The organism is Bacillus cereus group sp. N12 (assembly GCF_016483575.1).
Classification (GTDB): Bacteria; Bacillota; Bacilli; order Bacillales; family Bacillaceae_G; genus Bacillus_A; species Bacillus_A toyonensis.
The window spans coordinates 1-57671 of sequence record NZ_JAEHBO010000003.1; the positions used below are offsets into that span (position 1 = coordinate 1).

Sequence of the window (57671 nt, forward strand, 5' to 3'; positions counted from 1 at the left end):
AAGACATTCCCCAGTGTCTTTGAATAGCTTCCATCCCTAATTAAATTGACATAAATTGTCCCCTTCCTTTGACCATCCTATGTGATGGTCTATTTTATTTTCTGAAATTTATTCTTTCTATAAACTACTGGAAAATCAGACTATTCATATAAAAACAAATAAAACCTTGCGAAATATTCAGAAAATATTGTTAAAATAGGGATTTTTTCGGTACAATTCATTTAGAAAGTAATTGTACAAAAACAGGGGGGGATTTTATTGAAGCAAACAAAAGCGATCTTACTTGCATTGTTTCTTGGTCTAATTGTTGGACTCACTTTAAATTTAGCTGCACCATCTATTTTTGAACCTTTAAATCAATATGTGTTTAACCCAATTGGCCAACTGTTTATTCGACTCATTAAAATGCTAGTTGTTCCTGTTGTATTCATTTCCATCGTACTAGGGGCTGCTGGTCTTGGAGATCCGAAACAACTTGGAAGAATCGGTTTAAAATCAATTTCATTCTTTCTCGTCACAACAGCAGTTGCTATCTCTATTGCAGTGACATTTGCACTTATCATCAAACCAGGAACTGGCGGTAACTTTAAAACAGACGGGCTTACGTATGAAGGTGCAAAAACTGAAACATCTTTCGTCGATACATTGCTGAATATTGTGCCAGATAATCCAGCTAAAGCGATGGCTGATGGTAACATGTTACAAATTATTGCCTTTGCTGCATTAATCGGACTCGGTTTAGCTGTTTTAGGAAAACGAGTTCAAGGTATCCATTCATTACTTGAACAGGGCAACGAATTAATGATGTATCTTGTTAATCTCGTTATGAAATTAGCCCCAATTGGAACATTTGGTTTGCTTGCTTCATCCGTTGGTAAAATGGGGCTTGCAGGCGTCGCTGCGATGTTCAAGTATATGATAGTCGTTATGTTAGTACTCATTATTCACGGTGTCTTCATATATGGCGGCTTATTAAAGATATTAGCAAAAGAAAGTATTATTCGTTTCTTTAAACATTTCGGACCAGTAATGGCAATTGGATTTAGTACATCTAGCTCTAATGCATCTCTTCCATTCGCAATGAAAACGGCACAAGAAAAACTTGGAGTTTCAAAAGCGATAAGCTCCTTTGTACAACCACTAGGTGCAACGATTAATATGGATGGCACTGCCATTATGCAAGGTGTGGCAACTGTATTTATCGCTCAAGTGTACGGAGTTGAACTTACATTAGCACAATTAGCCATGGTCGTATTAACTGCTGTACTAGCTAGTATCGGCACTGCTGGTGTACCAGGTGTTGGACTTGTAATGCTTACAATGGTTTTAAATCAAGTAAACCTACCAGTAGAAGGTATTGCTTTAATTATCGGTATTGATCGCATCCTAGATATGTCTAGAACAGCTGTAAATATTTCCGGTGATGCAATTTGCGCAATGATTGTCGCAAAATCAGAAGAAAAATATAATACAGATCAATCGGCAGCATCTTAAATCAAAAAAGGAGTGAAATGATTCACTCCTTTTTTGATTTACTTCCTTTTTTTGAACGATATTCTTTCCCTTTATTATCGTTACCAGTTTCGAATTCAGTACTAAATTCCTGATTAAACTTTCCTGATTTTGGTGAACCTTGATTCGCGCTTCCTTTACTACCATTACGATTCGTCATATTTCTCCCTCCTTCCATTATTAGTAGTATGGCGCTCTATCTTTTTTCATACACATTTTATTTTTATAAGCTATTACACAAGAAAGAAGACCTTCCACATATAAGGAAGGTCTTCTTTTCCACTAGGTAAACGTTTTCTCGTTTGTAATTAATTAAATAAGTTTTTGGGAAATAGAAATCATTACATTCATTTCATCTTCTGAAAGTGCGGAAAATCTTTCTTGTAAGTATCGTTTTTTCGCCTCTTCCATTTTCGCAACTAAATCTTTCCCTTGTTCTGTAATCTCTAAATATACAACTCGGCGATCTGATGTAGAACGTGAACGGGTTACGAAACCTTTATTAATTAATTTTTCTGTAACAGCTGTAATATGACTATTCGACACATTTAACTCATTAGCGACACGTGATACCATTTCTTTATTTGTACGATTCAATATTCTAAGGACGATGAACTCATTCCACGGTATGTAACCACCAAATATTTTTCCAATGTCATTACGCAACGTGCGAAACATCGCAAAAACATTTGTCGATAGTTCTTCCATTAATTGTTCTCTATTTTGAGACAACTTTGACAGCCCCTTTTATTTCATTTAGTTAAATAAAAACCTTATTAATAATTTTACATGAAATCTTACTTTTTGTCACCTTATTTTCCCATAATTCGTAGTTTTTTAATATGCATTTCGTGATACAATAAACTTGATTTTCCAGAAAAAGGAGTTTAAGTAATGAGTGAGGAAGACAAATTTTCTAATCTCAGTCTAAAAGATAGGGCTATCGTTATTAGTTTTGTTGTTTTTATTCTCATCACATTTTTTACATTTATATTTTTTGTATATGTAGGAATCTTTCAAATTACGGGTATAGAATACTCTTCACGAACAGCTATACTACTCTTTTTTTTACTTATTCTTTTATTAGATGGTATTACATATTTTATATTCATTTTCTTTAAATCGCTCCTACAGCCAATGATGACAAGTATGCCAAATTGGCTCTCAATTGCTCTTCTCTCCATTATTGAAATTACACTAGATTGGTTCGTCATTCATACTGCCGACGACTGGATAGAGAGCGTACAAATGTCCAACATAGCTGAACTATGTGTCGCACTATTCCTTTACACACTAAATATATTATTTAGTGATAAGAAAGAGTAAGAATACAAGCTTTTCTATATAAAAATTGGTACAATAAAAGCAAATCATACTAAAGAGGTGTTAATTATGAACTTACAACAATGGGCTGATAAAGGCATGTCCTTTGATACATATGTAAATGAAATGAAAGTAAACCAATATGAGCTATTACATATTTACAATAACTTTTTAATTCCAAATGAATTACTCCCAGTTTTAGAAGAACGCCAAAATGATGGCTGGCGTGTTATCGTATTAACAGCCGACTGGTGCGGAGACGCTCTTTTATGCGTACCTGTTATGAAACGAATTTCTGAAGTTGCAAATATTGATATGAGCTTATTAATTCGTGATGAAAACTTGGAATTAATGGATCAATACTTAACAAATGGAACAGCACGTGCAATTCCAATCTTTATTTTCATTGATAAAGACGGAAATGAACAAGCTGTCTTTGGACCACGCGCTCCAAAAGTACAAGAATTAGTAACTTCAATGCGCGCTAAATTGCCTGAAAAAGAAGATCCAACATTCGAAGAAAAACAGAAAGAAATGTATGCTAATTTCCGTGCTACATTAGCTGATGATACTTCTCTTTGGGAACATGTAATGGAAAGTATGATTGAAAAAATAGTAAAATAAAAAAACTGCCGAAATCGGCAGTTTTTTTTTGCAAAATCATAATCTTTTTTTCTGAGAATATGCAACATCTACGCACTCTGCTAAACGCTCCATCTCACCCATATATACCGCACGCGTCATCCATCCAGTCAACTTGTACATAATCTTATATATAAAGTTCTTCGGTTCAAATTCTACGATTAAAGTAAGCGATGTACCTTCTTCATCCTCTTCTAACATATAAGTTGCAGCAGTATAACCTTGTTTCATTTCACATCCAACTGATACGATATACGGTTCATCATACTCTAAAATTTCCGCCTCAAATTCATATATTTTCTTCCCCATTTTTTGCACAGATATATATTTATCACCTTCACGAGGTTTTTCAACATCTATATTTGAAGGATACCTATTTTCTACCATAAAGGTACTCCATTCTAGTATTTTCTCGTCATTATGTACATAATCAAACACAACATCAATTGGTGCCGGAATTATTATCTCTATTGCAAAACTCACTAAACTGCTCCTCTCAAATACCCTATAAATTTTCTCTATATTAATGTAACAAAATCATTATGTCATATTTTACATAGTGAAATACAAGTAAATGAGAGCAAAAACTTTATTTTCTCCTGCTATAAAAGAAATACTCTATAGAGTAGACTTTTTCAAGCGTCTAATCTATAGAGTATTTCTGGTGATTTCTTCTTACATAATGAAGAAGAAATAGAATACCGCAGCTAAAATGAAACGATAGTAAGCAAACGGTGTTAGTTTTACACGTGCTAATAATTTTAAGAATGAAACAATTGCAAGCATCGCAACAACAAATGCTGTAATAAATCCTGTTGCAAATAACGGTATATCAGCTGTACTTAATATATCCCAGCTTTTAATTAAATCTAAACCACTTGCAGCTACCATCATTGGAACTGCTAAAATGAACGTATATTCAGCTGCCGCTGTATGAGACACGCGAGCTAATAAACCACCACTTATTGTTGATCCAGAACGAGAGAACCCTGGCCAAAGCGCTAAACATTGGAACATTCCAATTGTAAATGCTTGTTTATATGTGATTTCATCTAACGTTCTTGCTGTACTTGGTTTTGAAAACTTCTCAGCAACAATCATTAAAATACCACCAGCTATTAAACTAATGACAACTGGTCCTGGACCAAATAAAACTTTTTTAATTGTACTATGGAATAATACGCCAAGTATGCCAGCAGGAATCATCCCAATAATAATATGTAATAAATTCAACGACGGTCCGTCTGTTACTTTACCTATGCCAACTAAAGACCATAAACGCTTCCAAAATATAACAACAACTGCTAAAATCGATCCCAATTGAATAACAACTTCGAAAACTTTCGCTCTCTCGTCGTCAAATCCAAGTAAATGACCTGTTAAAATCATATGTCCTGTTGATGAAACTGGTAAAAATTCTGTTAAACCTTCAACAGCACCCATGATTATTCCAATTAACCAATCAGCCACGAGTAGTGCCTCCTTAATAACGAATATGTAATTTTTTCACACCTTATCATAATACCTTATCCCTTTTCAATGTGCATCCTTTTTTTATTGCTTATATATATACTGGTGCGTATTTCTTTTTTATTTTTTGATTAAATTGTATGATAGGAAGGATTGTTTTTTTATCGGAAAGGGGATTTTATGAAAGAAACTACTTCATTCTCACAAAAGCTAAAACACTTTGTATTACTATTCTTCCCGATTTTCGTAACCCAAATGTCATTATTTGCAATGAGCTTTTTTGATACGACAATGTCCGGACATGCCAGTCCAATTGATTTAGCAGGTGTGGCTATCGGAACAAGTATATGGCTCCCAGTTAGTACAGGATTAACAGGGGTTTTAATGGCTACTACTCCTATTGTTGCCCAACTCATTGGATCCAAGAAAAAAGAGGATGTTCCTCACGTTGTCATACAAGCAGTTTATTTAGCAGTTTGCGCTAGCTTCGTTGTTATCCTTATTGGCTTCTTCGTTGTTCCACCTATTTTAAATGGCATGCGATTAGAAGAACCTGTTGAACGTATTGCAGCACAATTTTTAAGTATTATCGCGATTGGAGTTATCCCATTATTTACTTATACTGTTTTGCGTGGATTTATTGATGCATTAGGAAAAACTCGAACAACGATGATCATTACATTACTATCATTACCGATTAACGTAGTATTAAATTATGTATTAATTTTTGGGAACTTTGGTTTCCCTAAACTCGGTGGTGTCGGTGCAGCAATTGCTTCTGCAGCAACCTATTGGTGCATTTTAATTATTACCGTCATTATTATTCGTACGAAAGAGCCATTCGCATCTTTTAATATTTTTAAACAGTTATATCGTCCTTCTCTTTCGAGTTGGAAATCATTTTTAAAACTTGGCGTCCCTATCGGATTTGCTATCTTTTTTGAAACGAGTATTTTCGCTGCAGTTACACTAATGATGAGTAACTTTAGTACGACAACAATTGCAGCGCATCAAGCAGCTATGAACTTCGCTTCCTTGTTATATATGACTCCTTTAAGTTTAGCAATGGCAATGACGATAGCAGTTGGATTTGAAGTTGGAGCAAAACGATATGATAGCGCAAAACAATATGGATTTATCGGCATTGGATTAGCCCTTGCTTTCGCTCTTTTCTATTCGATTCTTCTTTATTTCTTTGATGATGGAATTGCATCTATTTATACGACAGATGCAAATGTTCACCATTTAGCAAAAGAGTTCCTTATATTTGCGATTTTATTTCAAATTTCAGATGCAATTGCAACTCCTGTACAAGGAGCACTACGTGGTTACAAAGACGTAAATGTTGCCTTAATTATGACATTAGTCGCTTATTGGGTAATAGGTCTCCCTCTCGGTTACATATTAGCAACATATACCGACTGGGCAGCAAAAGGATATTGGATTGGTCTTATTATCGGTCTAGCATTTGGTGCTAGCTTCCTTCTAATCCGTCTCTTCCAAGTTCAAAGAAAATATACAACACAAAACAGCCGCTAACGCTAGAGCGGCTGTTTTCTTTATGCATATTTTTTCTTGTAACGTATAACATAATGAAAAAGAAAGGTGGATACATATGGACGAAAAAGAAAAAGATCAATCATTCGATGAAGAATTCGCCCCTGAAATCTCACCTGGATACCAGCAAGATATACATAAACCACCTAAATATAAAAACGCTTCGTTTTTAATGGGCATTACCATTTTCGCTGCTGTATTACTCGTACTCATTATTTTCGTCTATTTTTAAGGAAAGGTGACATATTATATGAAGAAACAAGATTCAAATCACTCAAAAAGAACTGTGAAAACGGAAAAAGGATATGCAGGCGATTCTGTTTATACACAGAAACAAGTGGAACAAGGAAATGTATACATTGCTCAAAAAGAACTTGGTCAACAAAATGAAAATCTTTAACCCCCTCTACTCCTCGAGGGGGCTTTTTATCCCGCTATTTGTGGACAGTAAGAGTGAACACCTTACTGATTAAAGTTTCACTTTATTGTACGTACTGCTTTTGTTCGAGCACCCTAAATATATTATTAACCTTTACAACTTTCACGTCATAATTTACTTTCATTTCACTTCTCTTACCATTTTCAGTACCCGCAACATACGCTACAGCATGATAGAGAAAACTCTCATCCGTCACTTCACGTATCTCCTCGTTTGTAAATTTATACTCTAAATCTCGAAAACGATTTGGATAATAATTTTGTATTAATTGTTCATATCCCCTACTTACAAATATCTCTTCGCCTTTTCGCTTCACATCTTCTTTATTATGAAACTCAAACACTGATAATTGTGCTGTCACAAAGTGCTCTCCTACTTGTTTCATTTCTTTATGAGTTAAAGTTTCTATACTTTTATTCTTTAATTCCTTATTTAACTCGTACTGATCTATCGATTTAAAGGTAGCGAAAACTGCCTCTTTATATGACCAAAACAAACCAAAAGCGATACATATAGAAATGATTACTATTCTTTTCTTCACCATACACCCCATCCCTATTCATAATGTTAGTTACATATTAACATATAGAATGAAAATTCTGATATTATAAAATGGAATATCAGAATTTTAACTTAGAAACGAGGAACGATTATGGACTCTTACAAACAGTATATAAAACAGGCTCTGCCTAATCTTTCTATACATTCATATAAACAAAATGAAGAAGGATGGGATAATATAGCGGTTATAATTAATGACGACCTACTGTTTCGTTTCCCACGAAAACAGGAATATGCTAAACGAATTCCGTTAGAAAAAAACTATGCACACTTCTCTCTCATTCGCTACAAGAAATTGAGGTTCCAAAGTATCACCTATTATATAAAAAGGGTACTGATACTATTCCGCTTTGTAGTTACTATACTCTCATTCATGGTGAACCGTTACAAAAAGAAATAGTTACCACACTAGAGAAACAAGAATTGAAAGCAATCATTACACAATTAGCTACTTTCCTTGCGGCACTACATAATATTCCTGTAAAACAAATTACAACGTTAGGATTTCCAATTGAAAAAACAATTACCTACTGGAAAGAGCTACAAACAAAATTAAATCAGTATCTTACTAACATGTTTACTTCATTACAGAAATCAGCCTTACATCATTTATTCGAAAATTTCTTTGCATGTATAGCTACATCCACTTTTCAAAATACAATTATTCACGCCGATTTTACACATCATCACATTTTATTTAATAAGCAGAACAAGAATATTTCAGGGATTATCGATTTTGGTGATGCTCAAATTGGAGATCCTGCCTTTGATTTTGCCGGGCTCTATTATGATTTCGGACGTGAATTTACAACATCTGTATACGAACAATACAGTACAATTATTTCTCACCACGATCCATTACTCATTCACCGTATAACTAGTTTTTATCAATACAGCCCTTTACTACATAATATTATTTATAACTTTGAAACAAAGAATGCGCTTAAATTCATAGCAGATACAGAACAGCTAAAAGCGATATTACAGGGACGAGATTAAATTCTCTCCCTATATTCTTTCTCCTCATACATCATTAACTTTTTATCCATTTCAACAATAACTTTGTACAATTGAAATGCCTGTAAAATTTGCAGTTGAATTCCAAAAGGAGCATTTTGTTCTTTTAACCATTGAAATACTTTCGTTTCATCTTTCATTGATTATTCCTCCTCTTATAAAGTGAAACTTTAATCAGCGGGGGCATCCCCCACTGATTATTAGCCCGCATTAAAATCTGCTACAAATATACCGTAAATGATGAAAAGCTTTTCATGTCAATAACAAAAAGGATGCAAATTGGCATCCTTTAATGTACGATATTTTCCTTCTGCTTCGCTTCTTCCTTTACTTCTTCCCCCTGGCATTCACTACGAAAAGCACAACTCGTACACTCTGAACGAAAATCACGCTCTGTATAGTGCTCAGGTTGCTGTAACATTTCTTTCATTCTAAATAAATCATCCATTCCAGTTATAATATCTTCCTGTTTCGGAATGTATTCATACTTAGTTCCTTCCATTAAATTAATAATTTCAATTTTCCCTGGAAGAATGCCGAAAGCTTTATAACTGAATACTGTCATTAACTTCTGACAAAGAGCTAGCATTTCCTCATCCGCATCAATAACATATTTTTTAATTACAAATGACTCTGTACTCCACTCACCAACTTCAAATGTCAATGACATGTGGACACCTAACTCTTCCATATATGTTTGAAACTTCTCATACAAAAACAATGGTGGCGTCTGACTATCATCTCTTTCAACAAACTGTAATAAGTGATCAGTTAGCTTTGCTAATACAATATAGTACCCCGTCTTCGAAGCAAACATACTAATCCTTACCTTTTTCCAATACTTTTCTATTAATATTAAAAGCACAATTTTCGTTTGTTGGCTCGCAGGTAGCATGTAATACTCATTAATAATTTGATTCACAATCATTTGTGCTATTTGTTGCCATTCAAATGAAGAAGGTTCTCTTCTTTTTATATGACGGAAATAAAATTTATGTGGACAACGCATAAAATCATACAAATGATAATCTGTCATCGTTTTTATTGCGATTTTCTCATGCAATTGCTCTTCATCTCCCTTCTGCCATTAAGAAAGGTGTTTTACGAATTCAGCTCCAAACTGTAAACATTTTTCTACATCTTCATCTTCTGGCGTTAATTCTACTTTTAGTCCTTCTAACACAACTGCTGCTCCGCGTTCCTGCAGCTTTTCTATTAAAATATCAACCGCTACTCCGTATTTTGGATAAGCCGAATCACAAGAACCGAATGCCGCTGCTTTTTTACCAGTTAAATCAATAGAATCCATTGCATCATAAAAATCTAAGAAGTCGTCTGGAAGATCCCCGTCTCCCCAAGTATAAGCGCCTAAAATAATACCATCATACTGTTCTAATATAGAAGCTTCTGGTGAATCCATAATATCAATAACTTCAATCTCATTCTCTGTTTCACGAATGGCGCCTGCAATATGATCTGCCATTTCCTCTGTATTTCCACTCATACTTGCATAAATCATTACTAGCTTACTCAACTGAATCTCTCCCTTTACTATGTATCGCTTTTTCTGTTTGCATTTTATTCTTCTCATCTACATATTCAGAACGAATTACATTTCGTTGCCATTCCATATGCTGATCAACATCTTTATTTTTATTTTTTAATCCCCTTCGCAGAAGGTGATATTTTTTTCTCATTAACATGTCGCATCCATTCCATTGATAATAATTATCAATTTCAACTGTAACATTAGATTAATTGAAATTGATTATCAAAGTCAATAACTATTTTTAAAAAAATGATTAAAATGTACAAGCTTGTCCGTTAGCTATTCATATACTATAAATGAGCATAGTTCTTTCTCAGCCCTCTCTGACGGAAAGAAATAAAAGCAACTGCGATAGAGCGCAGTTGCCTTTTTTTATATGCACCTATGATTTTAGTAGTCTTATGGCCGCCTCTAAAAATAATTCCACTCCATAAATTAAAGCTGATTCATCTACATCAAATTTTGGATGATGGTGCGGATAACAAGTATTATCCTCTTGATTCCTCGTCCCCAATTTAATGAAGCAACCCGGTGCTTTTCTTAAATATGCTGAAAAATCTTCTCCCCCCATAGAAGGTTCAAGCTTCACAACACGCTCATTCCCGAACAAATGTAGTGCGCTTTCTTCTACCACTTTTGTAATATATTCATTATTAATAACAGGATCATATCCGTAACGATACGTATATGTGTAATCCCCTCCATGTGCTTTTGTAATTCCTTTCACGATTTGTTCAATTTTCTCTTCTGCTTCCAATCTTAACGTTTGATTAAAAGAACGCACAGTTCCCATTAAAGTTGCCGTATTGGGAATAATATTGTCAGCCTTTCCCCCATGAAATTGCGTAACTGAAACTACCCTCTGCATAAAAGCACTTGTATTTCTTGATACGATATGTTGTAAATTTGTAATAATCTGCGCTCCAATAGCAATAGGGTCTATCGTTTCTTCTGGCCGCGCTGCATGCCCTCCTTTACCGTGAATTTCAACTGTAAATACGTCTGGTGCTGCCATCATCGGCCCATATACAATTCCTATCTTCCCGCTTTCCAATCCAGACATAACATGTAAACCTATTACATAATCAACACCGTCCATCACACCCGCCTCAACCATTTCCCTAGCACCACCAGGATATACCTCTTCTGCATGCTGAAAGAATAGACGAATTTCCCCTACAAACTCTTCCTTCATATTTGACAGCGCCTCTGCTGTACTTAACAAAATAGCCGCATGTGCATCATGCCCACACGCATGCATCCTTCCTTTATGAACAGATGTATAAGATTTACTTGTCTCCTCTTGAATTGGTAAAGCATCAATATCAGCTCGAATCGCAACTACTTTACCTTGTTCCACACCCCTTTTAATTGCTAATACACTGTATTTCGTTGGCCTTGTTACTTCAAAAGAAGAAAATGAACATAACGTATCATATATAAATTGCGAAGTTTCTTTTTCATGAAACGATAATTCCGGATACTTATGAAAATGCCGTCTCCATTTCATAATATTTTCTTCTGAAATAAGACTCTTCCACACTCTATTCATGATAATTTCCTCCTTTTAAAAAAGAGCTAGAAATTTAAAGTTTACTCAGCCTTTGTTGATTGCATGAAAAAACAAATATTATATTTTTCACGCCTTCTCACAATCCACTTTTATGTATTCATACAATCCACTTTCTATTTACATGTCAAACCCATTACAAATTCATGCCGAATGTAATATAATTGCTAAGTTAGGGATTTTCTTTTTTAGTATTTAGTGCTAATATCAGAAAAGAGCCTTTTGTCTTATTTTTACCTAAAATGTGGAATTTTGTTTTTTTCACAATAATGTAGGACATGATACCTACAAAGAGCTATTATTTCATTAAGAGAGGGAAAGACATGGAAAGATTAAAAGAGATATGGTCTCGACCACTCACACAATGGGTTGCAAAGACGGTTTATTATCTTGCAATTTTATTTGCATTACTTTGGTTGTATGGATTCCATGATACAAACACAAGTACATTTATTTACAATGAATTCTAGGGTGGGAACGTTATGAAGTTATTAGAACAAATTGAAAAGTGGGCTGCAGAAACGCCTGATCAAACCGCTTTTGTTTGGCGAGATGCGAAAATTACGTACAAACAATTAAAGGAAGATTCTGATGCGTTAGCACATTGGATTTCTTCTGAATATCCAGATGATCGTTCACCAATTATGGTGTATGGCCATATGCAACCTGAAATGATTATAAACTTTTTAGGGTGTGTAAAAGCTGGACATGCTTACATTCCTGTAGATTTATCTATCCCAGCTGATCGCGTACAACGTATCGCTGAAAATTCTGGTGCGAAATTACTTTTATCAGCTGCAGAAGTAACTGTAACTGATTTACCAGTTCGCATCGTAAGTGAAGACAACTTAAAAGATATTTTCTTTACTCATAAAGGGAACATTCCAAATCCTGAACATGCGGTAAAAGGTGATGAGAACTTCTACATTATTTACACATCAGGAAGTACAGGTAATCCGAAAGGGGTTCAGATTACTTATAACTGCCTTGTTAGCTTTACAAAATGGGCTGTAGAAGATTTCAACTTACAAACAGGGCAAGTATTCTTAAACCAAGCACCTTTCTCATTCGATTTATCTGTAATGGATATTTACCCATCATTAGTAACAGGCGGTACACTTTGGGCAATCGATAAAGATATGATTGCACGTCCAAAAGACTTGTTTGCTTCTCTAGAGCAATCGGATACTCAAGTATGGACTTCAACACCATCTTTCGCTGAAATGTGTTTAATGGAAGCATCTTTCTCTGAGAGTATGCTACCAAACATGAAAACATTCTTATTCTGCGGTGAAGTGTTACCAAATGAAGTGGCTAGAAAACTAATTGAGCGTTTCCCGAAAGCAACAATTATGAATACGTACGGTCCAACAGAAGCTACTGTTGCTGTAACAGGTATTCACGTTACAGAAGAAGTGCTTGATCAATACAAATCACTTCCAGTTGGCTACTGTAAATCAGACTGTCGCCTTCTTATTATGAAAGAAGATGGTACAATTGCACCTGATGGTGAAAAAGGTGAAATCGTAATTGTCGGTCCAAGTGTAAGCGTTGGATATTTAGGAAGCCCTGAATTAACAGAAAAAGCATTTACTATGATTGACGGTGAGCGCGCCTATAAAACAGGCGATGCTGGCTATGTAGAAAATGGTCTTCTATTCTATAATGGTCGTCTTGATTTCCAAATTAAGCTTCATGGTTATCGAATGGAATTAGAAGAAATTGAGCATCATCTTCGTGCGTGTTCTTACGTAGAAGGAGCAGTTATTGTTCCGATTAAAAAAGGTGAGAAATACGATTATTTATTAGCGGTTGTTGTTCCTGGAGAACATTCGTTTGAAAAAGAATTCAAATTAACATCTGCAATTAAAAAAGAACTCAATGAGCGATTACCAAACTACATGATTCCACGTAAATTCATGTATCAATCTTCTATTCCAATGACACCAAATGGAAAGGTAGATCGCAAAAAATTATTGAGTGAGGTTACAGCATGACCGCATATGGATCATTTTATTTTTTCGCTATAGTGGGCATTTTATTAATACCTACTATCATAGCTGGATTAAAAGGTAAAATGTTGCGTAAATATAATGCCGTTTTAACATTAGTCATGATTGCTATTATCTTCTCGGATAAACCGAAGCAAGCAATGATGTTAGCTGCATTTATTATTTGGCAATATGTCCTTATTAAAGGCTATTTAATTTTAAGAAAACAAAATAATAGTACATTCACGTTTTGTATAGCTGTTATTTTATCGATTTTGCCTCTTATTTTGGCAAAAATCGCACCGTTTGCATCGTTTTTACCTGAGTTAAAACTTGTTGTTTTTCTAGGTATATCTTACGTAACATTTAGAGCAGTTCAAATGGTATTTGAAGTTCGTGATGGTTTAATTAAAGAACTTTCTTTCTTTAACTTCTGGGAATTCGTTCTATTCTTCCCTGCGATTTCAACAGGACCTATCGATCGTTACCGAAGATTCCAAAAAGATATTCAAAAACCACCTAGTGCAGAAGAATATCAAAATTTACTATATACAGGGTTAAACCGTATTTTCCAAGGTTTCTTGTATAAATTTATTATTGCTTACTTAGTAAAGCAATACTTTATGGATCCAGCATTTGCTCAACAAGATACAATCCTTTCAAATATGATTTACATGTATAGCTATAGCTTATATTTATTCTTCGACTTTGCTGGTTATAGCTCATTTGTAATTGGTGTAAGTTATATGATGGGAATTAAAACGCCAGAAAACTTTAATAAGCCGTTTATTAGTCGTAACATTAAAGACTTCTGGAACCGCTGGCACATGAGTTTATCATTCTGGTTCCGTGACTTTATTTACATGCGTTTCGTCTTTTTTGCAACGAAGAAAAAGTTAATTAAGAACCGTTACACTATTTCGTATATCGGTGCATTTTTAAACTTCTTCATTATGGGAATTTGGCACATCCAAGGAAGCGCTGTTGCGCAGTATGTTATTTATGGTCTATATCATGCTGCACTGTTTATTCTATTCGATATTTTCGAACGAAAAAACAAGAAGCATAAGTTTTGGCCAAACAATAAATTTACACACGTCCTTGCGATTGTAATTACGTTCCACGTTGTATGTTTCGGTTTCCTTATTTTCTCTGGACACCTTAACAGATACTTTTAATGCACCCTTCTTATTCTATTAAGAAGTTGCACATATAATATATTCGGATATAAAGGAGATTTTAAAAATGGCAGAATTCAAAGAGCAAGTATTAGATATTTTAGAAGAAGTATGTGAGAACGATATTGTGAAAGAAAACTTAGATGTTCAATTATTTGAAGAAGGTATTCTTGATTCTTTCGCTGTAGTATCTTTATTAGTTGAATTCCAAGAGCGTTTAGATATTGAAGTTTCTATTTCTGATTTTGACCGTGACGAGTGGGCTACACCAAACATGGTTATTAAGAAGTTGGAAGAAATCCGATGAACAAAGCAAAATTTGGTCCGATGCTTTTAGCATTGGCCCTTTTTGCTGTATTCTTACTTATTCCGACGCGCTTCCTACTTCCACTTTTAAGTGATGAAAAAGTAGAACAAGCTGCAACTTCTTTGAAAGAAGAAAAGATTCAAAGTATGATTTTACAGCAAAAGATGTTAGCAGATCCGAAATATCTTCCGATGTACGGTTCATCGGAATTCGCACGTATGGATGCTTTCCATCCATCAAATTATTTCAAAGTAAAGCCTGAAGGGTTCACACCATTCCTTCTTGGACGCGGCGGAACACAAGACCTTGTACACGTATTAAACTTTGCATCTACAATGGATCAATTGAAAGACAAGAAAATGGTATTCGTTCTTTCTCCGCAATGGTTTGTGCCACAAGGTATTGATGAAACACACTTTGCACCTAACTTTTCAAAACAACAAGGCTATCATTTCCTTTTCAATGATGACTTAAAGCCTGAAATGAAAAAACAAATTGCAAAGCGTTTATTAAACTTTGAGATCGTTAAGAAAGAAACTTTACTTAAAGTTTCGCTTGAAGGTATCGCTTATGATGATACAAAGCATAAAGTAAAAGCACTTGCTGCTAAACCTTTCGCTTATGTGTATCGTAACATTTTAGATCGTAAAGATTTATTTACAGCAATGTTTGATATTAAACCGCATAAAGAAAAACTTGACCCTTCATTAAAACAAATGAACTGGGATGAAGCTCGTAAACATGCGGATCAAACAGGTGCAGCAGAATCAGGGTCTAATGAATACGGTATTGAAGACGATTACTTCAATAGCAAAATTAAGAAGAAATTAAAGCAGCGTGAAGGCTACTTAAAAAATGATGCTTATGACCAATCACCAGAGTATGAAGACTTACAACTTGTACTTGATTTATTAAAACAATCTGGTGCAAAACCACTCTTCATTTCTGTTCCTGTAAAAGGTCCTTGGTACGATTACGCTGGATTCCCGAAAGAACGCCGCGAAGCGTACTATAAGAAAGTTCATGAGCAAATTGAGAAAGCTGGTTATCCAATTGCCGACTTCTCAAACCATGAATATGATAAATACTTCTTAAAAGATCATATGCACTTAGGTTGGAAAGGCTGGGTTTACATCGACGAGGCCATCCAACAATTTTATAAAGCAAACTAATGAAAAGACCGCTTGAACTATTCAAGTGGTCTTTTTCTATATACATTTTGTAATTGTTCCATTACATCCTCTGCTTCTTTCACGACCCGCTCCACTACGTGCTGAGCTGGCTCAATTCTTGCTAATGCCGATGCTTGTCCCGCCCAAAGTGACATATATTCTCCCTTGTTTTGCGTCGCTGCTTCTTGGCGTATTTTAGAAGTTAATACGTTTTGCACTGGATACATCGGAAGCCCTTCTTCTTTTCCTTCGTGTCTCTCTATAAATTCATTACGAATACCCCGTGCATATTTCCCGGAAAACGCACGAGTTACAATTGTACTGGTATCTGTACTTTTTAATACAGCCTCTTTATATACGTCATGTGTAATACTTTCTTCACTCGTTAAAAAAGCTGATCCCATTTGAACAGCTTCTGCCCCTAACGCAAATGCTGCAACAAGCCCTTGTCCGTTCATTACACCACCTGCTGCAACAATTGGGATATGCGGAACTGCCGCTACTAACTGCGGAATTAACGCAAACGTACCAATCATTGCATCTTGTTCTTTCCCAATAAACGTTCCTCTATGACCTCCTGCTTCGCTACCTTGCCCGGCGATAATATCTACCCCTAGCTCGGCAAGTGCTCTCGCTTCTGCTACATGAGTCGCTGTTCCGATGACTTTTATTCCTCTTCTTTTTAATTCATCTATTTCTTCTTGTTCTAACGTTTGGAATGCAAAGCTAACGACCGGTACCTTTTCTTCTACTAACACTTGTAATTGTTCTTTATAACTTTTGGGAAGGTTTACTACATCCTCTTCCTCAATACCTAACTCTCTATTCACTCCATTAAGTAAGACTTTCGCCTCATTTATCTTCTCTTTTTCTATCTGCACCTCTTTCGTTAACAGTAAATTAACACCGAAAGGCTTATTTGTTAGTTCCCTTATTTTATAAATCGCTTTACGAATTTGTTCTGGGCTCATATAGCCTGCTCCAAGCGTTCCTAATCCTCCGCTATTACTTACAGCTGCAACAAGTTCTGGCGTTGTAATGGCACCCGCCATACCTGCTTGAATAATGGGATACTTAATTTGCAATATGTCTATTACTCGACTTGTAAACATCATTTCCCCTCCTATCCCCCTTATATCTTCTTTATTTGACAAGCTTTCCCCTTCTTTTACAAGGGTTGAACTTCATATGAAGCGAATATATTGAAAGAGAAGGAGGCTGAAAACAATGATTTATCCAAATGCGTTAAAACATGGTGATACAGTAATGATTATTGCACCGTCTGGTCCACCTACAATTGAAAGTGTATTAAAAGGTGTAAATGTATTACAAGAGATGGGATTATCCGTAATAATTGGGAAGAGTATTTATGAAAAGTATGGGTATTTAGCTGGAAGTGACCAAGTTCGTCTTGATGATATACATGAAGCCTTTACAAATAATGAAGTAAAAGCAATTTTCTGTGCACGAGGTGGTTACGGAAGCGCTCGTCTTCTCCCTCACATTCAATATGAAATCATTCAACAAAATCCAAAAATTTTTTGGGGATACAGCGATATTACAGCTTTACATACTGCTTTTTCACGTTATGCAAAGCTTGTTACGTTTCATGGTCCGATGATTGAAGAAGTAGGCAAAGGTATAGATTCTCTCTCTTTATCTTCTTTCAATCAGCTCTTCCACCCGTATTCTTCTATCTTATCTGCATCAGAATGTATCGTACCTAGCTCAGCCTGTACAGCTACCGGTACATTAGTTGGAGGGAATTTAGCTGTTTTAACAAGTGTAATTGGTTCACCCTATGAAATAAGTACAGCCAATACACTTTTATTGCTTGAAGATATCGGGGAAGAACCATACCGCATCGATCGTATGTTAAATCAACTACTTTTATCTGGAAAGTTTAATGAATGCAATGGCGTTATTTTTTCAAGTTGTCATGATTGCACCCCTTCTAAACCATCTCAATCATTGCAAACAATATTATATGAATATTTCATGCCATATGATATACCTGTCCTATTCGGTTTACCGATTGGACATATAAATCCAAATATCGGTATTCCCCTTGGAGCTACAGCAACAATAAATACAAATAATAAAACACTCTCTATTTCTTCAGGCGTAGCACTCCATGTTTAAATTAAAAAGGAAAAGCAATTAAGCTTTTCCTTTTACTTATAATAATTAAAAATTCGTCCAGATGCGATATCTGCAATTTCTTCCGGAATAAATGTTTTACTTATATCAGTACCAACATTTAATACAGCTGTTGCATCCTTCTCAATGCCACCAAATAATTCTTTTCCACGTATCGTAATAAGGGGTGTACCTTCTGGCAACACATCTTTTACAAATTTCAATTGTGTAAAGAACGGAACGATCCATCTACCCTCTCCTTGGAAATGACGCAAACGAAGTGTTCCTTCCGTTGCCCCGTCTTCTGCTTCAAGTGAACCAGCAACATAAAACTCCGTTGATAAGAGCAATTCATAAAATTCCTTTTGCTTTTGTTTATCCTCACCTGCTAAAACGAGTACTTTTTCTATTTTCTTTACTGAAATTTGCTCCATATGATGCCACCCCTATTTTCAAAATGATTATACTTAGATTATACGAAATATTCTTATTTTTTTCTACATAATTCCGTAATTATTTTCTTAAAATAATTTTAAGATATCTTCAGTCGTAACGATTTTAGCAAATTCATCATGTAAGTTTACAAGTGTCATATTGTGAATGTCCTCTGCACTATACTCTGCCCCGTCCAGACCTTTCCGATTGAATGTAGCCGTCGCATCGCTCACTAAATACGTTGTAAATCCTAAATTACCTGCCATTCGTGTTGTAGTCTCCACACAATGATTTGTTGTTAATCCTACAATCACTACCGTATTACATTTTTTCTCTCTTAATTGTTCTTCTAAATTTGTCCCAATGAACGCGCTATTAACGGATTTCTGGATAAGTATTTCATCTCGCAGTGGTTTCACTTCTTCTTTAAAGTTTACTGTTTCTGCTTGTTGATAAAACATCGACTGAACATTTTCTTTATTTACATGTTGAATATGAAAAACTGGTCGCTTCCTTCTTCTCCATTCTTCTAATAAACTTTTCATATTTTCTTCAGCAAAAAGATTATTTCTCTCCCCCCAGTATGGTAATTGAAACGCCTTTTGTACATCAATTATGATAAGTGCTATTTGATTAATCATCATTTTCTCCTTAATTTGGTTGTAGTTGAAATACAAAACCAAATTGCTGCGACGCAGTAATAAAACAAATATAAGCACACAGTTCTACAATTTCTTTTTCCGTCCAATATTGTTTTAATACATGAAACATATTATCATCTATCGCCTTTCGATCATGAACAAATGTATGCGCAAAAGTAACGGCTACACTAATCTCCTCTGCCTTTTGCACATCATCAGGTCTTCCCTTTGCCATGCAATACGGACATTCATTCCCATACGCTAATGTTCTTCTCACTTGCTCCTTCAACTCTGCTGAAAGTGTTCCTTTATTGTACAGTGTATCCTCTAACGTACTCCACGAATGTAATATGTCTGGATTATGGCCTAATAACTTTTGAAACTTTGTATCTCCTACATTTGATAATGAAATTCTCTCCATCATTTCCCCTCCTATTTCCTTCTATTTTATTGTAAAATAAATGAAGTTCACTTTACATTTCATATGAATCTTAATTCATATTTTTTCTTTACAAAAATTATCATTTTGCTGGAGGTATATTTACAAATGCAACTAGACCGTGTTGATCGAAAGATTTTAAATGAATTATATAATGATAGTCGCCTTTCCATGCGCGAATTAGCAAAGCGAGTAAACTTATCCGCTCCGTCTACTACAGAACGTGTTCGTAAACTTGAAAGTGAAGGAATTATTCAAAAATACACAATCGATATTGATTATAAAAAAGCAGGACTTGTTTTAGATTGTATTTTAGAAATCACTTTAAAAAATGGTGATACAACACGTATGCAACAGTTTATCCAATCTTATCCATCTGCAAGTTTTTGTTACCGGGTAACAGGAAGCTTATGCTACATTGTAAAAATTTCTGTTCCTTCACTCGTTGAACTTGAAGAATTTATCAATGATGTTTCTTCATATGCAACGACAGTTTCTCATATCGTATTATCAGAAGTATCTCTTACTCCAGACATTGAGCATATCTTCCCAGAAAATTAATTTATTTTTATCACGCTATTTGTTGGCAGTAAAACTCCCACCTCAAAATTCAGTTGTAGCCAAAAAGTTAATAGGGAGTCTGGCTACCCGTAAACGCCCAATTGGTGAAGGTTAATAATCGGTGAGGATGAATAAAACTCCAACTCATTAAAGTTTCACTTTATTCACAAAAAATCTAAAAACCCCTTACAAAAAGAATAAAAATAATATATTATGTATTAAAATACATAAAGTTCGAGAAAGGGGCTTTACATTGAAAATCTGGTTTTATGAAAAAACAGCACAATTAGATGACTTGCTTGGTATTTGGGACAATGTTCCGACGATCCCTCGAATTGGTGAAAAAGTGGAGCTTTTAAAAACTGTCCGCACTGTTACAGATATTAAATATGTAAAGAACGGTAATAATTTTCGTGTAGAAATTATTACGAATTAAAAAACATCTCTCCTTTTATACAGGAGAGATGTTTTTTAATTATCTATCATGTGCTTTTTTTATAACGATTTTATCTTCTTCTACAGAAACTGTTACATAATCATTTTCTTCTAACCGAAGCTTATTTACCGCTTCATCTGGTAGTTCTACAGCCATCAATCTATCTGTTACGATCACTTGACTATACAATTCATTTTCTTGTGATGCATTCACTACCTTTTCTTCATTTATGAAGCGCACTGGTGGCACACCCACTTCTTTTACTGTACGCCATTGTTTCCAAACATAAGGAATTAACCAAAGTAACCCAACAACTGTAAGACCGATACCAATCCATAAATTACTTTGTGCTTGTAATTCAGGAATTGAGATTGCAGTACCTTCTTCTCCACCGACAAATTGCATACTTGTCGCAATTAAATTATTAAGAGCATGCACAGCAATATTCGTCCATATATTTTTCGTTTTTATGTATAAAAGGCACATAACAACACCAAACATGAAAGCACCAATAACATCAAAGTGTCCTAAACCAAAAATAAGTGAAGATATAATTACAGCTTTTTTAATTCCCCATTTATAAGCCATTCGCTGTAAAAAGAATCCCCTAAAAATAATCTCTTCCATAATAGGTGCTAATACACATGCTGAAATGAAAGTAAATATCGTCATATATATGTTACTCGTATTAATAACAGTTCCATCTTCTAACATGGTAACTAAGAAATTCGGTAACGTATGTGCTAATATGTAAAATTGAATATGAGATATACCGACTGAAAAAATCATTCCCATTATCGTTGCTAATAAAATGAGTCCCCACGGTAAACGTCCTGGCTTATCAAAGAAACTTTTAAAAACAACATTATTTTTATTTGCTTTTACGTACAACCAAAATAACGGAAATACAAAAAATACAGTTATTTGTGAAATAACCTCTAACGTGCTATCAGAAACATTTGATAAACCTAATGGAATCATCGTAAGAAACAACCCTATCATCATCCATCCAAAAAAGCTACGTAGTCTTATACGTGAAAATGCATATTGCAATATTGCACACCTCCAAAGATTGTTAAAGTAAAACTTTAATCAGTTATAGGGAATCCTTCTCCTACAAATAGCAGGATAACTATATTATAATATGAATATAGTTGAAAATCTTCCTATTTTTCTCAAATGCTTTCGAGCAACGTATCTCTTAACATATATAATAACGAATTTATTGGATATACCATATCACAGTTCTTCAACTTCGTTACAACTTACATTTGCTGTACTTAAATAGCTGGAGAAGATCCGGTATTCTATCGCTAACAGCATCTCAAATTAACAATACAGAATACTAGAAATGTAAAAAACTATGTAATAAAAATCCCCGTTTTTACAAACGGGGATTTTTATTATTATAATACGTCACGTTTTTGGAATAATACACTTGATGCTACAAGTAATACAGCAAAATATGCAGCTAAAAGTAATAATGAAGTTGTAAACGTAAATTCTGCAAATGGTGGCTCCATTCCATCGCTTACCAATTTATTACTGTCGTAAGCTCTTAAATCTAAATGGAAGAATACTACAAACTTCGCTACACCTTTTGCAAACATCATTAGTGCAATAGTAATTGCTCCTTGCAAGAAATATAAGAACAACGTAATAATTAATGGCAATACGGATTTTCTAAATACATTTGCTAAGAAAAAGGCAAGTGTTGCAAAGAAAAATGGTGATACAAGCTGATATAACATCGTTTTTAAAACAATTCCTAACGTTAAATCTGTTTTACTACCATCCATTACAATACCACCAATAATCGTTGCAATGAACATACCAGCAAATATGATAAATAGCATCGCTAATAACACAGTAATATATTTAGAAAATAAAACTGTAAGTCGTTTTCTTGGACGAATTAACAATTGTTTAATTGTACCTTTTTGGAACTCATCAGTAAGAGTACGGGCTGCAAGTGTGATCCCAAAAATTGTTGCGAATAAAACGATTAAACCAATCTCTGAGTTTGCATAATCTAAATACGACCCCTTAAACTCATCACCTTTTCCCCACTTCATCATTGCTAAATTCCCTAAAATTTCGAGTGCCGCAATGACACCGATTAAAATATACATACCTTTTTTCGCATGTAACTTTAAAAATTCATTTTGAATTAATTTAAACATTACGCTTTCACTCCCCCAGTAATCGCTAAGAATTCATCCTCTAACGTTTTATTTTGAACGGTAACACCATATACAAGCACATCAGCATGCACAAGTTTTTTTACAAGCTGTGGAATGCTCTCTTTTGTTACAGATGCCACAATTACATTCTCCTGTGCTTTACCCTTAATAATTTCATTCGCTTTCTGAACTTCATCTACTTCAAACGCTACTACTACTGTCTCATCATGTTTCGCTTGTTCATGTAAGTTGTACTCTTGTACAAACTCACCTTGTTTAATAATTACGACGCGATCACACATTAATTCAATTTCACTTAATAAGTGACTCGATACGATTACCGCGATATTCTCTTCTTTCGCTAGTCGTTGTAAATAATCACGAATTTGGCGAATACCAGCTGGATCTAATCCATTTGTCGGTTCATCTAAAATTAATATTTTCGGCTGATGAAGTAACGCCTGCGCAATTCCTAAACGTTGTTTCATACCAAGTGAGTATGTTTTTACCTTTTTATGAATTGCATGCTCTAATTCAACAAGCTTTACAATTTCAGCGATGCGCTCTTTATTAATAGGTGTAATTGCCATGTTCGCAAAATGCTTTAAGTTTTGCATACCAGTCATATAATCATATAGTTCGGGATTTTCTACAATCGCTCCAATTTGCTCTAACGCCTTTTCACGTTCCGTGCGAATGCTATGACCACAAATTGTAATATCGCCTTCTGTCATAGAAATAAGACCTGTCATCATACGAATTGTCGTCGTCTTACCACTACCGTTCGGTCCAAGGAATCCGTACACTTCCCCTTCTCGAACCTCAAATGATAAACCTCGAATAATTTCTGTTCTACCAATCTTTTTTCGAACATTTTCTAATTTTACTACTACATTTCCCAATGCTGATTCCTCCTTTAGACTTCTAGTTTTTTGTCGATAATATAAGCAATTACATATATTATTAGAGCACTAACAATTACCATAAAACTTATATTAAAAATATTAAATCCATTTTCTTGAAACATCTCAATAAAAAGACTTTTACTTTCACTACGATATTCTACTCTTCGCAATCCTTGGAAAGCTGGAGCTAATTTTCCTAGCAAGGTTACCGCTAAAGTAATCGTTATATTTACTACTAGAGAAATAATAACGATCAGTATATTTTGTGCTTTTTTCTTTTTAGTGAGCAACTTAACTAGAGTAATTACTAATAAGATTTGTAACGTCACAAACAAAAAATCAAACAAATCGCTTATTGCATATATTAAATTATTCATTATGCCCACTTGCATTATTTCTTTTGCCTCTACATATACAGAAGTCGTAGGAAAAGCTAATACATAACTTACGTAGAAAAGAACTCCACATACCCCATACCATATAGCCATTGCAATATATGAGAAAATAAGCATAGAAAACACATATTGTTTCCCAGATATTGCTGTAATCCGTAACATTGGATTGGTTAGTAAGCGAGAATATGACTTCATTGTTTGCAAAAACATATAAATTACATAAAAAAGAAAGATAACCATAATAATCCCAAATATGCCCTCTTGTCTATTGATGGCCGCATCACTCTTTCTTACAATCATTTGCGAAAATAAAACCGCTTCAATTAGCACAAAAAGTAAAAAAGTAACAATGTATCTTTTCTTATTTACATTCCACAAATAGGATAGTATTGACTTCACTTACTAAACACCTCCTTAAACAGTTCATGAATTGCTTTTCCTCTCTGAAAACGAAGTTCTTCTGTATTTTCATATAGAACAATTTCCCCATCTTTTAAAAAGATTACTTCATCAAAAATATTTTCAATTTCATTTATTAAGTGAGTTGAAATTAATATAGTACAATCTTCTCTATAAAACTGTAAAATTAAATCCAATACGTGTTCTCTAGAAAGAGGATCAATCCCGCCCAGCGGTTCATCCAGTACGTATAACTTCGCTTTTCGAGAAAATGTTAAAATGATTTGTAGCTTCTCAATCATCCCTTTTGACAATGCTTTAATTTTTTCTTCTAACGGTATTTTAAATTCCGCAATCGTATCTACCGCTTTTTGAATATCGAAGTCTTTATAAAAATCTCGATAGAAAAATAAAGCATCTTTTACAGTCATCCAATCATCAAAGACTGGCTTATCGGACATAAATGAAACAATTTCTTTCGTCTCTAACCCAACTTTTTTACCGTTAATTGTAATGCTACCTTCAGAAGGGTGCTGCAAACCTGCAATCATTTTCAATAACGTCGTTTTCCCGCTCCCATTATCTCCAACAAGCCCTATAATTTTCCCTTCCGTAATCTCTATGTTCAATTCACGAATCACTGCTTTTAACCCGTATCTCTTCCATAAGTTTTCTATTTTTAATAGTTCTGTCATTTGCTCTCCTCCCTCTTCTCATGTAAGGAAGAACGAAGAATTGAAAGGATTTCGTCTTCTGAAAACCCTAAGTTATCCATTCCATCTATAAAAGAATGAAGTAATTCTTTCGCCATATCTTTGCGCAGCTCCATAATTTTCTCCCCTTCATTCGTTACATATCGTCCCATTCCTCTACGCGTTACAACAACACCATCACGTTCCAATTCTTGAAATGTTCGTTGAATTGTATTTGGATTTACTTGTAATTCACTCGCTAATTCACGTACAGAGGGAATTTTATCACCAGGCGATAAATGCCCAACTACAATTTCTTTTTTTATGTATTCCATTACCTGAATGTAAATGGGTGTATTTGGAGAAAATTCTATTTTCATTTCTTCCCTCCTTCCGTCTTAGTGTACTAGTTAAATAGTACACTAAGACAGAATATATGTAAATACTTACAAATAAAATGTAATAAAAAGGCAGTGCAACTTTCGTTACACTGCCTCCTTGCAATCAAAACTAGTACAGTAAACAATATGATAGTTTTACTAGTTTGAATCCGTATATAATTTTATACAAAAATTACTTTCCTTTTACTTGCGCTAGTACAGATTTAAACGTATTAATAACTGTATCTACCTCTTCATAACTAATTGTAAGAGATGGTTCGATACGAATTGTTTTTGAGTTAATTAACGTTCCAGCAACGAGAATACCTTGATCAAACATTGCCTTTGACACTTCGTAACCAATCTCGTCTTTATGGAATTCAATACCAATCATTAAACCTTGACCACGAATTTCAAAGATTTTATCCTCGTGCCCTTCTGCTGCTTGTTTCAATCCATTTAAGAAATACGCCCCAACTTCAGCAGCACGTTCTGGTAATTTCTCTTCCAATAATACATGGATTGTTGCAATTGCAGCCGCACATGCCAGCGGATTCCCTCCAAATGTTGTTGTATGCATAAATGGATTTTCAAACCAACTTTGGAATACTTTCTCTTTCGCAACGATAGCTCCTGCTGGCATAACGCCTCCACCAAATGCCTTCGCCAGACAAATAATATCCGGCACAACATCATATAATTCCGCTGCAAACATTTTCCCTGTACGTCCCATTCCAGTTTGTACTTCATCGAAAATAAGGAGTGATCCAAACTCATCACAAAGCTCTCGTACTTGTTTCAAATAATTTTCTGGAGGTAAAATAATACCGCCCTCTCCTTGAATTGGTTCTAAAATAACTGCTGCAACATCTTCTCCCACTAATGCGCATGTCTCAAATGTTTTTCTCATCATATCAATATCGCCAAATGGGACATGACGGAAACCCGGAATTAATGGTAAAAATGGCTTGCGGAACATTCCTTTTGCCGTCCCAGATAAAGCACCAAGGCTCTTACCATGGAAAGCACGAGTTGTAGAAATGAAAGTTGTTCGTTCACTATACATTTTTGCTAGTTTTAATGCTGCCTCTACACTTTCTGTTCCACTATTTGTGAAGAAGGCATATTTCAAATCACCAGGTGTAATATCCGCTAAAATCTTTGCAAGAATCGCTCGAAGTGGATCTAGTAAATCTTGACTGTGTAATGCTTGACGCTTTAGTTGATCTGTCACAGCTTTTACTACTTTCGGATTACGGTGACCAACATTGTAAATTCCGAATCCACCTAAACAGTCAATGTATTTTTTACCATTAATATCCATGAAACAAGATCCTTCATCAGACCATTCTACTGCCGCAAATTGTCCATCCTTTGTTACTGTTTTTCTATATGCTAGAAAACCAGGATTCACATGCTCTCTAAATCCATCTACTGTTTCTTTTTGAATCCAGTTTGCTTCTTCTTCAGAAACTTTTTCTTTTTCAATTAACTGTAGTACTTTCGTAATATACTCATTTACATTTGAACCTTTTACATCTTGTTCATTCAATTTATTTTCCACGTTCGTTCCCATTTATTTCACTCCTATATTCTTTTTATTTGCAAACCAACCAATAGGTTCTACTTCTAGATTTATATTAATCTGCTTAATTTCTTGAAATTCCTCTAAACCAAACGTTCCTAGACTACGACCTATACCACTTTGCTTATATCCACCCCAAGGTGCTTCATTGTATGTTGGATGATAGCTGTTAATCCACGTAATTCCTGCGCGAAGCTTGCGAATTACACGCATTGCTTTCGCACCATCAACTGTAAATACCCCTCCAGCTAAGCCATAATCTGTACCATTTGCTAACTCAATTGCTTCTTGTTCATTTTTAAACTTTTGAATTACTACAACAGGACCGAAAATTTCTTCCTGTACAATGCGCATATCGGGTTTTACATTGACAAAGACCGTTGGTTCAATAAAGAAACCCTCACCTTTTCCATCTGTCAGTATTCGCTTACCTCCACAAGCAATGTCTGCGCCTTCGTCTTTCCCAATTTCAATGTAGCGTAATACTTTTTCCATATGTTCTTGACTTACAAGTGGTCCCATTTCTGATTCAGGATTATCACCAGGCCCAACGTTAATTTGCTGCGCTCGCTCCACAAAACTATTAATAAATTTATCGTAAACGCTTTCTTCAACAAGGATTCTCGATCCTGCTGAACATACTTGTCCGCTACCTGCATAAATACCAAATAGTGCATAATCAATAGCTGTTTCAAAATCTGCATCTGCAAAAATAATATTCGGTGATTTGCCTCCAAGTTCTAGCGAAATCTTTTTCATATTATCTGCTGCCGTTCTCATAATGTGCTTGCCTGTTTTTGTTCCACCTGTAAAGGAAATCATATCCACCTTACTACTCGCTGCAATTTCATTCCCTACTATTGGACCGGCCCCCATTACCATATTAGCAACACCTTTTGGTAGCCCTATTTTTTCAAGGATTTCGAATAGCTTTGTCGCAGTAATTGGTGTCACTTCAGAAGGTTTAAACACAATTGTATTTCCAGCTGCTAAAGCAGGTGCAATTTTCCATACACTCATCAATAGCGGATAATTCCATGGAACAATTAATCCACAAACACCAACTGGCTCTCTTACAACCATTGCTTGCATTGGATCGGCTACATGATATGTTTGCCCATCTGGCTTTGTAATCGATCCAGCATAATAGCGAAAACAAGCCGCTGCATCTCCAATATCTCCTTCTGCCTCACGGTATGTTTTTCCATTATCCATTGTTTCAAGATACACTAACTCTTCCATATTTTTATCAATTTCATCTGCTATTTTAAATAAATATGATGCCCTTTCAGCAGTGGATGTTTCTGACCAAATTCCACTATCGAAAGTCGCTCTTGCCACTTCGATCGCGTATTTTGTATCCTCAATTGTTCCCTCAGGTGCATATGCTATACCCTTGCCATTCGCAGGGTTAATTATTGTTCTTTTTTCTTGATTACTAGACTCTCTCCATTCACCGTTTACATACATTTTTAAATCTAGCACTATATTGAATCCTCCTTTATTGATCGTTTATATATTTATAAGCAAGTTTCATGCCAACATTTAAAGCACAAAGGAATCCTATAAAAACTAACTATATTCTTACGTGTAATAAAAAAGAAGTATGCGTTGTTGCATACACTATTCCACTTTGCATAAAACAAAACATAGATCAGTACCATTACCATCTTTCATTTTGCTGAAATGTGAGATGATAGTACTTGCCAACCACGAATAGCGGAAAACTCGCTAAACTAACAAAAAAGGAGAAGTCTATGTGACCTTCTCCTTTTTTAGGAATACGAGATTATATCAGTTGGCATTCCTTTTTCACTGACAATCCTTTGATATTTTCGACTCACTGAAGATTGGCTAATGCCAAGAGCTTTTGCTGCCTTAGTCGTTGTTTTATACTGCTTCATTGCAAGTAAAATCAATTGTTCTTCTACAGAATGTAGTGCTTCTTGTAACGGTAATACTCTCGTAATAACTGGTTTTGATTTTTTAAAGTCATAACCGGGGGTTAAAAACTTACTAACAAACTCAGCTTCAATTACTGGATCGTCTGCTGATACTACTAAACGTTCAATCATATTTTGTAATTCACGTACATTTCCTGGCCATGAATAAAACTCTAGTAAGTTAAGTGCATCCGGAGTTAAATGATAGTTTTTATTATATTTTTCATTTAACTGTTGTAAAAAATGAAAAGCGAGTACTGGGACATCTTCCATTCGCTCTCGTAGAGGAGGCACTTGCAATGGAATTACATTTAAACGATAAAATAAATCTTCACGGAACGTTCCTGCCTCTACCATCTTTTCCAGACTTTTATTTGTAGCGGCAATAATTTGTACATTTATTTTCGTAGGTATTGTACTTCCAATAGGAATTACTTCTTGTTCCTGCAGGACCCTAAGCAATTTCACCTGCAAATGTAGAGGCATTTCTCCAATTTCATCTAAAAATAAAATACCTTGATCAGCTCGCTTGAAATATCCTTCTTTTCCATTTTTATCTGCTCCTGTAAAAGCACCTTTCGTATAACCAAATAGTTCACTTTCTAACAAAGTTTCTGGAATTGCACCACAATTTAATTTTAAAAATGGCTTTGCAGATCGCTTTCCAAGTTGATGAATTGCTTGAGCAATTACTTCCTTCCCGACGCCCGATTCTCCGGAAATAAGAACATTGGAAGAGAAATCTGCTATTTTTTTAGCTTGGTTTATAATTTGCTCCATTTTCGGACTACAGTAAATAAGTTTCTTAAGAAAACGATCTTTATTTTTAAAATCATCTAATTCCTTCTTATATTGCTCTGATATTCTCTTTATTTCATGTAATTCCGTCTTTAATCTCGTAGCTTCTGTAATATCCCTTGAAGCAATAATAATACGATGAAGCTCTCCGCTTTCATCAAATACAGGATTTCCAACCGCCAATATTTTTCTTCCACTTTTTGTTTCTTGTACAACTGATACCTTTTTTTGTTGCTCCAATACTAATCGCGTAACAGATGGACTAAATAACCCTTTCTGTTCTAAGTCTAAAAGGTTTTTACCTAAAAGATCCTTCAAATTACTCCCCCAAAAATCATTAATAACGGTTTCACTGTAACGAATTAATTCCCCTTTATGATTAACAACTAATATTTCATCATAAATACTAGACAAAATTGCATGCAAATCTTTGTTTAAATCCTTTATATATTCAATTTCCATTGCCATGTCCTCAACCATCGGCAAATCTTGTACGATAATAACCATTCCTTCAATATTTCCATCAAAGTTTGGAATGGGACTGTAGTCAACTAATACACCCATCTCATTTGTGATTTGTAATTGATTCAAAATTGTCTTTCCCGTTGCAAATACGTTATTAATATGTCCTTCGTTAAAAATTTGTTCTGCTGGTACATTCATTACTCTTTCAGGTGTAGATTTAATCATCTTCAAACCAGATTCATTGCAATTTACAATTTTCTTTTCACGATCCACTACAAAAATCCCCATTGGAATAGACGTTAAAATAATTTTTAATATATCAACACTCTGATTTTCTTGTTTAAATAGTTCTGCAAAAACATCTTCTCTTCTTATATATCCTATTAACTCATCCATTTCATTTTTCACTATCGCAATCGGCGCTCCAATAATTTGAAACAGAGCTGTTAAAGAAATATTTTTACTAAGATAACATATTGTATCTAGCGAAACTGCATTTGCAAGCAATGCCTTGGAATGTAAGTCCTTACTGTTTGATAGCAGATCCTTGACATGAACGTATGCAAATAATTTCTCTCCCCTTTTTAAAAATAGAAAAGGTTCTTTTATATTTTCAACGTCTATATTCCATTCCTTTTCGGATTGATCGATAGGTAGAGAAACAATAGGTCTAATTTTATTACGAGCAATGGAAAACATTCTGCTATTCCTCCTTTGGGCTACTTAATTTGTATTGTATCATTAAATACAGATTTTTTTAATTAATCTGAAAATAAAACATTCTTTCCTTTACTTAATAAAAAAAGGAAGATGAGCACCTCCATCTTCCTCATTGTTCTATCATTAATCACTACCACTAACGAAAAGGTCTTCTTGAATATAAGCTAATACCATACCTGGAATTACTTTATCTCCTGCCTCTACTTCTAAAGAGTGAACTTCTCCGCTACATCCCATCTTAATTACTTCCAGTTTACCATTCATATCTTTAATCGAAAATAATGGCTCCCATTCATAAACTCGAGAATCCTTAACAATAGAAACTTTTTCAATTGTTCCATAGCATGGACTCGTAATAATATCATAGTACATAATCAATCATCCCCTTCTTTTATTCTATTAATATTGCTCTTCTAACCTTTGTGACTGAAGAATCATATAAAAAAAGCTTTGAAACTCTTCTATGTCTTCAATCTCAATTCCTAACCTCGGTGCCCAATATTGTTCCTCTACAATATCTTCTTGACTTAACAAAATCATTCTCCCATTTTGAATAGAGGTAACCATTGCTTTTCCAAGAAACTGTTGTGAATACGTAACAGCTATATCGTAACGATGACTTTTCGACAAAACACAATAATAACCGATTGGTTGTCTCTCCACTTCTTCTAATAAAATATCCAATTTCATTTGAGCCCTCCTTTAGGTTAAAAATGCAACCAACCTCTTAGGCGCGATGCTTCTACAATCTTACGAACTCCTTCAATATAAGCAGCAATTTTCATATTTACTCCAAAGTGTTTTGAAGTGTCAAGTACGTTAGAAAAACTAGATGTAATTTTCTCTTTTAAACATTGATCAACATATTGCTCTGTCCAATAATATCCTTGATTATTTTGACACCATTCAAAATAAGAAACAATAACCCCACCCGAGTTTGCTAAAATATCTGGAACAACCAAAACTCCCTTTTCTTCTAACATCGTTATCGCCTCTTTTGTTGTTGGACCATTTGCAGCCTCAATGATAATCTTACATCCAAGCTTTCCTGCATTATGTTTCGTAATGACTCCCCCAATTGCCGCTGGAATGAGTACATCACATTCTTTTTCTAACAACTCCTGATTAGAAATTGTTTTACTAAAAAGATTCGATACTACACCGAAAGAATCTCTGTTTTCTAATAAATAAGGAACATCTAAGCCGTCTGGATTATAAATTCCTCCTATAGCATCTGATACCCCAACTACTTTCACACCAATATCATATAAATATTTCGCCAAATACCCTCCAACATTCCCAAATCCTTGAATAATAACTCTCATATTTTGTAGTGGAATTTGTTTTAACTCACTTACTAACTGAAGCGTATACAATACACCTTTAGAAGTTGCTGTTTCCCGTCCTTGTGATCCTCCTAGCATTAATGGCTTCCCGGTTATAAAGCCTGGAGAGTCAAACTCCCTAATATGGTCATATTCATCTAGCATCCAAGCCATAATTTGCGCATTTGTGTACATATCAGGAGCCGGAATATCTTTCGTCGGTCCCACAATTTGACTTACTGCCCTTACATACCCACGACTCAATAACTCTAATTCTCTAAAACTCATCTCCTGTGGATTACAAATAATCCCGCCCTTTGCGCCTCCATATGGCAGTCCTGTCACTCCACATTTCAAGCTCATCCAGCCAGCAAGTGCTTTTACTTCTTCTGCCGTAACATCTGGATGGAATCTAATACCACCTTTCGTTGGCCCAGCTGCGTCATTATGCTGAGCACGATACCCTTGAAATACCTTTGTTGTTCCATCATCCATACGAACAGGAATACTTACTTCTAAAAAACGCATTGGTTTTTTCAGAAATTCAAATACTTCGTCTGGATAATGTAAAAAATGAAGCGCCTCTTTTAATATAGCTTGAAATTCCTCTAAAGGATCTTCAACCTCACCTGTATGTTTTTCTGACTGAATCGGCACGATAACACCCCGCTTTTTATTTTTACTAATTATACAAAGCAATAATCGTGCCAAGTGAAAATGCTACGGTAATCATATTGTGTCACCCTCCTACTTATGACGCTTTGAATGACTTATGCAATACTGCATGATTATTAAATATAAAAAGCAAAAGACATCGGGATTTATCCGATGTCTTTTGCTTTTTACATTTCCTGCACTTCTTCAAAATGCATTTGCGGAGGAGCTAAGCGGAACATATTTGTAATATATAAAAGGTATCCCATTCCAATAGCAGCCCAGCAAATACCGAGAATAAGTGAATGAACATTGAGATTAAACCATAGTACTGCTACAGTACCAGCACCTAAAATAGGCATCACTAAAAAATTTAAACAGTCTTTTATCGTTTTATATCTTTTTTTCTTAATTACATAGTAGGAAATTACAGATAAATTAACAAATGTAAATGCAATAAGCGCTCCAAAATTAATAAGTGATGCTGCCGTTTCTAAATCAATGAATATCGCAGAGAGTGAAATAACTCCTACAATAATAATGTTATATACTGGCGTTCGCCAACGAGGATGAATGTATCCGAATATTTTTTTCGGAATGACATTATCTCGACCCATTACGTACAATAATCTAGACACACTTGTATGAGAAGCTAAACCAGACGCGAGTGTCCCCATAAGCGTTCCTACTAAAAAGAAAGCTTGAAATAGTTTTCCACCAACATATAGCGCAATTTCTGGAGACGCTGATTCTTTATCTTTAAATACAGATGTATCTGGAAAGAAAGATTGTGTAAAATACGTAGTTGTAATGAATAAAACTCCACCGATTAAAGCAGTAAGAAAAATAGCCCGAGGTATTGTCTTCCTCGCGTTTGGTGTCTCTTCCGAAAATGTAGTTACTGCATCAAAACCTAAAAATGAAAAACAAAGAATTGTTGCACCTGCAACTAACGGTGATATTTGTATATCTGATTGAAAAAACGGCTGAATGGAAAAAACTTCTCCTGTTCCCTCTCCCGCTAATAAACCTTTTATAACTAGAAAAACAAACACGGCCATTACTAGCACTTGAAATATTACTAAAAACGTATTGAAGTTAGCAGTAACATTTACGCTAATAACATTTATAAGTGTAATCAGTAGAATAAAACCAATGACCCATATCCAATTAGGAACACTTGGAAAAAATGCTGACAAATAAATTCTCGTTAATAGTGCGTTCACCATCGGCAAAAACAAATAATCCAATAATGCGGACCATCCAACAAGAAACCCAAGTCTTGCACTAATTGTTTTCTGTGTATACGTATAAGCTGATCCTGCGGTAGGAAAAACCTTTACCATTTTGCCGTAGCTTGCAGCGGTAAACAACATCCCTGCTAACGCAATCAAATAAGCTCCTGGAACATGTCCACCCGTTTTTTCCGAAACGATTCCAAACGTATCAAATCCAACCATCGGCGTCATATACCCGACCCCTAGCATAACAATTGACCAAAGTCCTAATGAACGTTTTAAACCAACTACTTTTCCCACCTATCATTCCCCCTACTTTCTCTATCTCATTTTCATTTGAAAATTGACAGCAAAAAGGAAACGCTTTCAAATAACTGTATACATCACACCAACTATTACAGTTCCCTTTTGTTTTTAAATATCATGCAATTTTCGAGCCAAAATGTATGTAATTAAAAAATTCAATTCGAAAGAAAACATATAGGTGGAATGAGGCCTCACTTCTTCTCATTTTTTATTCATTTTGACATAAGTTATTCAATCTCTCATACTGCTAAATATAAAAAATAAAACTTTAATTCGTGTTTTTTATTTTCACTCCCTTACAAATTTGGCTTTTATGAGATAGGAATATTTCCATGAAATAATAACATTATGTAAACTATCCATAGAAAAAAGCTGTCTTTTCTATAAAGACAGCTTTTTCTATGACACGATATTAAAAATTGAATGCGAAGTCATCGTCAGATAACTTTTCAACGTTCGTTGCTTTTACGTAACCATTTCCTTTTACAGAGAAGAAATCATGGTTTTTCGTATCTGTACGTAGACCATTTAAAACGATTGGGTTAATTTCTTCTTCTTCAAACTTCGGCTCAAGTCCTAAATTCATAAGTCCTTTATTCGCATTGTAGCGAACGAAACGATTTACATCATCTACAAGACCGATAGAAGTGTAAATTTCTTCTGTGTATGCCATTTCAATTTCATATAGTTCCATTAATAACTCTTGCGTTTCTTTTTGCACTTCTTGTTGATCTTCTGCAGAAAGCTCTGCGAAAAGTTGTTGTGCTAAAATACCGACGAATACGCCGTGAATGGACTCATCACGAATGATTAGGTTAATAATTTCACCACTTGCCGTCAATTTACCTTGACCTGCTAAGTAAAGTGGATAGAAGAATCCACTATAGAATAAGTAACTTTCTAAGAACACACTTGCTACCATTGCCATGTATAACTCTTTTTTCGTTACTTGAGGCTTTAATAAACGACGATAGTAACGAGTAATAATACCAGCCTTTTTCTCAAGTAATGGATGATTGTCTACCCATTCAAAAATATCATCAATTTCTTCTTCCGTAGCTAACGTTGTAAAAATATGACTGTAACTCTTCGCATGTACTTCTTCCATAGCTCCCATGAAAGCTAATACACTTTTTGCTTGTAAATTTTCAAGATGAACAAGTACAAGTGGCATCCCTTCGCCACCTTGTTTCGTATCTAAAAGTGTTAAACCACCTAATACACGCTTATAAGCAATTTGCTCTTCTTTTGATAATTGTGCCCAAGTATTTTTGTCAGAAGACACCGCGATTTCTTCTTCTGTCCAAAACTGAGCGATGTTTTGCTTCCAAAACATTAAACTAAAATCGTCTTCCTTTTTGTTCCAGTTTACCGCACGCATTCAATCGCCCCTTCTCTAAATAAACATGAAAAATTGATAACTAAGCATGAGCAGGGTTCAGAAAACCCTGCTCATAATGTCTCACTTTTTTATATTAAACGGTACAAGCTACGCACTCTTCCACGCTTAATTTACGTGTTCTCGTATAATACAGACTCTTTAAGCCTTTTTTATGTGCATAGATGTAGTAACGTGCTAACTCACGTGTTGAAATATCACTATTAACGTAAAGAATTGTACTAATTCCTTGGTCAATATGCTCTTGAATTTCTGCAATTAAATCAATTAATTTAAACTGATTCATATCGTAAGAAGATTTATAGTACCAGAACGTATCTTTTGATAAATACGGCATTGGATAATATGTTGTCGCATTCGCATACGTTCTTGATTCGATTTGACTTACGATCGGCATTACGCTTGAAGTTGCATTTTGAACGTAACTGATAGATTGTGTTGGAGCGATAGCAAGACGGTATGAATTATATAATCCATTCTTCTGCACTTGCTCTTTTAAACTTGTCCAATCTTCTTTTGTTGGAATATGAATTCCTTCAAATAGTTGCTGAACTTTTTCAGTTACTGGGCTGTAATCTGTCGTTTCATACTTCTCAAAGTATGTGCCGTTCGCATAATCAGACTTATCGAAGTCTTTAAATGTTTCGCCTTTTTCTTTAGCGATTTCCATACTTTTCTCAATAGAGTAGTAATTTAACATCATAAAGAATGTACGAGCGAACTCTTTCGCTTCTGCACTTTCATAACCGATTTTATTTTTTGCTAAATATCCATGTAAGTTCATTGCTCCAAGTCCAACTGAATGAAGCTCATCATTTGCTTTTTTCACAGTTGGTGCATTCGGAATGATTGTCATATCAGAAACAGCTGTTAAAGCTTCCATTCCTGCATGAACTGCTTCACGAATTTCTTTATTTTCCATTACATTTACGATATTTAGTGATCCTAAGTTACAGTTAATATCGCGGCGGATAATGTCATCTGTACCGTAATCATTTATTTCAGAAGTTTCTTGTAGCTGGAAGATTTCTGTCTCGAATGTTCAACCGAGTTCGCTACTCCTCAGTCCGTTGCTCATGCAACTGCTGTATGTCACCATACAGGACAGACTATATCATCACCTACAGCATTACCTGATTAGGTGCTCCGCTTTTCGAACGCCAATCACTTGCGCTCTACTCCCATAAGGGATAGTCGTTAGGCTTTTACTTATCTTAATCTTTCAGAAAGTCTCTTATTACTTTATGTTGTCCAATCACTCTGCTATACAAAATAATAAGATACATTCTGAACTTTTCTATTTTCATTCTAAGATAAGATTTAGCACGGTAGGTTACCTCAAACTTGAGGCTTTCCCCGTTTAACGGAGTTTTCGACTAGCATTTCTACTAGAAGGTGCTACATATTTAACACAAGTTCGACATCTTCACAGTTCCAATATCCTTCAGTGGATGCTGATTATTTGCATTTGATTTAAACATTAAGTATGGATAACCAGACTCAAGCTGAATCATTGCGATTTTAATAAGCATATCACGTGCACTAATATCTAGCGGCTTCTTCTTCACTTTCGGATTGCTCATTAATTCATCGTACATTTCATCAATGTCAATATCATCTAAATGCTTGCCATATTCTTTAAACACCGTATAAGGCGCGAAAACATGGAAAGGTTCGTTTTTCTCAGCAAGCTCAAAGAACTTACTTGGAACGATAATTCCGATTGATAGAGACTGAATACGGCTCTTCTCATCGGCATTTATTTTCTTTGTATCAAGGAATTCGATAATATCCCAATGGAAGATGTTTAAGTATACTGCACCAGCACCTTTTCGTTGGCCAAGTTGATTCGCATATGAAAACGAATCTTCAAGCAATTTCATAACAGGTACTACACCACTTGCAGCGTTATCAATACCTTTAATTTGCTCACCACGTGCACGTAGCTTAGATAAGTTTAAAGCTACTCCCCCGCCAATTTTTGATAATTGCATTGCAGTATTAATGTTAAAGCCGATTGAATTTAAGCTATCGTCCATCTCTAACAAGAAACAAGACACCATTTCTCCTCTTCTGCTTCTTCCCGCATTTAAAAAGGTTGGTGTCGCTGGTTGGTAGTTTTGTTTTACAATCATGCTTGCGAATTGTTTTGCCTTCGCAACATCACCACGTCCTAAGTATAATGACACAATTGCTACACGATCTTCATAGCTTTCTAAGTATTGTTTTTGATCATTCGTTTTTAACGCATAATCTTTGTAGAACTTAGATGCTGCCATATAAGATTGGAATTCGAAGTTTTCACCATAAGCGATGTTATATACTTCTTCTACTTCCTCCAAGCTATACTCGTCCAGAACGTTGTAATAGTAATCATGTTCTTTCATATACTCCATTCGCTCTGCCACGCTATTAAAAGGAACGGTATTCTCTCTAGCTTCTTCCATAAAGACTTCTAATGCCTCTTTATCTTTATGAAGCTGATAAAAACCGTCCTGCATTTGCGTGATTTCATTATTCAGTTCAATGTGTCGCAATCTCCCGCACCCTTTCCTTAAAATATTCTACATCGTTATTTGTTCCTGATAACTCAAATTTTGATACAATAGGCACTTCATATTTAGCAGAAATTTTGTCAGCACTTGCACCGAACATGTCTCCCCAGTTACGATTGCCGCTTGCAGATACGCCTTTTAATTTGTCATTATTGCGCTCTAAAAATTCTAAAACACGTTCTGGTACATTGCCAAAACCTGTTGTATACGTAATAAGAATAAAGTCTTCATCTATTACTAGATCTTCACCAATTTGAACGGCCGGCATATTTAATTTGTGAATGAAACGCTTCACGTTTCCTGTCATAGAATCATATGCAACTAACATTTCCGACCCTCCCTCTCCAATCTATACTCTTTGTATGTCGTTTCTTGATTTCTCTATATATTGTATTACGTTTCAAAATAAGACACAAGATATATGTATAAATTCTTTCTTTTTTTAACTTTTACTTTTCGACAAGACCGCCGATTTTTTTCAATACAATGACTATGAAACAACATTCTAAAACTCATGTCAATAAAGTGCTTTTCAAAAAAGTTGTCAACGAATTTAACCTCATTTTAAAAAAAGTTAACAATATATTTTGTCATAAAACGGCAAATGCTGGAGGAATATATTTCTCCAGCATCACGCAAAAAAGAACAGACATGAAACGATAATCTGTTCTAACAAACGATTACATTTATCAATTTTACTTTATTAAATATTATACATATACTTTCGTTGCTCGTTACATAATAAAAGATAACTATTATAGAAAAAGATTATTATTATGGCGTTTCAATTTATGTATGAAAAGTTTATTCAGAGTGCTCAATACGCAAAATATCTTTTACAAATATGTGATGCGGATTCTCATCTTTATCCAGCATTGTACATACAGGAGCTTCTTCATCAAAGTATACGATCATTCCTTCTACGTACTCATATGTCTGTTGAACTTGTACAGTTACTTTAATTTCTGCCGCTTGCTCATACGCCCTTTTTATTTTCTGAAGCATTTTTGTTGAACATTTTCGTTTCTCTGGATACATAACCATTCCCATACATCTATTTCCGGCTCTATCTTTCCACATATAATCCCAATGCGGTAAAATGCCTTGTTTAAAATCGCCCATAATTCTCCTCCCCTTTATCTTCTATTTATGAACGTGGCGTTTTTGAATATGTATAAATTACCTGTCCGCCGCGTTGTGCGTTCCCAATAATATGTTTAAAATCTTCTCGACTTACTACAACTTTCCTAAACGTATAAAATACATCTTTCGTTACAACATACTCCTTTATCTCACCATTTTTCAGCTGATCCAAAATTGTATTTGCTAATTGTTCATCCATGTATTTCACCTCTATGCAATATTTTATTTTATCGTATCTTTTATCGGTCAACAACTGTAAATTTTTCCTGTTGCTATGCCTTCATTTCATTTTCATTATTTTACAAGCAGTATTGCTTTATTATATGTCCACTAAATATCATATACTAACATAGCTACTTCTCTATATCAAACATTTTGGCATTCAATCATACAAAGTTCCATACCACTATGTTACAATATATAAATAGAACTAGGAGGGATACTATGATTCGGAAAGCAACAAAGACAGATGCAAAGGCAATATCTCCTTTATTGTATAATGCTCTGCATGAAATTGCTGAAAAAATCACTGGTAGCACAGTTGAAGCAAATGTATTACTAGGACTTGAAAAATGGTTCGTAAAAGAAAATAATCGGTTGAGCTATGAAAACTGTTTAGTGGCGGAACAAGATGGAAAGGTAGTTGGGGTTATTGTCGCTTATCACGGTAGTGACGTTGAACAACTTGATGCACCAATCATACGCCACTTAAGAGAACTACATGAAGATGAATCCATTACGTTAGAAAAAGAAGCTGAACTTGATGAGTATTATATTGACACGTTGTCAGTTTCAAATATGTACGGCGGACGTGGCATTGGCTCTAAGTTAATCGATGCAGCTGAACTTCATGCAGCTGAAACAGGTTATGAAAAAATCGCCTTACTTGTTAATTTAGAAAACAAGCGTGCTTTTTCACTGTATGAAAAACTAGGTTACAACAAAGATAAAACCGTAATGCTCGTTGGCGAACCTTATGCTCATCTAATAAAACCATTACGTACATTGGTTTCTATATCTTAAAAAAAAGCACACGATTTTATATAAAATCGTGTGCTTTTAAGTTAATTTTGTATTTAATACACTTCCACTCATCGCCTCATGGAACGTATACTTTGTATATCCCCACGGCTTCCGATGAAAAATAGGAGGTCCAGACCATCCCATCGCCCTCAGTTCCGCACCAATCATGGCATTAAAATAGCTATGTCCTACTATCGCGATTTTCCCGTGCACCATTGCATAATGATGTAACATGTTAGCAGCTTCTTTTGCCCTTCCCCTTGCTTCCTTATACGACTCAACATCTTTATGATACCCAACCATCCATAAAACACGTCCAATAAAAAACCAAGTCCCCGGCTTACATTTAAACCATTCTGGTGCAAAAAAACTCAACGGTACTTCTACTTCCCTAAAAAGAGAATTTTGCACAAAGGACAAAGAATTCATTAATTCCGCTGCTGACTGTACAGCACGTCTTTGATCACTCGATACAATTAAATTTGCCGATTCTACTGCCTCAATTGTTTCAATCGGTATGTTACATTCCCTACTCATACTATCTACATCATATCTCTTCAGCCATTCATGAAATGAAGTAATTGTCATCGGTTCTATAGTACTATTCAAGCGACCATGACGAATAAAAGATATCCACATTCTTTTCACTCTCCATTCATCACTTACGAACTATATTATGTACTATTTCTTACATTCATCATAACATGCTGAAAATAAAAGTTACATATTGTTACATATCTCCGCCACTACTATGAGTAACTGAAGCATCTATTCCATCAAAATATGTATTCGTTTCATGTTGACGAATTTTCTTCAACTGTGTATAAGAAAATAAATATAAGAACAAAGCTATAAAGATCCCCATAATTTCAAACATTATTTTACCGCTCCTATTTCCCCATATTAAACAGACCGACATCCATTTTCATTATAAAGATATAAACACTTTTTCTCCAGCATCATATGAAATATGGATATTATCTTACAAAATATGAATATTTTTCGACTTTTTCCTTTGAAAACATTTACAAAACAGGAAACATAGTTCAAAATAAAGGAAAATAAAAAATCCCAAATTATTCTTTTTTGGAAAAACTGTAACAAGGAGAGTTGCTTATGCAGATCGCAGAAACTGGAGATATCATCGAATTTAAAGGTGGAATGCAAGGCCGTGTTCAAAAGGTAAATCAAAACTCTGTTATTGTTGATATAACAATTATGGAGAATTTTAGAGAACTAGATATGGAACCTCTTACAGTTGTAAGTCATAAAAACTATACTGTCATTAATCAAAATGCATAATATAATAGAAAGAAAAGTCCTGTATACTATACAGGACTTTTCTTTCTATTAACGATTATCAATCGTTTCCGGATATAGATCGTGGTTCATCATACGGTAATCTGCCATTTGTTCATACTTCGTTCCTGGTCGACCGTAGTTGCAATATGGATCAATTGAAATACCACCACGTGGTGTGAATTTGCCCCATACTTCAATGTAACGCGGATCCATTAATTTAATTAAATCATTCATAATTACATTCATACAATCTTCGTGGAAGTCACCGTGATTGCGGAAGCTAAATAAATATAACTTTAAAGATTTACTCTCTACCATTCTTTGTTCAGGAATGTAGCTAATATAAATTGTTGCAAAGTCTGGTTGTCCTGTTTTCGGACATAAGCTTGTAAATTCAGGACAATTGAATTTTACAAAGTAATCACGGTTTGAATGGTTATTATCAAATACCTCTAAAATTTCTGGGCTATATTCAAATAAATATTTTGTATTTTGATTTCCTAATAATGTTACATCTTTTAAATCTTCATCTAATCTTCCTGCCATTTTAAACATCCCTTCTCTTTATACGCCTCGTTTATTTCCCCATACTAACGCATGAAGCTGCGGCAATACTTTCGCATCATTCATTTTTTTACAATTAACAGCTTTTTCAATAAGCCACTCATACTTATCTAATAATTTTTTAATAAGCATTGCATCATCCACTGTTTTCGTATCATCGTTCCCTACTTGTAAGAAAAATGGTACAGATGGATAACGTTCGTGCATCTTAACTGCATATTCAAAGTCGCGATCATCGAATACTACTACTTTTAAACTAATATCTTTTCCTGCTAGTTTCTGAATTACAGCATCTAACTTTTGATAATCTGTTTTCATTCCCGAACTTGGTGGTTTTGGCGAAATGGTTATCTCATCAATTTGAAGTAACCAATCTTGCCATTTACTCCCTTGTGTTTCTATCGCCGTTCGCATCCCATTCTCTTTTAATATAGAAAGAAGCGACTCAATATTTTTCAATAAAACAGGATTCCCACCCGAAATCGTAACATGAGAGAAATTTTCTCCTCCAATTTCAACAAGCTCATTCCAAATGTCTTCCGCTGGCATTTGTCTAATTTGATCTTTTGCCGATCCATCCCATGTAAAAGCAGAATCACACCAAGAACAGCTATAGTCACAGCCAGCAGTTCGAATAAACATAGTCTTTTGCCCGACAACCATGCCTTCTCCTTGAATAGTCGGACCGAATATTTCTAAGACAGGGATTTTACTCATCGAGCATCCACTCCCGTCTTACTTCCGCATAACTAGTTGGCGTCTCAAATAGGCGAACAAATTCAACACGAGCTCCTTTATATTCATTCACACGATTATCTTTCGTTAATGCTTCTGCCATCTTTTCATAAATCCAAACGACCATATTCTCAGCAGTCGTATTCATCGCTGGTAATGTTTCGTTTAAATAACGATGATCTAAATATATTTCAATTTCGTTTTTCCAAATTTCTTTTATATCTCCAAAGTCAATTGCAAGTCCTATTTCATTTACATATCCACTAATCCCAAATACAACTTTATATGTGTGACCATGTAAGTTTTTACATTTCCCTTCATAACAGTGTAAATGGTGTGCTGCATCAAATGTAAATTCCTTGCTGACCATTACTCTTTTATTATGATATTTGAGTTGTTTACGTTGAATATCCTTGTCCATTTTTTGCAAATTTTCTACGATGCGAAATCCAAAGAAATTATCCATTAGTTGTTCGCTCCTTCGCGTTCTTGTAAGTACGTATCTAATCCTGCTTTACGAAGTTGACATGCTGGACATTCACCGCAACCATCACCAATGATTCCGTTATAACATGTTAATGTTTTTTCTCTAACAAACTCGAATGCGCCAAGTTCATCAGATAATTTCCACGTGTCTGCTTTATCAATCCACATAAGTGGTGTATGAATGACAAATGGATAATCCATAGATAAATTTAATGTAACGTTTAACGATTTCACAAACACGTCACGGCAATCTGGGTAACCACTAAAATCAGTTTCACATACACCCGTTACAATATGACGTGCCTCAACTTGTTTTGCTAATACAGCAGCAAATGATAAGAATAGTAAATTTCGTCCATCTACAAATGTCGATGGCAATTCACCTTCTTCATGTGTAATCTCCATATCCGTTCTCGTTAACGCATTTGGAGCAAGTTGATTTAATAGACTCATATCTAGTACCGTATGTTTAATTCCTAGCTCTTTCGCAATTTCCACTGCACAATCAATTTCTAATTTATGACGTTGATTGTAATTAAACGTTACAGCTTCTACTTCTGCAAACTGCTCTATTGCCCAAAATAAACATGTTGTACTATCTTGTCCACCACTAAAAACAACAACTGCTTTTTCTTTTTTCATTTCACTCATTCTCCTTCTCTACTACGAATAAGAAGAAAGAACGTTCTTGAACTGTCACAATAAAAAAACAAAACAATACCTAAGGATATTGTTGTTTCCATAGTTTTTTATAGAGGGAGTTCGCGAACCTCTCCCATGCGATGCATGGAATTTCTTCTTTCATTGACAAAACATATTGTAACATATTGTATACTACCAGAAAAAATTTCTGATTTTTCCGCTATTTTATATTCCATTTCTTTCATTTTATAGTATGATTAGTTTACTATTCGGAGAGAGGAGGCATCCCACTGAAACACTTTATTATTTACCTCTTTTTAAATATTTTATCTATTCTCGTTACAATGCTTATTTATCACTTATTTTGGAATCAAAAAGGGAAACGGTCTCCTAAATTAAATTCAGCTATATTTATTGTGCTGTGTTGCCTCGCTACAATACTATGTATCACTTTTGCAGCAAAAACAAATAATGGTTTTCAATTTGATATGCGTCATATCGTATTAATTGTCGGTACATTGACAGGAGGACCTATTGCTGGTGGTTCTATTTTAGCTGTATTAAACATATATCGCTTCTTATTAGGAGGAATAGGTGTTTTCCCATCCCTTATCGCTTCTATTGTTCTATTTATTGTTCTACTATTAACGTACAAATTTTTCAATCGAACTTCTAATCGTATAAAAATAGCACTTGCTATTATTTACAGTCTCACATATGGATTTAGCTGGATACCCTTCTTCCTTTCAGAAGTTACAAATAAGGTAGATTATATACCCCATATTATTGTGTATGAGTTATGTACGATGCTTGGTACGATCCTTATTTTATATTTACTACACATATTACAAACTCAGGTTCGTCTCCAAAATGAGCTTATGAACGCTGAGAAATTTCATTTAATTGGTGAAATGGCAGCTTCCATCTCGCACGAAATTCGCAATCCTTTAACTTCAACGAAAGGATTTTTACAACTATTGCAGTCTGATACATGTACCGAGCAAGAACGGAAATTATATATCGATATAGCCATTAATGGTATCGAGCAAGCAAATCATGTTCTCACAGACTATTTAACCTTTGCAAAACCGAGTATTGAAAAAGAACAAACACTACAACTCGAGGAAGAATTACTGCATGCACTATCTTTAATTACACCACTTGCCAATTTAACAAATGTCCGTACTCATTACATAAAGCAAAGTACTTCTTTCTTTATCGCTGGAGAGAAGCAAAAACTAAACCAATGCTTATTAAATATTTTAAAAAACTGCATTGAAGCTATGCCAAAAGGTGGCGATCTTTATTTCACATTAGTTCCTGATCATAAGCATATCCAGCTATATATAAAAGATACAGGAGTTGGCATGGATCAAGAGCAGGTGAAGCGCCTCGGTTCTCCTTTCTATTCAACGAAAGAAAAAGGGACTGGTCTTGGAATGATGGTTGTATTCAGTGTTGTTCAAGCTATGAATGGAAAAATTGATATTATAAGTGAAAAAGGAATCGGTACAACCTTCTTATTAACCTTTCCACTCATACAAAAAACGTGATGAAATAATCATCACGTTTTTTCTGTTCCTTCAACTAATTCAGCAAAAGCTTTCACTTTTCCATGTGGTTTTTGATTCTCTTTACGTGCTTTCCAAGCACGCTCTTCTTCTCTCTTTTTCTTGGACATACTTTTCAACTCCTTCTTTTCTTTCTCCATGTAGTATTCCAAAGTAAGAAAGAAAACTATGCATGTATCAAAAAAGAAGTGGTTTCCCACTTCTTCCACTTTATCGCTGCAAAATTGCGTATTTCGCCTCTTTTAACTGTGTAAGATGTCTTTGTTCATGTAAATCAAGAAATTGAACCCACTGATACAAATTCAAATCATTAAAAACAGGATGCTTTAATCCATTTTCAACTAATTCTTTTTCATCTATGATACTATGAAGCGCATGTAATAGTTCTTGTCGTGAATGTTCTAGCAATTGAATTCCTTGCTGTTTTTTCATTAAAGTTTCTGTTGGTTGCATTTGCTGAGGAGCTTCTCTTTTATGTGTGCGATCAAGCGTAAGTTGGAGGTCTTTAAATGGAGTCGCATTTCTTTCATTTTTGTGTAGAGCATATACAAGGGCAGATGTGACAGATTGTTCAACTAAATGTAAGTGATGTAAAATTTGAATAATACTCCATTTATCACGGCGTGGCTTTACATTCACTTCTGTATCATTTAACATTTCAATTTCTGATAATAGCGTGCTTCGGGTAGACTGCAATGAGTTCACCAAACTTTCTAAACTCACATCCATATTAGATTGAAGCATACTTCTTTCCCCCCTTTTTGTTGGTGAAAAGAGGTGCTCCTTCTTAGAAACACCTCTTTAGTATTCTGAATTTTCTTTTATTATCTCATCATTTCCCCATTATGTCGATGTTAAACATGTGAAAAAAAGCGCATGTTTTTTACAATTTTGTGTCGTCAATCGCATGTAGCCATGCTTCAATTTCTGTAATGACACTTTTCACACAACCTTCAGCAAATGGTGATGTTAAATTTGCCACTTCTACTAATTCCAAGAATGATTTACTTCCACCTTGTTGGCAAAGGTTCACATAATCTTCCCATGCCTCTTGTCTATTATCTCTTGCACGCTTCCAAAATTGCAGTGCACAAATTTGAGCTAACGTGTAGTCAATATAGTAGAACGGCGAGCTATAAATATGTCCCTGACGTTGCCAGAAGCCACCGCGCTCTAAATAATCATTATCTTCATAATCACGATGCGGTAAATATTTCTTCTCTATGTTACGCCATGCTGTCTTACGCTCTGCTGGTGATGCTTCTGGATTTTCATATACATAATGTTGGTATTCGTCGACAGATACACCATATGGTAAAAACAGAAGTGCTGAACTTAAGTGTGAGAAATAATATTTATCTGCATCTTCTTCAAAGAATAGTTTCATCCATGGCCATGTAAAGAATTCCATACTCATAGAATGAATCTCACACGCTTCATATGTTGGCCAATTATATTCTGGAATTTCAAATTTACGACTTTCATATACTTGGAAAGCATGACCAGCTTCATGTGTTAATACATCAATGTCACCAGATGTTCCATTGAAGTTTGAGAAAATAAATGGCGCTTTATAATTTTCGATATATGTACAATATCCGCCACCAGCTTTTCCTTTTTTCGCAACTAAGTCTAATAAATCATTATCTAACATGAAATTGAAAAATTCATCTGTTTCAGCTGATAACTCTTTATACATCGTTTTCCCATGATTAATAATCCAATCTGCATCTCCTTTTGGAGTTGGATTACCTGTAGCAAATTCAAAGTTTTCATCGTAATATGCTAGCTTTTCTACACCGATACGTGCTTTTTGTCTCTTTCTTAATTCCGTTGTAACTGGAACGATATAATCAAGTACTTGCTGACGATAATTCGCAACCATCTCCGCATTGTAATCTGTACGATACATTCTTGCATATCCTAGTTCAACAAAGTTTTTGAAACCTAAAGATTTCGCAATTTTCGTTCTTACTTTAACAAGCTCATCATAAATACGATCTAGTTCTTCCTCATTTCCAGCTAAAAATCCGTAGTATGCTTCACTTGCTGATTTACGTTCACTTCTTTCTTTTCCTTGCATAAATGGAATCAGTTGCGATAATGTTCTTTCTTCTCCTGCAAAGTCAATTTTTGCAGATGCTAACAACTGTGTATATTGTGAAGACAATTTATTCTCTAATTGTAAATCTTTTACGATTTCATCTGAATATGTTTTTAAATCACATTCTGCTAGAGCGAATAATTGCTTTCCGTAATAGGCTTCTAATTCTTCACGAAATGGAGAACTAATTAACGCCTTATAATATTTTGTTCCATATCCTTGTACAACTGGAGAGTATTCATCAAAGAAATCTTGCTCCTCCTTATAAAAAGCATCTGTCGTATCAACAGAATGACGAATGTAACAAAGATTCCCCATTGTACCAAAATCATTGCGAATTTCATTAATTGAATTGATAACTTGTTTTTGTTCTTCTACAGTTTTTGTATTATCAAATTTCTCTAAAGCAACAGTAAATTTCTCTTTTAATTCTTCAATATTTGGCCGTTTATATTCATAGTCTTTAAATGACATGAACGAGCCTCCTCTCCATTATGTATACCTTTACTATAATTCAATACTTCTTCCCAAATCCCCTCTTAGTTTTCAACAAAATTCGGCAGCTGCCATCTTACTTACTTATATGCAAAAAAGCCTTGGATTTTTTATCCAAAGCTCCTTTGGAACATAGTATCACTTTTCATACTTTCCAATTTTTTTCAACAAATCAAGTAATTCATCCTTTTCATCCTTCGTTAACATTTCAAAAGACTGATGTATAACTTGCTCATGCCCCGGAAAAATAGAAGCAATAAAACTCTCCCCAGACTCCGTTAATTGCGCATAAATAACACGTCTGTCATTCGGACATGGGATTCTCTTTACTAATCCCTTTTTTTCCAGCTTATCTACAACATATGTAATGCTGCCACTAGCTATTAAAATGCGCTCACCAATTTGCTGAAGTGGTTGACCACCTTTATGATATAGCAGCTCTAATACAGCAAATTCAGTTGGATTTAACCCGTTACTTTGTATAGATTTATTTGTAGTATCCATAACAGAACGGTGTACACGAGATAATGCAATAAATACTTTTAAAGATTGAGAAATATCTTCTCGTTCATTATTTGATGTCATACAACTTTCAACCCTTCACTTAAATTCTCAGCAATAAAAAGAAAATACAGCTTAATACTTCATGTGAGTTCCGAATGAGCATTCACTCATCCATTTCCTCTCCCCTAATATATTACGAATGATTCTTGAATAAAAACATGACAATTTTAACATAGTTTATATATAATGATAATAAAAAAAGAAGGAGTACCACATTTGAAAGTCAAATTCCAAAGCATAGTTTTATATATATTGCTTGTTATCCTACCAACGATAGTGATTGGTGCTACATTTTATTCCTATCATACGTATAAAATGAAGCAGGAAAACAAAACATCTGCTCATACGGTTCTCTTTTTATATAGAGACTATTTAGATCATCACCTTGGTGAAGCAATTTCTGCCTTAGAAATGCTTGCAAAAGTCGTAGGTACTGAGACTGGTAACATAAATGGTATTAAACAAATTGTGCATGATACAGATGGAAACGATGCGCGCTTTTCTGGTCTATATTACGTTACACCAGAAGGAATCATTACCATCGCATCAGAAAGCGAATCAAGACCTGTAGACGTCTCAGACCGCAAGTATATTCAAGACGCATTACAAACTAAGAAAACAACTGTATCATCCGTCATTACAGATCGCGTCCTTGGACATCAAGCTATTATAATCGCTTCCCCAATATTTAACAAACAGAAGGAACTCTCAGGCTTATTGTTAGCAAGTTTACGCTTTGACTACATTTCATCTTCTTTAAATGCTATTAAACCACAATACCATTTCGAAGTAACTGATAAACATGATGTAGTTTTTCTAACTGATGACAATAATGAAACAAGCGATGCGCATTCTAATATGCTCACTACCCCACTCCAAAGGTTAAATTGGAAGGTCTCTGTTTCTCCATTACCTATCCACAAGCAAACTTTATACCAATGGGTTGCAATAGAATGTATAGCTACTTTATTTTTAATATCTATCTTATTTTTACTCGCTCAATATATGTTATTAAAACGGCAAACAAAACTGGAAAGACAACAAAATGAACTGCAAAAAATTGAATTGGTTGGAACTTTTGCAGCGAGTACAGCCCACGAAATCCGCAATCCTCTTACGGGAATTAAAGGACTCGTTGCGCTATTAAAAGAAAAATATAAAGATGAACAGGATCAGTTTTACTTTTCCATCATCGAACAAGAAATAGAGAGAATTAATGAAATTGTAAGTGAATTCCTTATTCTTGGAAAGCCAACTGCTATCATTGAACAAACATATGATGTGAGAACTATTCTAAATGAGGTAGCATTGATTATTCAATCTGAGGCGAATCTACATAACATTGTATTCCATCTACATTTGCCAGACCATCCTGTTCATATCCGTTGCTCAAAAGACCATATGAAACAAGTGGTTTTAAACATTACAAAAAATGCAATTGAAGCCATGACTTCTAGTGACACACTAACCATTGTCGTAACAGACAATGAAACACACGCACAATTGCAAATTATTGATACTGGAAAAGGTATTCCAAAACATATTCAAAAACACCTCTTTCATCCGTTCTTTACTAATAAAGATACTGGAACAGGTCTTGGACTTGTCATATGTAAACGAATTGTAGAGATGTACGATGGGCATATTTTTATTGACAGTAAAGAAAACGAAGGAACGACAGTTCATATCGAAATACCGTTACATAAAGTATAATTATCCTTATCACAAAAGGGTAATTATACTTATTTCATAAAACCCGCCACAAGCATTCGCCAAAAATTATTCGATTTTCCTTCATATCCGATTTGGAAAATAGGTACCTTTATAATGGAAAACCATTTTGGTGTTTGTTTTTCTTTATAGCGCTGGTATTGTAAAATAAGCTTGTCCAATTCTTGACTAACTTGAATTGTTTCCCTACTAGTTAACCCGCTTGTTAATCCTAGTTGAATCATTTCTTCACGCTTCATATGAATATCACGTGAAAGCTTTTCTAATGTGTACTTCCTTTTTACAGTAAACATCCATATCCCCCTTATTATTCTTCCATGCTCTCAACTTCACTATTGACCTTTTACCTGCTTAATCATATTCAAATTTGAAGAATCAGAAAATTAAACATTTTCTCCCTGTAATTTACAAATCTTTACCCTCACTTTGAGAATTATTACAAATTATTCTATCTTTGTAAATACATTCGCAATAATAGACATTTTTTTCATCTTCTTTTTTTACAAATACCAATTAAATAGCGGTTTCTCTATTTAACATATACTTTTCTTCGACATTTTTTGTTTAATTTATATAAAAACGCAAAACATAATGATGATTGATAAAGTGAAACTTTAATCAGTGAGGGGTGTTCATCCCCCACTGATTATTAGCACTCACCAATCGTGCGTTTACGAGCAGTGGATCTCCCCCTAACTTCTTTGCTCCAGCCGAATTTTGAGGTGGGAACCTTACTGCCCGCAAATAGCGGGATAAAATAGAAAGGAAATATTTATATGCGCAAATATACGATTGCATTACTTATTTTTACTATGTTCTTACCATCCTTCTTGTTTCCGATTCAAGCCAATGCCCATACAAATAAAGTAGCTATTGTCATTGACGACTTCGGAAATAATATGAAGGGAACTGATAAAATGTTATCACTTCCCATTCCACTGACTGTTGCTGTTATGCCTTTCCTTCCTTCTACAAAAGAAGATGCAATAGCAGCCCATAAAAAAGGCCATGAAGTTATTATACATATGCCAATGGAACCTATTAAAGGTAAAAAAGAATGGCTTGGACCAAAAGCACTTACAACTAATTTAAGCGATGAAGAAATAAACAACCGACTCGAACAGGCGATTAAAGAAGTACCGCATGCAATTGGAATGAACAATCATATGGGATCAAAAGTAACAGCTGACGAAAGAATTGTACGTCTTATACTTACAGCTTGTAAAAAACACGGTTTATTTTATTTAGATAGCAAAACAAACCCTAATAGTGTCGTCCCACAAATCGGAAAAGAATTAGGGGTGCCTATTATTGAAAACCAACTATTTTTTGATGATGTTTATACAGCAGGACATATTTCAAAACAAGCTCAATTACTTATCAAAAAAATTCAAGAAAAACCAATTATGGTAGCTATCGGACACGTTGGGCCTCCAGGTGAAATTACATCACGTGTTATAGAGACCTCTATTCCCAAAATTCGCGAGCATGCAGACTTTATTTTTTTGTCTGATTTAGCATTATCTCCACCTGCTGTTTCAAAATAAAGTGAAACTTTAATTAGTGGGGCATTCACCACTAATTATTAGCCCTCACCAATCGGGCGTTTACGGGCGGCGGTGCTCCCAAAAATAGTGGGAGACAATTCATCACTTACACGAAAAAAAGGTACCACTCTACATATAGCAGATTGGTACCTTTCCTTTTCACTTAAATATAATCTACATGACTCACTCTGAATCCTTTTTTTTCTATTTTTTCGATTAATTTCTTTAATCTTTTTTCATCTAACTCATCTGATATATTTACGATAATACGGCGAATATATTGATCACCGTTATCTAGCGTAAACAACCCACCGATATTATATGCTTTTAACAATGTCCCAAGCTCTTTAATCGTTCCCTTACAATCTTGTGTTGCAATTGTTAATATATAACCACCCGTCCGCATACCGAATGAGTCTTCAATAACATCAAATACATTGGAATGTGTTAAGATACCAACAAATTCATTATAATCATTTAGCACCGCTAAAAATGGGAGACGACGAATCACATAAAAAGCTCTAAAGAAAGAATCCTTTTCAAAAATAAATGCAGAGGAATTTTCTAACATATCTCCTGCACTTACATGCTCTAATCCGCTATTACACTTCTTTTCTAATAAATCTACTTTATAAATAATCCCCATGAATAGCTTCTCATCTTCTGCTAATACAGGGATTGCTCGAAATCCCGTTTCATTCATAATTTGTAATGCTTTTTCACCAGTATCATTTATCTTGCAATAAGTCACCTGCTGTTTTGGCAGAAAATGATATTTAACTCGCAAAATATGTTCCTCCTTACATGTCAACATGTAATCTATATATAATAAGGAGACCTATATTTTATGAGTAAAATTATTTTTAAAACGCTTTCATTTATTTATGGAATTGTAACAACATCGCAAACATTTTTATATAACAGAGCTCTTCGCACCTTTTATCATTAACAACTTTACATGATAGTTCATTAAATATTCTATACCCTCTAGCCATTTTTTCGCTTCTTCTGGCGTTTTCCCCCACACAATCATGCCGTAATTATGAACGAGAACTACTCCTCCACCTTCAATAAAATTCGGAACATTACTTTCTAACAAATCAGCAAATTTCTTTTCATCTTCTACAATTGGAATTGTCATTTCTGTTATACCTTCTTTTCCAAAAACACGTTCCACGCTACGTTTATCGAATGTTACTTCTCTTTCTTCTCCGTATAACTCTGATATTAAATGGCTATCTACAGTCTGTACTTGTAAAATACATTCCGCACTGCTTTTTTTATAAATATCCGCATGCATAAATGACTCTACCGCTGGTTTTTCCTCGTTTTCAAACACTGGCTCACACATGCAATTGACAACAATAAAATCCTCTTCTGAAAACAATCCTTTATCTCTTCCCTCAACATTCACTAAAAATGTTAATGGCTCTTTTGACGTACATAACGATAAACTAATTTTTGTACCATAAAACCAATCACGAAGTGCCAATTCAGATTTCACATCTTTTAATTCATTCCATTTCTTCAGAAAAAATAACATTTCGTCACCCCCGTCGTAATATTTATATAATGTTCGAATCCTTTCTATGTAAAAGGAGTATTTTTTGATTATTCTAAAAATTTAATTGAATTATCACATGAGAATGCTTTTTTGTCAATATGATTTCAACGCTCATCGTAAAAATAGGCTACTCACATACCAATCCCGCCGTCCATGTCCTACTTCATTTTACAATAAAAAATACGTTATTCTTCTAATGAAAGAATAACGTATTTTTCTCATTTGCTTTAAGTTCGTAAAGAATGACAGATCTTTTATCTTCGCATTCGCAACTGTTAAAAATTTAAAATGCGGCATATATTTCAATGTACGATAATCAATAATCTCATTCGTATTTAAAAATAAGTCCTTTACTTGCAATAACTCTTCTTTCGTAATTGGTGTAGTTAAATCTTTTCTATTACATACTTTTTTATTAACAAATTCTCTTAATTATTTATCTGTTATCATATTTTGGCTATCCACTTGATTCTTTGTTTCCGTATGGCATGAATTAGAGTTATCATCTGCTTTCTCTGTTTCTTTGTCGCCTAATGTTACTATTACTAGCGCCTTAATATAATTTTTTCAAAATAAAATTCCCTTATATTGATAACTGCAATATTACATGTAAAATATGTGTCTAGCGATACACAATAAAAATCCCTTTATTCAAAGGGATTTTTTACCTATCGTATGAAGAATTTCACTTTTTTCTTTCTCATTAATAAAACCAATTTTTTGTAAAATATTTGCATACAATACAAGTTTATTATATATGCGTTCTGACATATTCTCCCTTCTTTCCTTCAGCCAACTTTTTTTATATTGGTAAATTATATGAAGGAAATGAGAAAATGTGTCCACTTTTTGCATGAATGCAAACCTTTTATTTCATTACTGCTTTCACTTTATTTAACACACTGTCCATTGAATATTATGCTTCTTAACTTCTTCTTCAAAACTATATGGCATTTTCTTATCACAAATAACATGTTGAATACGAGAAAATCCTGCTATTCTATAATTCCCTTTTACGCCTACTTTTGTATGGTCGCATAAAATATATGTTTTCTCAGCTAATTTCATCATCGCTTCCGACAGTTTTGCTTTTTCTAATTCAAAACTGGAAACGCCAAAACTAGGTAATAACCCATCAATCGAAACAAACGCTTTATGAAAATGAAATTGATGAATCACTTGCTGAGAAATAGATCCTGATACACGCGAATGCTTTGGGGATACTTTTCCACCAATAAATAAAACTTCACCGTGAAACATCTTTTTATTAATAGAAGAGATTAATTGTGTCGCTACTGGAAAAGAACTCGTAACAATCGTTAAATTTTTTCGATGAACAAGATATGGAACCATCTGAAGTGGTGTACTTCCGTCATCAATTGCAATGACATCACCATCTTCTACAAATGTTGCTGCTTTATAACCAATTCTTTTCTTCTCTTCTATATGTAGCATTTCTCTTTCTAACATCGGCGCCTCTATCCCGGCACCTGGAAGTTGAACAGCTCCACCATACACTTTCTTCAACTTTTTTTCACGATCTAACTCTTCTAAATATCGACGAATTGTTTCTGTTGATACAGCGAATTCTCTCGCTAATTCTGAAACCTTTACTTTTCCTTTAAACTCTACTTTTTCAAGAATAGTCCGCTTTCTTTCTTCTCCTACTACAGACATAGCTTCACCCCATTTGTATCTACCTCATAAAGTTCCTTGCTTATACAAAATTATAATTTTCTTTGTAAGTGAAAACCTCTTCATGAATATAAATGCCGCGCTTTTCTAGTTTATCAAAAACAAGTTGTGGATTTTCAAAAGCTTCTTCAGGCGTAACAACACCCATTTTATTTACATTCCCATTTGCAATTAACTCGGTAGCAATTCCAAATGGAATACCGACGTTTCTCGTATAAGCTCTTAAATTTTCCCATCCTACAATAGATCCATCAGATAACGGATGTGTATGATATAATACATGTCTCTGTTTCTCATTGTTTTTCATACCTACTACTTCTACATGAAGTGCATAACCGTATACTTCCGTCTCTTGACCTTCTTTCGATTGTAATAAATACTGCGAAATACAATCCATAATGCCAATTTCTTTCCCGTTTATTTCAATTTGATCATTACGCAATATGCCGTAATCATATAAAGCACGTACGAGCTGCATATTTTTCTTTGGCCAAGTTCCTCTCGTCTCTATCAGTTTGACACCTTTATTTTCTAGTGCCTTTGCTAACGTAATCGTTTCAGAATGCGGAATGATATACTGCATTGTTTTACCATAAGGCGCTGGCAATTCAATTTCTCTTGGTCGCGCAAAAGGAGGTACTTGCTTAAACTTACCATCTTCATATACTGTACGCGATGGTAAATTTGGATCATATTCATATGTCGTTGTTTCTGTAATTGATGCAGAAAAAGCAATTGGACGATACGAACCGTGACTTACACGAACAGACTCTACAGTATCTAGCTGCTTTGCTGCATGCATGGCCATCATTTGCGTTACACCTGGTGTCATACCAAATCCGGGTAAACATGTTTTTTCATTTTGAACAAATATAGCATGTGATTCATTTTCTTCACCAAATCCATTCAAATTCACACCGTGACACCCAGCTTCCGCAATACAACGAGTAGACAATCCATTTAACTTTATCGTCGTACCATCCATTACAATGTCATAGCCTTTCATTTTTGCAACTGTATCCTCATGATTTGTCACATCGACTTTCACAAAATCAACACGAGGATCGTTGAGCCATTCTACTACTTTACGGCCTTCTTCTTCGTTAAAATCGGCTACTGTAATCGTCTCAAAAGATGAAAATTGAACTAAATCCAAAATCGCTTCACGACAAATTTTACCTGCTCCACCTAAGCAAAATACTTTCAACCTATAACAACTCCTTTGGCGATACTATCAACTAAACGATTTATATCTTCCTCATGTACATCACCGATATTTCCAATACGGAACGTATCTACTTTCGAAATTTTCCCTGGATAAATTACAAATCCATACTTCTTTAACTCGTTATATAACTCCTGAAATTCAAATCCCTCTGAGTAAATAAACGATGTAATAATAGGAGATTGATATTTTTCATCTACTAATGACTTAAATCCAATTTCTTTCATTCTGTTGACCAATAATTTTTGATTGTTATAATATCGATTGCAACGTGCTCTTACTCCGCCCTCTTTTTCTAGTTCAAGCAAGGCTTGATAAAAAGCGTGTACAACATGCGTAGGTGAAGTAAAACGCCATTTCCCATTTTGCTCTTCCATCGTTTCCCATTGATCATATAAA

67 protein-coding genes, 3 pseudogenes and 1 riboswitch (1 of these 71 running past the window's edge) are annotated in these 57671 nt (G+C 34.6%); of the genes and pseudogenes, 20 read left to right on the top strand and 50 right to left on the bottom strand.

Annotated elements, in window-relative coordinates:
• Positions 1-258: 258 nt before the first annotated feature.
• Entirely contained in the window at positions 259-1494 is a 1236-nt protein-coding gene (locus JDS92_RS02125) for a dicarboxylate/amino acid:cation symporter (protein ID WP_098710937.1), read from the top strand.
• A gap of 22 nt (positions 1495-1516) precedes the next feature.
• Here the strand turns inward: JDS92_RS02125 and JDS92_RS02130 are convergent, their stop codons facing one another.
• Together JDS92_RS02130 and JDS92_RS02135 are read right to left on the bottom strand one after the other, a co-directional pair.
• Positions 1517-1672, bottom strand: coding sequence for a hypothetical protein (locus JDS92_RS02130; protein WP_000184925.1), 156 nt, complete (start codon positions 1670-1672; stop codon positions 1517-1519).
• A 152-nt stretch (positions 1673-1824) separates the two neighbouring features.
• Positions 1825-2244 carry a MarR family winged helix-turn-helix transcriptional regulator gene (locus tag JDS92_RS02135; protein WP_000081437.1) on the bottom strand — a complete coding sequence of 140 codons (420 nt, stop codon included), beginning with the start codon at positions 2242-2244 and terminating at the stop codon, positions 1825-1827.
• Between the two features lie 162 nt (positions 2245-2406).
• Here JDS92_RS02135 and JDS92_RS02140 point away from each other — a divergent pair, with 162 nt between their 5' ends.
• Both JDS92_RS02140 and JDS92_RS02145 read left to right on the top strand, forming a co-directional pair.
• Entirely contained in the window at positions 2407-2838 is a 432-nt protein-coding gene (locus JDS92_RS02140) for a regulatory YrvL family protein (RefSeq protein WP_199631454.1), read from the top strand.
• A 33-nt stretch (positions 2839-2871) separates the two neighbouring features.
• On the top strand, positions 2872-3459 hold the full coding sequence (locus JDS92_RS02145; protein ID WP_106080497.1) for a thioredoxin family protein: 588 nt from the start codon (positions 2872-2874) through the stop codon (positions 3457-3459).
• Between the two features lie 36 nt (positions 3460-3495).
• Here JDS92_RS02145 and JDS92_RS02150 read toward each other — a convergent pair whose 3' ends face one another.
• Together JDS92_RS02150 and uppP are read right to left on the bottom strand one after the other, a co-directional pair.
• Positions 3496-3960 (bottom strand): SRPBCC family protein, encoded by a 465-nt coding sequence (locus JDS92_RS02150; RefSeq protein ID WP_098710939.1) that lies wholly within the window; start codon positions 3958-3960, stop codon positions 3496-3498.
• A 192-nt stretch (positions 3961-4152) separates the two neighbouring features.
• A complete protein-coding gene (gene uppP, locus JDS92_RS02155; RefSeq protein ID WP_000796244.1) occupies positions 4153-4947 on the bottom strand; it encodes a bacitracin resistance undecaprenyl-diphosphatase in 795 nt (264 codons plus the stop codon).
• A gap of 180 nt (positions 4948-5127) precedes the next feature.
• On the opposite strand from uppP, the gene JDS92_RS02160 reads away from it, so the two are divergent.
• The 3 genes from JDS92_RS02160 to JDS92_RS02170 all read left to right on the top strand — a co-directional run bounded on the left by JDS92_RS02160 (position 5128) and on the right by JDS92_RS02170 (position 6904).
• Positions 5128-6486: an MATE family efflux transporter gene (locus JDS92_RS02160; protein ID WP_000665538.1), complete on the top strand. Its 1359-nt coding sequence runs from the start codon at positions 5128-5130 to the stop codon at positions 6484-6486.
• A 76-nt stretch (positions 6487-6562) separates the two neighbouring features.
• Positions 6563-6736, top strand: coding sequence for a hypothetical protein (locus JDS92_RS02165; protein ID WP_000343554.1), 174 nt, complete (start codon positions 6563-6565; stop codon positions 6734-6736).
• An 18-nt stretch (positions 6737-6754) separates the two neighbouring features.
• The gene (locus tag JDS92_RS02170; protein WP_000743729.1) at positions 6755-6904 is read left to right on the top strand and encodes a hypothetical protein; all 150 of its coding nucleotides are present in this window, start codon (positions 6755-6757) and stop codon (positions 6902-6904) included.
• Between the two features lie 82 nt (positions 6905-6986).
• Here the strand turns inward: JDS92_RS02170 and JDS92_RS02175 are convergent, their stop codons facing one another.
• A complete protein-coding gene (locus tag JDS92_RS02175; RefSeq protein ID WP_002038211.1) occupies positions 6987-7496 on the bottom strand; it encodes a hypothetical protein in 510 nt (169 codons plus the stop codon).
• Positions 7497-7595: 99 nt separating this feature from the next.
• Between JDS92_RS02175 and JDS92_RS02180 the strand changes: the two are divergent.
• Positions 7596-8503, top strand: a pseudogene (locus JDS92_RS02180) (aminoglycoside phosphotransferase family protein).
• Here the strand turns inward: JDS92_RS02180 and JDS92_RS02185 are convergent.
• The 5 genes from JDS92_RS02185 to JDS92_RS02205 all read right to left on the bottom strand — a co-directional run bounded on the left by JDS92_RS02185 (position 8500) and on the right by JDS92_RS02205 (position 11622).
• Complete coding sequence (locus JDS92_RS02185) at positions 8500-8661, bottom strand: hypothetical protein (RefSeq protein ID WP_000651091.1); 162 nt, start codon at positions 8659-8661, stop codon at positions 8500-8502. The pseudogene JDS92_RS02180 and the gene JDS92_RS02185 overlap by 4 nt on opposite strands.
• Positions 8662-8810: 149 nt before the next feature.
• A complete protein-coding gene (locus JDS92_RS02190) occupies positions 8811-9584 on the bottom strand; it encodes a hypothetical protein (RefSeq protein WP_098710940.1) in 774 nt (257 codons plus the stop codon).
• A gap of 24 nt (positions 9585-9608) precedes the next feature.
• A complete protein-coding gene (locus JDS92_RS02195; RefSeq protein ID WP_000041161.1) occupies positions 9609-10055 on the bottom strand; it encodes a flavodoxin in 447 nt (148 codons plus the stop codon).
• Positions 10048-10218 carry a hypothetical protein gene (locus tag JDS92_RS02200; RefSeq protein WP_001228174.1) on the bottom strand — a complete coding sequence of 57 codons (171 nt, stop codon included), beginning with the start codon at positions 10216-10218 and terminating at the stop codon, positions 10048-10050. Before JDS92_RS02200 ends, JDS92_RS02195 begins: the two co-directional genes overlap by 8 nt.
• A 234-nt stretch (positions 10219-10452) precedes the next feature.
• Positions 10453-11622, bottom strand: a complete 1170-nt coding sequence (locus JDS92_RS02205; protein ID WP_001082805.1) for a M20 metallopeptidase family protein — start codon at positions 11620-11622, stop codon at positions 10453-10455.
• Between the two features lie 341 nt (positions 11623-11963).
• On the opposite strand from JDS92_RS02205, the gene JDS92_RS02210 reads away from it, so the two are divergent.
• The 5 genes from JDS92_RS02210 (at position 11964) to dltD (ending at position 16288) form a co-directional block, all read left to right on the top strand.
• Positions 11964-12110, top strand: a complete 147-nt coding sequence (locus JDS92_RS02210; protein WP_000440293.1) for a teichoic acid D-Ala incorporation-associated protein DltX — start codon at positions 11964-11966, stop codon at positions 12108-12110.
• 12 nt (positions 12111-12122) lie between these two features.
• Entirely contained in the window at positions 12123-13637 is a 1515-nt protein-coding gene (gene dltA, locus JDS92_RS02215; protein WP_000770500.1) for a D-alanine--poly(phosphoribitol) ligase subunit DltA, read from the top strand.
• Positions 13634-14809, top strand: coding sequence for a D-alanyl-lipoteichoic acid biosynthesis protein DltB (dltB, locus tag JDS92_RS02220; RefSeq protein ID WP_000127935.1), 1176 nt, complete (start codon positions 13634-13636; stop codon positions 14807-14809). Before dltA ends, dltB begins: the two co-directional genes overlap by 4 nt.
• Before the next feature lie 67 nt (positions 14810-14876).
• The gene (gene dltC, locus JDS92_RS02225; protein WP_000807310.1) at positions 14877-15116 is read left to right on the top strand and encodes a D-alanine--poly(phosphoribitol) ligase subunit DltC; all 240 of its coding nucleotides are present in this window, start codon (positions 14877-14879) and stop codon (positions 15114-15116) included.
• The gene (gene dltD / locus JDS92_RS02230; protein WP_001030274.1) at positions 15113-16288 is read left to right on the top strand and encodes a D-alanyl-lipoteichoic acid biosynthesis protein DltD; all 1176 of its coding nucleotides are present in this window, start codon (positions 15113-15115) and stop codon (positions 16286-16288) included. The genes dltC and dltD overlap by 4 nt, the downstream gene beginning before the upstream one ends.
• Positions 16289-16305: 17 nt before the next feature.
• Here the strand turns inward: dltD and JDS92_RS02235 are convergent, their stop codons facing one another.
• Complete coding sequence (locus tag JDS92_RS02235) at positions 16306-17400, bottom strand: NAD(P)H-dependent flavin oxidoreductase (protein ID WP_000495238.1); 1095 nt, start codon at positions 17398-17400, stop codon at positions 16306-16308.
• A 115-nt stretch (positions 17401-17515) separates the two neighbouring features.
• Here JDS92_RS02235 and JDS92_RS02240 point away from each other — a divergent pair, with 115 nt between their 5' ends.
• On the top strand, positions 17516-18430 hold the full coding sequence (locus tag JDS92_RS02240) for a S66 peptidase family protein (RefSeq protein ID WP_002038221.1): 915 nt from the start codon (positions 17516-17518) through the stop codon (positions 18428-18430).
• A 32-nt stretch (positions 18431-18462) separates the two neighbouring features.
• Here JDS92_RS02240 and JDS92_RS02245 read toward each other — a convergent pair whose 3' ends face one another.
• From JDS92_RS02245 to JDS92_RS02255, 3 genes are all read right to left on the bottom strand, one after another.
• Positions 18463-18861 (bottom strand): SseB family protein, encoded by a 399-nt coding sequence (locus JDS92_RS02245; protein WP_000435260.1) that lies wholly within the window; start codon positions 18859-18861, stop codon positions 18463-18465.
• 87 nt (positions 18862-18948) lie between these two features.
• Positions 18949-19503, bottom strand: coding sequence for a cysteine hydrolase family protein (locus JDS92_RS02250; protein WP_000609834.1), 555 nt, complete (start codon positions 19501-19503; stop codon positions 18949-18951).
• Between the two features lie 10 nt (positions 19504-19513).
• A complete protein-coding gene (locus JDS92_RS02255) occupies positions 19514-19924 on the bottom strand; it encodes a carboxymuconolactone decarboxylase family protein (RefSeq protein WP_000439731.1) in 411 nt (136 codons plus the stop codon).
• A 126-nt stretch (positions 19925-20050) separates the two neighbouring features.
• On the opposite strand from JDS92_RS02255, the gene JDS92_RS02260 reads away from it, so the two are divergent.
• The gene (locus JDS92_RS02260; protein WP_001175506.1) at positions 20051-20503 is read left to right on the top strand and encodes an Lrp/AsnC family transcriptional regulator; all 453 of its coding nucleotides are present in this window, start codon (positions 20051-20053) and stop codon (positions 20501-20503) included.
• A gap of 253 nt (positions 20504-20756) precedes the next feature.
• Complete coding sequence (locus JDS92_RS02265; protein WP_000707110.1) at positions 20757-20939, top strand: DUF3913 family protein; 183 nt, start codon at positions 20757-20759, stop codon at positions 20937-20939.
• A gap of 39 nt (positions 20940-20978) precedes the next feature.
• Here the strand turns inward: JDS92_RS02265 and JDS92_RS02270 are convergent, their stop codons facing one another.
• The 19 genes and pseudogenes from JDS92_RS02270 to JDS92_RS02360 all read right to left on the bottom strand — a co-directional run bounded on the left by JDS92_RS02270 (position 20979) and on the right by JDS92_RS02360 (position 40223).
• Entirely contained in the window at positions 20979-21992 is a 1014-nt protein-coding gene (locus tag JDS92_RS02270) for a CPBP family intramembrane glutamic endopeptidase (protein WP_001198834.1), read from the bottom strand.
• A 353-nt stretch (positions 21993-22345) separates the two neighbouring features.
• A complete protein-coding gene (locus JDS92_RS02275) occupies positions 22346-23122 on the bottom strand; it encodes an ABC transporter permease (protein WP_097957238.1) in 777 nt (258 codons plus the stop codon).
• Positions 23122-24024 carry an ABC transporter ATP-binding protein gene (locus JDS92_RS02280; RefSeq protein WP_087970669.1) on the bottom strand — a complete coding sequence of 301 codons (903 nt, stop codon included), beginning with the start codon at positions 24022-24024 and terminating at the stop codon, positions 23122-23124. The genes JDS92_RS02275 and JDS92_RS02280 overlap by 1 nt, the downstream gene beginning before the upstream one ends.
• Positions 24025-24038: 14 nt before the next feature.
• Positions 24039-24821 carry an ABC transporter permease gene (locus JDS92_RS02285; protein ID WP_087970670.1) on the bottom strand — a complete coding sequence of 261 codons (783 nt, stop codon included), beginning with the start codon at positions 24819-24821 and terminating at the stop codon, positions 24039-24041.
• Positions 24818-25516: an ABC transporter ATP-binding protein gene (locus tag JDS92_RS02290; protein WP_087970671.1), complete on the bottom strand. Its 699-nt coding sequence runs from the start codon at positions 25514-25516 to the stop codon at positions 24818-24820. The genes JDS92_RS02285 and JDS92_RS02290 overlap by 4 nt, the downstream gene beginning before the upstream one ends.
• Positions 25513-25893 (bottom strand): GntR family transcriptional regulator, encoded by a 381-nt coding sequence (locus JDS92_RS02295; protein WP_000687521.1) that lies wholly within the window; start codon positions 25891-25893, stop codon positions 25513-25515. The genes JDS92_RS02290 and JDS92_RS02295 overlap by 4 nt, the downstream gene beginning before the upstream one ends.
• 193 nt (positions 25894-26086) lie before the next feature.
• Positions 26087-27469 (bottom strand): putrescine aminotransferase, encoded by a 1383-nt coding sequence (locus JDS92_RS02300; protein ID WP_000537092.1) that lies wholly within the window; start codon positions 27467-27469, stop codon positions 26087-26089.
• Positions 27470-28963: an aldehyde dehydrogenase family protein gene (locus tag JDS92_RS02305; protein ID WP_199631455.1), complete on the bottom strand. Its 1494-nt coding sequence runs from the start codon at positions 28961-28963 to the stop codon at positions 27470-27472. It abuts the gene before it with no gap.
• Positions 28964-29253: 290 nt separating this feature from the next.
• Positions 29254-31383, bottom strand: a complete 2130-nt coding sequence (locus JDS92_RS02310; RefSeq protein WP_098138260.1) for a sigma 54-interacting transcriptional regulator — start codon at positions 31381-31383, stop codon at positions 29254-29256.
• 144 nt (positions 31384-31527) lie between these two features.
• Complete coding sequence (locus JDS92_RS02315; protein ID WP_000291046.1) at positions 31528-31776, bottom strand: biotin/lipoyl attachment domain-containing protein; 249 nt, start codon at positions 31774-31776, stop codon at positions 31528-31530.
• A gap of 27 nt (positions 31777-31803) precedes the next feature.
• Positions 31804-32094 carry an SAV0927 family protein gene (locus JDS92_RS02320; protein WP_000762558.1) on the bottom strand — a complete coding sequence of 97 codons (291 nt, stop codon included), beginning with the start codon at positions 32092-32094 and terminating at the stop codon, positions 31804-31806.
• A 17-nt stretch (positions 32095-32111) separates the two neighbouring features.
• Complete coding sequence (locus JDS92_RS02325; protein WP_199631456.1) at positions 32112-33386, bottom strand: Glu/Leu/Phe/Val family dehydrogenase; 1275 nt, start codon at positions 33384-33386, stop codon at positions 32112-32114.
• A gap of 185 nt (positions 33387-33571) precedes the next feature.
• A complete protein-coding gene (locus tag JDS92_RS02330; protein WP_000521244.1) occupies positions 33572-34921 on the bottom strand; it encodes an APC family permease in 1350 nt (449 codons plus the stop codon).
• 418 nt (positions 34922-35339) lie between these two features.
• Positions 35340-36308, bottom strand: coding sequence for a class 1b ribonucleoside-diphosphate reductase subunit beta (gene nrdF / locus JDS92_RS02335; RefSeq protein WP_001203010.1), 969 nt, complete (start codon positions 36306-36308; stop codon positions 35340-35342).
• A 94-nt stretch (positions 36309-36402) separates the two neighbouring features.
• The gene (locus tag JDS92_RS02340; RefSeq protein ID WP_073990709.1) at positions 36403-37353 is read right to left on the bottom strand and encodes a ribonucleotide reductase large subunit; all 951 of its coding nucleotides are present in this window, start codon (positions 37351-37353) and stop codon (positions 36403-36405) included.
• 382 nt (positions 37354-37735) lie between these two features.
• Positions 37736-38863: pseudogene (locus tag JDS92_RS02345) on the bottom strand (ribonucleotide reductase N-terminal alpha domain-containing protein); the annotation flags it as partial.
• Positions 38850-39209, bottom strand: a complete 360-nt coding sequence (nrdI, locus tag JDS92_RS02350) for a class Ib ribonucleoside-diphosphate reductase assembly flavoprotein NrdI (RefSeq protein ID WP_000959449.1) — start codon at positions 39207-39209, stop codon at positions 38850-38852. The pseudogene JDS92_RS02345 and the gene nrdI, both read right to left, overlap by 14 nt.
• Before the next feature lie 476 nt (positions 39210-39685).
• On the bottom strand, positions 39686-40003 hold the full coding sequence (locus JDS92_RS02355; RefSeq protein ID WP_000502193.1) for a hypothetical protein: 318 nt from the start codon (positions 40001-40003) through the stop codon (positions 39686-39688).
• A 25-nt stretch (positions 40004-40028) separates the two neighbouring features.
• Complete coding sequence (locus JDS92_RS02360; protein WP_000344286.1) at positions 40029-40223, bottom strand: hypothetical protein; 195 nt, start codon at positions 40221-40223, stop codon at positions 40029-40031.
• A 245-nt stretch (positions 40224-40468) separates the two neighbouring features.
• Between JDS92_RS02360 and JDS92_RS02365 the strand changes: the two genes are divergently transcribed.
• Positions 40469-41047, top strand: coding sequence for a GNAT family N-acetyltransferase (locus tag JDS92_RS02365; RefSeq protein ID WP_000619578.1), 579 nt, complete (start codon positions 40469-40471; stop codon positions 41045-41047).
• Between the two features lie 36 nt (positions 41048-41083).
• On the opposite strand, the gene JDS92_RS02370 is transcribed toward JDS92_RS02365, so the two are convergent.
• Positions 41084-41686, bottom strand: a complete 603-nt coding sequence (locus JDS92_RS02370) for a histidine phosphatase family protein (RefSeq protein WP_199631457.1) — start codon at positions 41684-41686, stop codon at positions 41084-41086.
• A 91-nt stretch (positions 41687-41777) separates the two neighbouring features.
• Positions 41778-41924, bottom strand: coding sequence for a hypothetical protein (locus tag JDS92_RS02375; protein WP_000461687.1), 147 nt, complete (start codon positions 41922-41924; stop codon positions 41778-41780).
• Between the two features lie 239 nt (positions 41925-42163).
• Between JDS92_RS02375 and JDS92_RS02380 the strand changes: the two genes are divergently transcribed.
• The gene (locus JDS92_RS02380) at positions 42164-42349 is read left to right on the top strand and encodes a YkvS family protein (protein ID WP_001165081.1); all 186 of its coding nucleotides are present in this window, start codon (positions 42164-42166) and stop codon (positions 42347-42349) included.
• Between the two features lie 48 nt (positions 42350-42397).
• Here JDS92_RS02380 and queF read toward each other — a convergent pair whose 3' ends face one another.
• Genes queF through queC form a run of 4 tightly spaced genes read right to left on the bottom strand, consistent with a single transcriptional unit; the run spans position 42398 to position 44776 of the window.
• A complete protein-coding gene (gene queF, locus JDS92_RS02385) occupies positions 42398-42895 on the bottom strand; it encodes a preQ(1) synthase (RefSeq protein WP_199631458.1) in 498 nt (165 codons plus the stop codon).
• Between the two features lie 18 nt (positions 42896-42913).
• Positions 42914-43630 carry a 7-carboxy-7-deazaguanine synthase QueE gene (gene queE, locus JDS92_RS02390; RefSeq protein ID WP_000036310.1) on the bottom strand — a complete coding sequence of 239 codons (717 nt, stop codon included), beginning with the start codon at positions 43628-43630 and terminating at the stop codon, positions 42914-42916.
• Positions 43623-44114, bottom strand: coding sequence for a 6-carboxytetrahydropterin synthase QueD (gene queD / locus JDS92_RS02395; RefSeq protein WP_000368413.1), 492 nt, complete (start codon positions 44112-44114; stop codon positions 43623-43625). The genes queE and queD overlap by 8 nt, the downstream gene beginning before the upstream one ends.
• The gene (gene queC / locus JDS92_RS02400) at positions 44114-44776 is read right to left on the bottom strand and encodes a 7-cyano-7-deazaguanine synthase QueC (RefSeq protein WP_000711602.1); all 663 of its coding nucleotides are present in this window, start codon (positions 44774-44776) and stop codon (positions 44114-44116) included. The genes queD and queC overlap by 1 nt, the downstream gene beginning before the upstream one ends.
• A 93-nt stretch (positions 44777-44869) precedes the next feature.
• Positions 44870-44913, bottom strand: a riboswitch (PreQ1 riboswitch).
• 207 nt (positions 44914-45120) lie between these two features.
• On the opposite strand from queC, the gene kinB reads away from it, so the two are divergent.
• Complete coding sequence (gene kinB, locus JDS92_RS02405) at positions 45121-46329, top strand: sporulation sensor histidine kinase KinB (RefSeq protein ID WP_002038243.1); 1209 nt, start codon at positions 45121-45123, stop codon at positions 46327-46329.
• A gap of 11 nt (positions 46330-46340) precedes the next feature.
• Here the strand turns inward: kinB and JDS92_RS30770 are convergent, their stop codons facing one another.
• From JDS92_RS30770 to JDS92_RS02420, 4 genes are all read right to left on the bottom strand, one after another.
• Positions 46341-46457 (bottom strand): DUF6254 family protein, encoded by a 117-nt coding sequence (locus tag JDS92_RS30770; RefSeq protein ID WP_000038354.1) that lies wholly within the window; start codon positions 46455-46457, stop codon positions 46341-46343.
• A 100-nt stretch (positions 46458-46557) separates the two neighbouring features.
• Positions 46558-47091 (bottom strand): DinB family protein, encoded by a 534-nt coding sequence (locus JDS92_RS02410; protein ID WP_000941967.1) that lies wholly within the window; start codon positions 47089-47091, stop codon positions 46558-46560.
• 139 nt (positions 47092-47230) lie between these two features.
• Positions 47231-48925: a M3 family oligoendopeptidase gene (locus JDS92_RS02415; RefSeq protein WP_000008590.1), complete on the bottom strand. Its 1695-nt coding sequence runs from the start codon at positions 48923-48925 to the stop codon at positions 47231-47233.
• Between the two features lie 159 nt (positions 48926-49084).
• The gene (locus tag JDS92_RS02420) at positions 49085-49531 is read right to left on the bottom strand and encodes a MarR family winged helix-turn-helix transcriptional regulator (RefSeq protein ID WP_000203343.1); all 447 of its coding nucleotides are present in this window, start codon (positions 49529-49531) and stop codon (positions 49085-49087) included.
• Positions 49532-49726: 195 nt separating this feature from the next.
• Between JDS92_RS02420 and JDS92_RS02425 the strand changes: the two genes are divergently transcribed.
• Entirely contained in the window at positions 49727-51223 is a 1497-nt protein-coding gene (locus JDS92_RS02425; RefSeq protein WP_098911361.1) for a DUF3149 domain-containing protein, read from the top strand.
• Positions 51224-51252: 29 nt separating this feature from the next.
• Here JDS92_RS02425 and JDS92_RS02430 read toward each other — a convergent pair whose 3' ends face one another.
• Positions 51253-51534, bottom strand: coding sequence for an aspartyl-phosphate phosphatase Spo0E family protein (locus JDS92_RS02430; RefSeq protein WP_000495542.1), 282 nt, complete (start codon positions 51532-51534; stop codon positions 51253-51255).
• Positions 51535-52017: 483 nt separating this feature from the next.
• On the opposite strand from JDS92_RS02430, the gene JDS92_RS02435 reads away from it, so the two are divergent.
• On the top strand, positions 52018-52788 hold the full coding sequence (locus JDS92_RS02435) for a divergent polysaccharide deacetylase family protein (protein WP_001234114.1): 771 nt from the start codon (positions 52018-52020) through the stop codon (positions 52786-52788).
• Between the two features lie 163 nt (positions 52789-52951).
• Here JDS92_RS02435 and cbpA read toward each other — a convergent pair whose 3' ends face one another.
• The 6 genes and pseudogenes from cbpA to phnW all read right to left on the bottom strand — a co-directional run.
• On the bottom strand, positions 52952-53575 hold the full coding sequence (gene cbpA, locus JDS92_RS02440; RefSeq protein WP_001264225.1) for a cyclic di-AMP binding protein CbpA: 624 nt from the start codon (positions 53573-53575) through the stop codon (positions 52952-52954).
• A 126-nt stretch (positions 53576-53701) separates the two neighbouring features.
• A complete protein-coding gene (locus JDS92_RS02445) occupies positions 53702-54331 on the bottom strand; it encodes a class II aldolase/adducin family protein (protein ID WP_000896003.1) in 630 nt (209 codons plus the stop codon).
• A 231-nt stretch (positions 54332-54562) separates the two neighbouring features.
• A pseudogene (locus JDS92_RS30775) lies at positions 54563-54889 on the bottom strand (NEAT domain-containing leucine-rich repeat protein); the annotation flags it as partial.
• A 357-nt stretch (positions 54890-55246) separates the two neighbouring features.
• Positions 55247-56029 (bottom strand): DeoR/GlpR family DNA-binding transcription regulator, encoded by a 783-nt coding sequence (locus JDS92_RS02455; protein ID WP_000117656.1) that lies wholly within the window; start codon positions 56027-56029, stop codon positions 55247-55249.
• A gap of 40 nt (positions 56030-56069) precedes the next feature.
• A complete protein-coding gene (locus tag JDS92_RS02460; protein WP_199631459.1) occupies positions 56070-57254 on the bottom strand; it encodes a saccharopine dehydrogenase family protein in 1185 nt (394 codons plus the stop codon).
• Positions 57251-57671, bottom strand: the final stretch of a protein-coding gene (gene phnW / locus JDS92_RS02465) for a 2-aminoethylphosphonate--pyruvate transaminase (protein WP_199631460.1). It continues 674 nt past the right edge of the window; only the last 421 of its 1095 coding nucleotides appear in the window; the start codon falls outside the window, past its right edge; its stop codon occupies positions 57251-57253. Before phnW ends, JDS92_RS02460 begins: the two co-directional genes overlap by 4 nt.

Coding starts and splice junctions, on each gene's coding strand:
- JDS92_RS02130 (WP_000184925.1), bottom strand. CDS start 1,672: ATGACGAATCGTAATGGTAGTAAAGGAAGCGCGAATCAAGGTTCACCA.
- JDS92_RS02140 (WP_199631454.1), top strand. CDS start 2,407: ATGAGTGAGGAAGACAAATTTTCTAATCTCAGTCTAAAAGATAGGGCT.
- JDS92_RS02160 (WP_000665538.1), top strand. CDS start 5,128: ATGAAAGAAACTACTTCATTCTCACAAAAGCTAAAACACTTTGTATTA.
- JDS92_RS02165 (WP_000343554.1), top strand. CDS start 6,563: ATGGACGAAAAAGAAAAAGATCAATCATTCGATGAAGAATTCGCCCCT.
- JDS92_RS02170 (WP_000743729.1), top strand. CDS start 6,755: ATGAAGAAACAAGATTCAAATCACTCAAAAAGAACTGTGAAAACGGAA.
- JDS92_RS02175 (WP_002038211.1), bottom strand. CDS start 7,496: ATGGGGTGTATGGTGAAGAAAAGAATAGTAATCATTTCTATATGTATC.
- JDS92_RS02185 (WP_000651091.1), bottom strand. CDS start 8,661: ATGAAAGATGAAACGAAAGTATTTCAATGGTTAAAAGAACAAAATGCT.
- JDS92_RS02200 (WP_001228174.1), bottom strand. CDS start 10,218: ATGAGAAAAAAATATCACCTTCTGCGAAGGGGATTAAAAAATAAAAAT.
- JDS92_RS02205 (WP_001082805.1), bottom strand. CDS start 11,622: ATGAATAGAGTGTGGAAGAGTCTTATTTCAGAAGAAAATATTATGAAA.
- JDS92_RS02210 (WP_000440293.1), top strand. CDS start 11,964: ATGGAAAGATTAAAAGAGATATGGTCTCGACCACTCACACAATGGGTT.
- dltA (WP_000770500.1), top strand. CDS start 12,123: ATGAAGTTATTAGAACAAATTGAAAAGTGGGCTGCAGAAACGCCTGAT.
- dltB (WP_000127935.1), top strand. CDS start 13,634: ATGACCGCATATGGATCATTTTATTTTTTCGCTATAGTGGGCATTTTA.
- dltC (WP_000807310.1), top strand. CDS start 14,877: ATGGCAGAATTCAAAGAGCAAGTATTAGATATTTTAGAAGAAGTATGT.
- dltD (WP_001030274.1), top strand. CDS start 15,113: ATGAACAAAGCAAAATTTGGTCCGATGCTTTTAGCATTGGCCCTTTTT.
- JDS92_RS02235 (WP_000495238.1), bottom strand. CDS start 17,400: ATGTTTACAAGTCGAGTAATAGACATATTGCAAATTAAGTATCCCATT.
- JDS92_RS02240 (WP_002038221.1), top strand. CDS start 17,516: ATGATTTATCCAAATGCGTTAAAACATGGTGATACAGTAATGATTATT.
- JDS92_RS02245 (WP_000435260.1), bottom strand. CDS start 18,861: ATGGAGCAAATTTCAGTAAAGAAAATAGAAAAAGTACTCGTTTTAGCA.
- JDS92_RS02250 (WP_000609834.1), bottom strand. CDS start 19,503: ATGATTAATCAAATAGCACTTATCATAATTGATGTACAAAAGGCGTTT.
- JDS92_RS02255 (WP_000439731.1), bottom strand. CDS start 19,924: ATGGAGAGAATTTCATTATCAAATGTAGGAGATACAAAGTTTCAAAAG.
- JDS92_RS02260 (WP_001175506.1), top strand. CDS start 20,051: ATGCAACTAGACCGTGTTGATCGAAAGATTTTAAATGAATTATATAAT.
- JDS92_RS02275 (WP_097957238.1), bottom strand. CDS start 23,122: ATGTTTAAATTAATTCAAAATGAATTTTTAAAGTTACATGCGAAAAAA.
- JDS92_RS02290 (WP_087970671.1), bottom strand. CDS start 25,516: ATGACAGAACTATTAAAAATAGAAAACTTATGGAAGAGATACGGGTTA.
- JDS92_RS02295 (WP_000687521.1), bottom strand. CDS start 25,893: ATGAAAATAGAATTTTCTCCAAATACACCCATTTACATTCAGGTAATG.
- JDS92_RS02300 (WP_000537092.1), bottom strand. CDS start 27,469: ATGGGAACGAACGTGGAAAATAAATTGAATGAACAAGATGTAAAAGGT.
- JDS92_RS02310 (WP_098138260.1), bottom strand. CDS start 31,383: ATGTTTTCCATTGCTCGTAATAAAATTAGACCTATTGTTTCTCTACCT.
- JDS92_RS02315 (WP_000291046.1), bottom strand. CDS start 31,776: ATGTACTATGATATTATTACGAGTCCATGCTATGGAACAATTGAAAAA.
- JDS92_RS02320 (WP_000762558.1), bottom strand. CDS start 32,094: ATGAAATTGGATATTTTATTAGAAGAAGTGGAGAGACAACCAATCGGT.
- nrdF (WP_001203010.1), bottom strand. CDS start 36,308: ATGCGTGCGGTAAACTGGAACAAAAAGGAAGACGATTTTAGTTTAATG.
- nrdI (WP_000959449.1), bottom strand. CDS start 39,209: ATGTTAGTTGCATATGATTCTATGACAGGAAACGTGAAGCGTTTCATT.
- JDS92_RS02355 (WP_000502193.1), bottom strand. CDS start 40,003: ATGGGCGATTTTAAACAAGGCATTTTACCGCATTGGGATTATATGTGG.
- JDS92_RS02360 (WP_000344286.1), bottom strand. CDS start 40,223: ATGGATGAACAATTAGCAAATACAATTTTGGATCAGCTGAAAAATGGT.
- JDS92_RS02365 (WP_000619578.1), top strand. CDS start 40,469: ATGATTCGGAAAGCAACAAAGACAGATGCAAAGGCAATATCTCCTTTA.
- JDS92_RS02370 (WP_199631457.1), bottom strand. CDS start 41,686: ATGTGGATATCTTTTATTCGTCATGGTCGCTTGAATAGTACTATAGAA.
- JDS92_RS02375 (WP_000461687.1), bottom strand. CDS start 41,924: ATGTTTGAAATTATGGGGATCTTTATAGCTTTGTTCTTATATTTATTT.
- JDS92_RS02380 (WP_001165081.1), top strand. CDS start 42,164: ATGCAGATCGCAGAAACTGGAGATATCATCGAATTTAAAGGTGGAATG.
- queF (WP_199631458.1), bottom strand. CDS start 42,895: ATGGCAGGAAGATTAGATGAAGATTTAAAAGATGTAACATTATTAGGA.
- queE (WP_000036310.1), bottom strand. CDS start 43,630: ATGAGTAAAATCCCTGTCTTAGAAATATTCGGTCCGACTATTCAAGGA.
- queD (WP_000368413.1), bottom strand. CDS start 44,114: ATGGATAATTTCTTTGGATTTCGCATCGTAGAAAATTTGCAAAAAATG.
- queC (WP_000711602.1), bottom strand. CDS start 44,776: ATGAAAAAAGAAAAAGCAGTTGTTGTTTTTAGTGGTGGACAAGATAGT.
- kinB (WP_002038243.1), top strand. CDS start 45,121: ATGCTTATTTATCACTTATTTTGGAATCAAAAAGGGAAACGGTCTCCT.
- JDS92_RS30770 (WP_000038354.1), bottom strand. CDS start 46,457: ATGTCCAAGAAAAAGAGAGAAGAAGAGCGTGCTTGGAAAGCACGTAAA.
- JDS92_RS02410 (WP_000941967.1), bottom strand. CDS start 47,091: ATGCTTCAATCTAATATGGATGTGAGTTTAGAAAGTTTGGTGAACTCA.
- JDS92_RS02415 (WP_000008590.1), bottom strand. CDS start 48,925: ATGTCATTTAAAGACTATGAATATAAACGGCCAAATATTGAAGAATTA.
- JDS92_RS02420 (WP_000203343.1), bottom strand. CDS start 49,531: ATGACATCAAATAATGAACGAGAAGATATTTCTCAATCTTTAAAAGTA.
- JDS92_RS02430 (WP_000495542.1), bottom strand. CDS start 51,534: ATGTTTACTGTAAAAAGGAAGTACACATTAGAAAAGCTTTCACGTGAT.
- JDS92_RS02435 (WP_001234114.1), top strand. CDS start 52,018: ATGCGCAAATATACGATTGCATTACTTATTTTTACTATGTTCTTACCA.
- JDS92_RS02445 (WP_000896003.1), bottom strand. CDS start 54,331: ATGTTATTTTTTCTGAAGAAATGGAATGAATTAAAAGATGTGAAATCT.
- JDS92_RS02455 (WP_000117656.1), bottom strand. CDS start 56,029: ATGTCTGTAGTAGGAGAAGAAAGAAAGCGGACTATTCTTGAAAAAGTA.